The sequence below is a fragment of the Caballeronia sp. AZ10_KS36 genome (genome assembly GCF_023631105.1).
In the GTDB taxonomy this organism is placed as follows: domain Bacteria; phylum Pseudomonadota; class Gammaproteobacteria; order Burkholderiales; family Burkholderiaceae; genus Caballeronia.
On record NZ_JALQDQ010000004.1, the window covers coordinates 1 to 57,203 of the forward strand.

At 64.2% G+C, this 57,203-nt stretch carries 52 protein-coding genes and 1 tRNA gene (1 of these 53 running past the window's edge); 23 read left to right on the forward strand and 30 right to left on the reverse strand.

Features of this window, described 5'->3' with window-relative positions; all coding sequences use genetic code 11:
• Positions 1–307: 307 nt before the first annotated feature.
• The 10 genes from NCR35_RS04105 to NCR35_RS04150 all read right to left on the reverse strand — a co-directional run bounded on the left by NCR35_RS04105 (position 308) and on the right by NCR35_RS04150 (position 11,427).
• Positions 308–715, reverse strand: coding sequence for a Rap1a/Tai family immunity protein (locus NCR35_RS04105; RefSeq protein ID WP_206467681.1), 408 nt, complete (start codon positions 713–715; stop codon positions 308–310).
• A 73-nt stretch (positions 716–788) separates the two neighbouring features.
• Complete coding sequence (locus tag NCR35_RS04110) at positions 789–2,870, reverse strand: ABC transporter ATP-binding protein (protein ID WP_250533235.1); 2,082 nt, start codon at positions 2,868–2,870, stop codon at positions 789–791.
• Positions 2,867–3,718, reverse strand: a complete 852-nt coding sequence (locus NCR35_RS04115; protein WP_250533236.1) for an ABC transporter permease — start codon at positions 3,716–3,718, stop codon at positions 2,867–2,869. Before NCR35_RS04115 ends, NCR35_RS04110 begins: the two co-directional genes overlap by 4 nt.
• Complete coding sequence (locus NCR35_RS04120; RefSeq protein ID WP_502801643.1) at positions 3,715–4,734, reverse strand: ABC transporter permease; 1,020 nt, start codon at positions 4,732–4,734, stop codon at positions 3,715–3,717. The genes NCR35_RS04115 and NCR35_RS04120 overlap by 4 nt, the downstream gene beginning before the upstream one ends.
• Positions 4,731–6,392 carry an ABC transporter substrate-binding protein gene (locus tag NCR35_RS04125; RefSeq protein ID WP_250533237.1) on the reverse strand — a complete coding sequence of 554 codons (1,662 nt, stop codon included), beginning with the start codon at positions 6,390–6,392 and terminating at the stop codon, positions 4,731–4,733. Before NCR35_RS04125 ends, NCR35_RS04120 begins: the two co-directional genes overlap by 4 nt.
• A 122-nt stretch (positions 6,393–6,514) precedes the next feature.
• Positions 6,515–7,006: a cupin domain-containing protein gene (locus NCR35_RS04130; protein WP_250533238.1), complete on the reverse strand. Its 492-nt coding sequence runs from the start codon at positions 7,004–7,006 to the stop codon at positions 6,515–6,517.
• Positions 7,007–7,107: 101 nt separating this feature from the next.
• A complete protein-coding gene (gene fusA, locus NCR35_RS04135) occupies positions 7,108–9,213 on the reverse strand; it encodes an elongation factor G (protein WP_244848037.1) in 2,106 nt (701 codons plus the stop codon).
• 275 nt (positions 9,214–9,488) lie between these two features.
• Positions 9,489–9,977: a DUF192 domain-containing protein gene (locus NCR35_RS04140; RefSeq protein WP_502801646.1), complete on the reverse strand. Its 489-nt coding sequence runs from the start codon at positions 9,975–9,977 to the stop codon at positions 9,489–9,491.
• A 313-nt stretch (positions 9,978–10,290) separates the two neighbouring features.
• Positions 10,291–10,503, reverse strand: a complete 213-nt coding sequence (locus NCR35_RS04145; RefSeq protein WP_175939635.1) for a hypothetical protein — start codon at positions 10,501–10,503, stop codon at positions 10,291–10,293.
• 348 nt (positions 10,504–10,851) lie between these two features.
• Entirely contained in the window at positions 10,852–11,427 is a 576-nt protein-coding gene (locus NCR35_RS04150; RefSeq protein WP_250533239.1) for a pseudouridine synthase, read from the reverse strand.
• Positions 11,428–11,647: 220 nt separating this feature from the next.
• On the opposite strand from NCR35_RS04150, the gene icd reads away from it, so the two are divergent.
• A complete protein-coding gene (icd, locus tag NCR35_RS04155) occupies positions 11,648–12,904 on the forward strand; it encodes an NADP-dependent isocitrate dehydrogenase (protein ID WP_250533240.1) in 1,257 nt (418 codons plus the stop codon).
• Between the two features lie 89 nt (positions 12,905–12,993).
• On the opposite strand, the gene NCR35_RS04160 is transcribed toward icd, so the two are convergent.
• Positions 12,994–13,200 (reverse strand): cold-shock protein, encoded by a 207-nt coding sequence (locus NCR35_RS04160; RefSeq protein WP_175939638.1) that lies wholly within the window; start codon positions 13,198–13,200, stop codon positions 12,994–12,996.
• A 516-nt stretch (positions 13,201–13,716) separates the two neighbouring features.
• On the opposite strand from NCR35_RS04160, the gene clpS reads away from it, so the two are divergent.
• Together clpS and clpA are read left to right on the forward strand one after the other, a co-directional pair.
• Positions 13,717–14,031, forward strand: a complete 315-nt coding sequence (clpS, locus tag NCR35_RS04165) for an ATP-dependent Clp protease adapter ClpS (RefSeq protein ID WP_008351199.1) — start codon at positions 13,717–13,719, stop codon at positions 14,029–14,031.
• A complete protein-coding gene (gene clpA, locus NCR35_RS04170) occupies positions 14,028–16,331 on the forward strand; it encodes an ATP-dependent Clp protease ATP-binding subunit ClpA (RefSeq protein ID WP_175939639.1) in 2,304 nt (767 codons plus the stop codon). The genes clpS and clpA overlap by 4 nt, the downstream gene beginning before the upstream one ends.
• A 72-nt stretch (positions 16,332–16,403) precedes the next feature.
• Here the strand turns inward: clpA and dut are convergent, their stop codons facing one another.
• From dut to NCR35_RS04200, 6 genes are all read right to left on the reverse strand, one after another.
• Positions 16,404–16,850, reverse strand: coding sequence for a dUTP diphosphatase (gene dut / locus NCR35_RS04175; protein WP_175939640.1), 447 nt, complete (start codon positions 16,848–16,850; stop codon positions 16,404–16,406).
• A gap of 2 nt (positions 16,851–16,852) precedes the next feature.
• Positions 16,853–17,860, reverse strand: coding sequence for an LLM class flavin-dependent oxidoreductase (locus NCR35_RS04180; protein WP_250533241.1), 1,008 nt, complete (start codon positions 17,858–17,860; stop codon positions 16,853–16,855).
• Between the two features lie 7 nt (positions 17,861–17,867).
• Positions 17,868–19,073: a bifunctional phosphopantothenoylcysteine decarboxylase/phosphopantothenate--cysteine ligase CoaBC gene (coaBC, locus tag NCR35_RS04185; RefSeq protein ID WP_250533242.1), complete on the reverse strand. Its 1,206-nt coding sequence runs from the start codon at positions 19,071–19,073 to the stop codon at positions 17,868–17,870.
• Positions 19,074–19,128: 55 nt separating this feature from the next.
• Entirely contained in the window at positions 19,129–19,635 is a 507-nt protein-coding gene (gene lspA / locus NCR35_RS04190) for a signal peptidase II (protein ID WP_175939642.1), read from the reverse strand.
• On the reverse strand, positions 19,635–22,466 hold the full coding sequence (gene ileS, locus NCR35_RS04195; protein ID WP_250533243.1) for an isoleucine--tRNA ligase: 2,832 nt from the start codon (positions 22,464–22,466) through the stop codon (positions 19,635–19,637). Before ileS ends, lspA begins: the two co-directional genes overlap by 1 nt.
• A gap of 99 nt (positions 22,467–22,565) precedes the next feature.
• Entirely contained in the window at positions 22,566–23,561 is a 996-nt protein-coding gene (locus NCR35_RS04200; RefSeq protein WP_175939644.1) for a bifunctional riboflavin kinase/FAD synthetase, read from the reverse strand.
• A gap of 166 nt (positions 23,562–23,727) precedes the next feature.
• Between NCR35_RS04200 and purN the strand changes: the two genes are divergently transcribed.
• From purN to nadC, 6 genes are all read left to right on the forward strand, one after another.
• Positions 23,728–24,378 carry a phosphoribosylglycinamide formyltransferase gene (gene purN, locus NCR35_RS04205; protein ID WP_250533244.1) on the forward strand — a complete coding sequence of 217 codons (651 nt, stop codon included), beginning with the start codon at positions 23,728–23,730 and terminating at the stop codon, positions 24,376–24,378.
• On the forward strand, positions 24,375–25,697 hold the full coding sequence (locus NCR35_RS04210; RefSeq protein WP_250533245.1) for an RsmB/NOP family class I SAM-dependent RNA methyltransferase: 1,323 nt from the start codon (positions 24,375–24,377) through the stop codon (positions 25,695–25,697). The genes purN and NCR35_RS04210 overlap by 4 nt, the downstream gene beginning before the upstream one ends.
• Positions 25,698–25,704: 7 nt before the next feature.
• Positions 25,705–27,081, forward strand: coding sequence for a mechanosensitive ion channel family protein (locus NCR35_RS04215; protein WP_250533246.1), 1,377 nt, complete (start codon positions 25,705–25,707; stop codon positions 27,079–27,081).
• A 250-nt stretch (positions 27,082–27,331) separates the two neighbouring features.
• Positions 27,332–28,531 (forward strand): DesA family fatty acid desaturase, encoded by a 1,200-nt coding sequence (locus tag NCR35_RS04220; RefSeq protein WP_250533247.1) that lies wholly within the window; start codon positions 27,332–27,334, stop codon positions 28,529–28,531.
• 102 nt (positions 28,532–28,633) lie between these two features.
• Positions 28,634–29,761 carry a quinolinate synthase NadA gene (nadA, locus tag NCR35_RS04225; protein WP_250533248.1) on the forward strand — a complete coding sequence of 376 codons (1,128 nt, stop codon included), beginning with the start codon at positions 28,634–28,636 and terminating at the stop codon, positions 29,759–29,761.
• Positions 29,761–30,633 carry a carboxylating nicotinate-nucleotide diphosphorylase gene (nadC, locus tag NCR35_RS04230; protein WP_250533249.1) on the forward strand — a complete coding sequence of 291 codons (873 nt, stop codon included), beginning with the start codon at positions 29,761–29,763 and terminating at the stop codon, positions 30,631–30,633. The genes nadA and nadC overlap by 1 nt, the downstream gene beginning before the upstream one ends.
• A gap of 3 nt (positions 30,634–30,636) precedes the next feature.
• On the opposite strand, the gene nadB is transcribed toward nadC, so the two are convergent.
• The 4 genes from nadB to radC all read right to left on the reverse strand — a co-directional run bounded on the left by nadB (position 30,637) and on the right by radC (position 33,941).
• Positions 30,637–32,235 carry an L-aspartate oxidase gene (gene nadB, locus NCR35_RS04235; protein ID WP_250533250.1) on the reverse strand — a complete coding sequence of 533 codons (1,599 nt, stop codon included), beginning with the start codon at positions 32,233–32,235 and terminating at the stop codon, positions 30,637–30,639.
• A 226-nt stretch (positions 32,236–32,461) separates the two neighbouring features.
• A complete protein-coding gene (gene rpmG / locus NCR35_RS04240) occupies positions 32,462–32,629 on the reverse strand; it encodes a 50S ribosomal protein L33 (protein ID WP_007180630.1) in 168 nt (55 codons plus the stop codon).
• Positions 32,630–32,640: 11 nt separating this feature from the next.
• Positions 32,641–32,874, reverse strand: a complete 234-nt coding sequence (rpmB, locus tag NCR35_RS04245; protein ID WP_008351171.1) for a 50S ribosomal protein L28 — start codon at positions 32,872–32,874, stop codon at positions 32,641–32,643.
• 239 nt (positions 32,875–33,113) lie between these two features.
• A complete protein-coding gene (gene radC, locus NCR35_RS04250) occupies positions 33,114–33,941 on the reverse strand; it encodes a RadC family protein (RefSeq protein ID WP_250533251.1) in 828 nt (275 codons plus the stop codon).
• Between the two features lie 204 nt (positions 33,942–34,145).
• Here radC and NCR35_RS04255 point away from each other — a divergent pair, with 204 nt between their 5' ends.
• From NCR35_RS04255 to NCR35_RS04285, 7 genes are all read left to right on the forward strand, one after another.
• Positions 34,146–34,601 (forward strand): FKBP-type peptidyl-prolyl cis-trans isomerase, encoded by a 456-nt coding sequence (locus NCR35_RS04255; RefSeq protein WP_206467698.1) that lies wholly within the window; start codon positions 34,146–34,148, stop codon positions 34,599–34,601.
• 2 nt (positions 34,602–34,603) lie between these two features.
• The gene (gene ispH / locus NCR35_RS04260; RefSeq protein ID WP_244848054.1) at positions 34,604–35,572 is read left to right on the forward strand and encodes a 4-hydroxy-3-methylbut-2-enyl diphosphate reductase; all 969 of its coding nucleotides are present in this window, start codon (positions 34,604–34,606) and stop codon (positions 35,570–35,572) included.
• 346 nt (positions 35,573–35,918) lie between these two features.
• Positions 35,919–37,136: a branched-chain amino acid ABC transporter substrate-binding protein gene (locus NCR35_RS04265; RefSeq protein ID WP_250533252.1), complete on the forward strand. Its 1,218-nt coding sequence runs from the start codon at positions 35,919–35,921 to the stop codon at positions 37,134–37,136.
• 221 nt (positions 37,137–37,357) lie between these two features.
• The gene (locus NCR35_RS04270; RefSeq protein WP_206467700.1) at positions 37,358–38,308 is read left to right on the forward strand and encodes a branched-chain amino acid ABC transporter permease; all 951 of its coding nucleotides are present in this window, start codon (positions 37,358–37,360) and stop codon (positions 38,306–38,308) included.
• 24 nt (positions 38,309–38,332) lie between these two features.
• Positions 38,333–39,502, forward strand: coding sequence for an ABC transporter permease subunit (locus NCR35_RS04275; protein WP_250533253.1), 1,170 nt, complete (start codon positions 38,333–38,335; stop codon positions 39,500–39,502).
• A gap of 15 nt (positions 39,503–39,517) precedes the next feature.
• The gene (locus NCR35_RS04280) at positions 39,518–40,294 is read left to right on the forward strand and encodes an ABC transporter ATP-binding protein (protein ID WP_250533254.1); all 777 of its coding nucleotides are present in this window, start codon (positions 39,518–39,520) and stop codon (positions 40,292–40,294) included.
• An 18-nt stretch (positions 40,295–40,312) separates the two neighbouring features.
• Complete coding sequence (locus tag NCR35_RS04285) at positions 40,313–41,017, forward strand: ABC transporter ATP-binding protein (protein ID WP_159837870.1); 705 nt, start codon at positions 40,313–40,315, stop codon at positions 41,015–41,017.
• Between the two features lie 678 nt (positions 41,018–41,695).
• On the opposite strand, the gene NCR35_RS04290 is transcribed toward NCR35_RS04285, so the two are convergent.
• The 3 genes from NCR35_RS04290 to NCR35_RS04300 all read right to left on the reverse strand — a co-directional run bounded on the left by NCR35_RS04290 (position 41,696) and on the right by NCR35_RS04300 (position 44,611).
• On the reverse strand, positions 41,696–42,118 hold the full coding sequence (locus tag NCR35_RS04290) for a GNAT family acetyltransferase (protein WP_250533255.1): 423 nt from the start codon (positions 42,116–42,118) through the stop codon (positions 41,696–41,698).
• On the reverse strand, positions 42,115–43,299 hold the full coding sequence (locus tag NCR35_RS04295; protein ID WP_250533256.1) for an acetylornithine transaminase: 1,185 nt from the start codon (positions 43,297–43,299) through the stop codon (positions 42,115–42,117). Before NCR35_RS04295 ends, NCR35_RS04290 begins: the two co-directional genes overlap by 4 nt.
• Before the next feature lie 280 nt (positions 43,300–43,579).
• Positions 43,580–44,611, reverse strand: coding sequence for a CDP-6-deoxy-delta-3,4-glucoseen reductase (locus tag NCR35_RS04300; protein ID WP_175939662.1), 1,032 nt, complete (start codon positions 44,609–44,611; stop codon positions 43,580–43,582).
• 81 nt (positions 44,612–44,692) lie between these two features.
• Between NCR35_RS04300 and NCR35_RS04305 the strand changes: the two genes are divergently transcribed.
• Positions 44,693–45,709, forward strand: a complete 1,017-nt coding sequence (locus tag NCR35_RS04305; RefSeq protein ID WP_250533257.1) for an NAD-dependent epimerase/dehydratase family protein — start codon at positions 44,693–44,695, stop codon at positions 45,707–45,709.
• Here NCR35_RS04305 and NCR35_RS04310 read toward each other — a convergent pair.
• From NCR35_RS04310 to NCR35_RS04325, 3 genes are all read right to left on the reverse strand, one after another.
• Positions 45,706–45,882, reverse strand: coding sequence for a hypothetical protein (locus tag NCR35_RS04310; protein WP_206467705.1), 177 nt, complete (start codon positions 45,880–45,882; stop codon positions 45,706–45,708). The genes NCR35_RS04305 and NCR35_RS04310 overlap by 4 nt on opposite strands.
• A gap of 266 nt (positions 45,883–46,148) precedes the next feature.
• Positions 46,149–46,859: a pseudouridine synthase gene (locus NCR35_RS04320; protein WP_250533258.1), complete on the reverse strand. Its 711-nt coding sequence runs from the start codon at positions 46,857–46,859 to the stop codon at positions 46,149–46,151.
• 392 nt (positions 46,860–47,251) lie between these two features.
• Positions 47,252–48,046: a hypothetical protein gene (locus NCR35_RS04325; protein WP_250533259.1), complete on the reverse strand. Its 795-nt coding sequence runs from the start codon at positions 48,044–48,046 to the stop codon at positions 47,252–47,254.
• On the opposite strand from NCR35_RS04325, the gene NCR35_RS04330 reads away from it, so the two are divergent.
• Complete coding sequence (locus NCR35_RS04330; protein WP_250533260.1) at positions 48,045–49,247, forward strand: hypothetical protein; 1,203 nt, start codon at positions 48,045–48,047, stop codon at positions 49,245–49,247. The two genes, NCR35_RS04325 and NCR35_RS04330, sit on opposite strands and share 2 nt — an antisense overlap.
• Before the next feature lie 934 nt (positions 49,248–50,181).
• On the opposite strand, the gene NCR35_RS04335 is transcribed toward NCR35_RS04330, so the two are convergent.
• The 3 genes from NCR35_RS04335 to NCR35_RS04345 form a co-directional block, all read right to left on the reverse strand.
• Positions 50,182–50,266, reverse strand: a tRNA-Leu gene (locus tag NCR35_RS04335).
• A gap of 63 nt (positions 50,267–50,329) precedes the next feature.
• The gene (locus NCR35_RS04340) at positions 50,330–51,490 is read right to left on the reverse strand and encodes an ABC transporter substrate-binding protein (RefSeq protein WP_250533261.1); all 1,161 of its coding nucleotides are present in this window, start codon (positions 51,488–51,490) and stop codon (positions 50,330–50,332) included.
• Between the two features lie 61 nt (positions 51,491–51,551).
• Positions 51,552–52,493 (reverse strand): CysB family HTH-type transcriptional regulator, encoded by a 942-nt coding sequence (locus NCR35_RS04345; protein ID WP_250533262.1) that lies wholly within the window; start codon positions 52,491–52,493, stop codon positions 51,552–51,554.
• 217 nt (positions 52,494–52,710) lie between these two features.
• On the opposite strand from NCR35_RS04345, the gene NCR35_RS04350 reads away from it, so the two are divergent.
• From NCR35_RS04350 to NCR35_RS04370, 5 genes are all read left to right on the forward strand, one after another.
• Positions 52,711–54,387 carry a nitrite/sulfite reductase gene (locus NCR35_RS04350; RefSeq protein ID WP_250533263.1) on the forward strand — a complete coding sequence of 559 codons (1,677 nt, stop codon included), beginning with the start codon at positions 52,711–52,713 and terminating at the stop codon, positions 54,385–54,387.
• A gap of 10 nt (positions 54,388–54,397) precedes the next feature.
• Positions 54,398–54,937: a DUF934 domain-containing protein gene (locus NCR35_RS04355; RefSeq protein WP_250533264.1), complete on the forward strand. Its 540-nt coding sequence runs from the start codon at positions 54,398–54,400 to the stop codon at positions 54,935–54,937.
• Between the two features lie 3 nt (positions 54,938–54,940).
• A complete protein-coding gene (locus tag NCR35_RS04360) occupies positions 54,941–55,672 on the forward strand; it encodes a phosphoadenylyl-sulfate reductase (RefSeq protein WP_250533265.1) in 732 nt (243 codons plus the stop codon).
• A gap of 80 nt (positions 55,673–55,752) precedes the next feature.
• Positions 55,753–56,715, forward strand: a complete 963-nt coding sequence (gene cysD, locus NCR35_RS04365; RefSeq protein ID WP_206467713.1) for a sulfate adenylyltransferase subunit CysD — start codon at positions 55,753–55,755, stop codon at positions 56,713–56,715.
• Positions 56,716–56,743: 28 nt separating this feature from the next.
• Positions 56,744–57,203 carry the 5' end (the start) of a sulfate adenylyltransferase subunit 1 gene (locus NCR35_RS04370; RefSeq protein ID WP_284502877.1) on the forward strand. It continues 854 nt past the right edge of the window, so the window shows 460 of its 1,314 coding nt (coding positions 1–460); its start codon is at positions 56,744–56,746; the stop codon falls past the right edge of the window.

A 57,203-nucleotide genomic window follows, 5' to 3' on the forward strand; every position in this document is an offset into this window, starting at 1 on the left:
CGGCTCATCGAGCCACTGCGGCAGCGCGCGGCCCGACAAGGCGAGCGTGCGCGGCTGATCGAACCAACTCATGCTGCGATTCCTTTGTTCTTGTTATTAACGGTGAAACTCTCGTCGAGCCCGAGCCGCGCGGAGCCGATCGTTCGATCGAACGGATGACGTCCAGTGCAACCCGACAGCCGACGGCAGCATAGTCTGCCATCCTAAGCGTCAGTTTCGTGCTTCCGCCATAAAACGTGACATTCGTCTACCTTCCTAGCGGGCGCCGTCCCCAAAACCGGGCCCGCTAGGCCTCAACCGCCCCTACTCACGAACACGCATGATGCGCATGCACCGACCCGAGCACCGCCACTTCCGCCGGCGTGCGCCTGAGATCCGCCTCACTGACCTGCTTGGCGTCCGCGAGAAAATCATCGACGATCGACGACACCGTCGTATCCGTCAAACACAGCGACACGCGCCGCGTTTCGTTCGCCGGCATCGACGCGCGTTGCGACAAGAACAGCACGCCGTACTGATACCCGCGCACGATGCCCCGCACCGCGCCGACGCATTGTCCCTGCGCGGCGTTGTCGCCTTTTTGGCCGCACTGCTGCGCGAGCGACCACGCGGAAAAGCTCGGATCGGATGCACCGGGCGTCGGCGCGGATTGCGCGTGGGCGGCCGTGGCTGCGCAAAGCGCGAGGGAAGCGGCGAGCGAGAGAGCGCGTTTCATCGTGGGTATCCTCTTGTATGAACGTTGAACCGTTGAGAGGCGACGAGAGCGCGTTTGGTTCCAGCGGCTTGCTTCAGGTCACGTTTTCGCGCGATCGCAGCGCCCGCAGTTCAGCCACCGGAATATGGCAGTGGATCACGTGGCCGTTTCCGGCATCGCGGCTGGGCGGCGTCTCGCGCTCGCAAATTTCGCCGATCTTGCGCGGACAGCGCGTGTGAAACACGCAGCCCGACGGCGGATTCGCCGCGCTCGGCAACTCGCCCGACAGCCGGATGCGCTGATACGCCGCGTGCGCGTCGTCGAGCGAAGGCGCCGACGACAGCAACGCTTCAGTGTACGGATGCTGCGGGCCGTCGAACACATCGGCGGCGCGGCCGATTTCCATGATGCGCCCGAGATACAGCACGGCGATGCGGTCCGACAGATAGCGCACGACGTGCAGATCGTGCGAGATGAACACATAGCTCACGCGCCGCTCGCGCTGCAAATCCGCGAGCAGATTCAGGATCGCGGCCTGCACGGAGACATCGAGCGCGGACGTGGGCTCGTCGCAGACGACCACGCGCGGATCGCCCGCGAAGGCCCGCGCAATCGCGACGCGCTGCTTGAGTCCGCCCGATAGTTGCCGCGTGCGCGAGCCGAGATAACGCTCGGGCAGGCGCACCGCTTCGGTCAGCGTGTGCAGCCGCCGCTCTTTCGCTTCGCCGTGCAGCGCGCCGAGCTTCGCGAGCGACCGCGCAATCAGCCTGCGCACCGAATGCGCGCGGTTCAGCGCCGAATCCGGATTCTGGAAGACGATTTGCAGCGACTTGACCTGCTCGCCGCTGCGCCGCGTGACGCGCTCGGCGAGGCGCTGGCCGTCGAGTTCGAGCGTCGCGCCTTCATCCGGCGAGACGAGGCCGAGCAGCAGTTTCGCGAGCGTCGTCTTGCCGCTGCCCGACTCGCCGACGAGCCCGAGCGTTTCGCCCTGCGCGAGGTCGAGCGAGACATCGTGGACGGCGCGCACGTCTTCATCGCCGACGCGGAAGGTTTTTGATACATGACGGGCCGACAGCGCAAGCGGGGCGTCGTCGCGCGGCGGCGCGGGCGGCGGCGTTTCGTCAGTCGAGCGGGGCAAAAGATGCGCGCGCTCGTGGTAATGACAGCGCGACATCTGGTCGCCGTGAAGCGATGCCACGCGATACGGCGGCGGCGCTTCCTTCACGCAGCGTTCGTCCGCCATCTTGCAGCGGGGCGCGAAGATGCAGCCTTGCACGACCGATCCCGGCAGCGGCAGCGAGCCCGGAATCGTGTCGAGCCGGCCGGTTTCCTTCGTGCGCGTGCTCGTCGGCAGGCAGCGCAAGAGGCCGACCGTGTACGGGTGGCGCGGCTTCGCGAAGACATCGGCGGTCGCGCCTTCTTCCACCAGCCGGCCCGCATACAGCACGCCGACGCGGTCGCACATGCGCCCGATCACCGCGAGGTTGTGGCTGATGAACAGCACCGCCGTGCCGAGTTCCGCGCGTAGCTGCGCGATCAGATCGAGCACTTCCGCTTCGACGGTGGCATCGAGCCCGGTCGTCGGTTCGTCGAGAATGAGCAGTTCGGGATTGCACGCGAGCGCCATCGCGATCACGACGCGCTGCTGCATGCCGCCCGACAATTGATGCGGATAACTCTCCATCACCCGCTCCGGCGACGCGATGCGCACGCGGCGCAGCATGTCGGCGGTGCGGGCGAGCGCGTCGTCGGCGGAGGCGCCCGCCGCTTCGAACGCTTCGGACACCTGACGCGCGATCGTCAGCGATGGATTGAGCGCGCGCCCCGGGTCCTGATAGACCATCGACACGGCGTTGGCGCGCAGCGCGCGAAGCGCTTCGGCGGGCAGGGCGGCGACGTCGTGTCCGCCGACCGTGATGCGGCCCGCCTTCACGCGGCCGTTGCGCGGCAGATAGCGCAGGATCGCGAGCGCGGCCGTCGATTTGCCGCAGCCCGATTCACCGACGAGCCCGTATGCCTCGCCGCGCCGCACGCGCAGCGTCACGTCTTGCAGGACATCGCGGTCGTGCCAGCGCGTGCGATACGCGACCGTCAGGCCGACCACCGTTAGCGCATCCGTCTCGCTGCCCTTGGCCGCGCCGAACGCGGGGAAGGCCGATGGCGGCGGTCCGTTCATCGGTCGAGCACTCCTTGCACGGCATCCGCGACGAGATTCACCGCGACGACGAGCGATGCAATCGCCGCCGCGTCGAACACGACCGTCCACCACGCGCCGCCCGCCATCAGCGTGTAGCTTTCCGAGAGCGCCAGGCCCCAGTCGGCGGAAGGCGGCTGAATGCCGAAGCCGAGAAACGACAGCGTCGCGACCGCGAAGATCGCGTAGCCGAGGCGCACCGTCGCTTCCACGATGATCGGCGGCAGCACGTTCGGCAGAATCTCCGCGAACATGATGTAGAACGCGTTTTCGCCGCGCAGTTGCGCCGCGAGCACATAGTCGAGATGCCGCTCGCCGAGCACCGCCGCGCGGACCGTGCGCGCGGTGATCGGCGCGAAGGTGAGGCCGATCACCAGGATCACCGTCGTGTTGCTCGCGCCGACCGCGGCCAGCGCGAGCAGCGCCACGATCACGAGCGGCAGCGCGAGCAGCGCGTCGATCGCGCGGCCGACCACGGCATCCACCCAGCCGCCGAAATAGCCGACGACGAGCCCGAGCGCCGTGCCCGCCGCCGTGCCGAGCAGCGTCGCGAGCGGCGCAATGGTGAGAATGTCGCGCGAGCCGACGATCACGCGCGCGAACACATCGCGGCCGAGCTGGTCGGTGCCGAACCAGTGTTCGGCGGACGGCGCGGCGAGCGAATTCAACGGATCGGACGCGTACGGGTCTTGCGGCGCGAGCCAGTGTCCGAAGAGCGCACACGCGACCCAGAAGAGCAGGATCAGCACGCCCACATCGAACGTGGCCGAACGCGCGAGCGCGCCGAGGGCGTCGAACCGCTTCGGTCTGACGGCGGCGACCGTGCTCATCGCGCGCCTCCGGTGCGAAGGCGCGGATTGAGCACGACATAGAGCGCATCCGCGATCAAATTGGCCGCCGTATAGATCACGCCGATGGTCAGCACGCCGGCTTCGAGCATCGGAAAGTCCTTCGCCTTCGCGGCGTTGTAGATGAGCGAGCCGATGCCCTGATAGTGAAACAGCGTCTCCACGACGACGAGCCCGCCGATCATGTACCCGAGCTGCGTCGCGGCGACCGTGACCGTCGGCAGAAGCGCATTGCGCAGCACGTGCCGCAGGATCACGACGCGGCGCGGCAAGCCCTTGAGAATCGCGGTGCGCGTGTAGTCGGCGTCGAGCGCCTCGACGGTGCCGGCGCGCGCCATCCGCGCGATATAGCCGAAGAACACGAAGACGAGCGGCAGCACCGGCAGAATCAGATGCTTCAGTTGCACGAGCGCGCTGGCGTTGGCGGGCGCGCTCGCTTCGATCGGCAGCCATTGCAGCCACACGCCGAAGATCAGAATCAGCACGATGGACGACACGAACTCCGGCACGACCGTCGCCGTGAGTCCGCCGATGCTGATGAACCGGTCGATCCAGCGCCCCGCGTGCAGCGCCGCGTAGACGCCGCCCGCGATGCCGAGCGGCACCACGACCACGAACGCGAGCGCGCCGAGCTTCGCCGAACTCCACAGCGCGCCGCCGATGAACGGCGCGACCGGCGCCCGAAACGCATACGACTCGCCCATGTCGCCGCGCAGGAAGTGCGTGATCCAGCCGGTGTATTGCGTGAGAAGCGGCCGGTCCACGCCCAGTTGATGATTCAGCGCCGCGACGGCGCGCGCATCGGCGAGCGGGCCGAGAATGGCGCGGCCCACGTCGCCGGGCAAGAGCTGGCCGCCCGCGAAGACGATCATCGACAGAAGCCACAGCGTGACGAGCGCAAGCAGCACGCGCACGCCGACGAAGCGCAGCACGCGCCGCGCCTTCGCCGAGCCGTTGCGCTTGCCGCCGATGCCCGCCGGGGACGTGATCGTGCTCAAGCGGCCACCGTCGCGCGGTCGAACCACATCTGCGAGATGGCGTTGAAGCGCACGCCCGACACGTTCGCGCGCGTGACGATCAACTGGTCGTAGAAGTAAGGGATCACGACGGGCGTTTCGTCGAGCAAGAGGCGCTGAATCTGCCCGGAGAGTTTTTTCTGCGAGGCCACGTCGAGCGCCGCGACGAACTGCGCGACGAGCTTGTCGTATTCCGCGTTCTTGAAATGCGCCGCGTTCCACGTGCCGCTGCTCGTGAGCGGCGCATTGAGAAACACGTTCGGCACGCCGCGATGCCCGTAGTCCGTAATGCCGAGCGGCGAATCGAGCCAATCGGACTTGCCGAACGTGCCCGAGCCGTAGTACAGGTCCTGGCTCTCCACCTTCAGCGCGATGCGAATGCCGATTGCCTTGGCCGCGTTCTGCACAACCACGGCGAGGTCGGGAATCTCCATGTACTTCTCGGTCGTGAGCGTGATGTCGAAGCCGTTGGCCACGCCCGCTTCGCTCATCAGCTGCTTCGCTTTCGCGATGTCGAGATGCCGCTGCGGCACGGTGAGATCGCTCGACGGAAAGACCGGCGCGAACGGGCTGTCGTTGCCGACCACCGCGCGCCCGCGAAACAGGCCCTTTACGATGACTTCGCGATTGATCGCGAGCGCGAGCGCCTGACGCACGCGCTTGTCCTTGAACGCGCCCATGTCGCAGCGCATGTGAATCTGCCGATGCGAACTCGACTTCGCGCCGAGCACCTTGAATTGCGGGTTCGACAGCATCGAGACGCCGCCCTGCACGGTGAAGTCGCCCATTACGTCGGCTTGGCGGCCTTGCATGGCGAGGAGTTGCGCCTGCTGGTCGGCGTAGAACGAGAACTGCACGCGGTCGGGCAGCGCCTTGTCGCCCCAGTAGTCCGGATTGCGCACGAACGACGCGCCGACCTTCGGCGTGTACTTTTCCATTTTCAGCGCGCCCGTTCCCATGAACGACTTCTCGTACGGGCCGCTGAAGTTCGCGGGCAGGATCACCGCGTTGTAGTTGTCGGAGGAAACGTAGTACGGGAAATTGCCGTTCGGCGCGTCGAGATGGAACTCGACGGTGTGATCGTCGACCGCTTTCGCCGAATCCTTCGACAGCACGCCCTTCAGCACCGAGAGCGCAGCCGACCCCGCGCCCGGATCGGCCAGGCGGTTGAAGGTGGCCGCGACGTCCTTCGCGGTCATCGGCTGGCCGTTGTGGAATTTGACGTTCTGGCGCAGCTTGAAGGTCCACACATCGCCCGTCGCGTTCGACGACCACGAGAGCGCGAGGGCAGGGCGCAGCGTGAGCGTCTCGCTGTCGTCGTCGATCAGAAATTCGCCCGTCTGGTTGATGAGCACGAGTCCGGCTGCATCGGTGACGGTCAGCGGATCGACCGCGCCCGCGGGCGTCATGTGCGCGACGCGAATCGTGCCGCCGGGCTTGGCCGCGCCCTGCGCGCGCGCCGCCGGCATGCCGAAGAGCCCGCCCGCCGAGAGCGCGAAGCCCAGCACGCTCGCGTGCCGCAGCAGTTCGCGCCGCGTGAGGCGCCCGGCCATGAACTCGTCGATCGCGTGATTGCCCAGCTCGCCCGCGTTGCCGCGCGCAAGCTCCAGGTGATGCGCGTCCGTCGATGCTTTCTTCATCGGTGATCGTTCCCTGTGCGTGTTGTCGTGTTGTCGTTGCGTGGCGCGCTTCGCCGATGTGACGCGAAGTCAGCGCGTCTCGGCGTGGAAGCAAGGAACGCGCCGCTACGTTCGGCGGCGCGTCAATGTTCGTGCGGATGCTTGTGCGGATGCTTATGGATGGGATCGACCCAGAAGACTTCTTCCGGCGTTTCGACCGCGTCGATGTTCAGATTCACGACGACCGCTTCGTTGTCGCTGCGCACGAGCACGCATTCGAGCGGCTCGTCCGTGCTCGCGTTGATTTCCTGATGCGGCACGTACGGCGGCACGAAGATGAAATCGCCAGGACCGGCTTCGGCCGCGAATTCGAGGTGCTCGCCCCAGCGCATGCGCGCCTGGCCGCGCACGATGTAGATCACGCTTTCGAGCGCGCCGTGATGGTGCGCGCCGGTCTTCGCGTTCGGATGAATGGTGACCGTTCCCGCCCAGATCTTCTGCGCCCCGACGCGCGCCGCGTCGATGGCGGCCGCGCGGTTCATGCCCGGCGTCTGCGGCGTGTTGGTGTCGAGCTGATCGCCCTTGATGACCTTGACGCCGTTCTCGCGCCAATCGATATGATGTGCGTCGCTCATGGTGCCTCTGGTCTACAGATAGAAAAAGTCCGTTGCCGCCGACACCGCGCGAGCAACGGACTTCCGATATTACACGGCGAAGCGCCCAAAGCGGGCGGCGATCATTTCCCCTTCGAGTTGATGATCGCTTCCGACACGTTGTTCGGCGTCTCGGCGTAGTGCTTGAACTCCATCGTGTAGGTCGCGCGGCCTTGCGTCAGCGAGCGCAGCGACGTCGAGTAGCCGAACATCTCGGCAAGCGGCACTTCGGCGCGCACGATCTTGCCGCCGCCGCCCGCGATGTCCTCCATGCCCTGCACGATGCCGCGCCGGCTCGACAAGTCGCCCATCACGTTGCCCATGAACTCCTCGGGCGTTTCCACTTCGACGGCCATCGTCGGTTCGAGCAGCACGGGCTTCGCGCGGCGCATCGCTTCCTTGAAGGCCATCGAGCCGGCCATGCGGAACGCGTTTTCGTTCGAATCGACATCGTGATAGGAGCCAAAGGTCAGCGTCACTTTTGTGTCGACGACCGGATAGCCCGCCAGCACGCCCGACTTGAGCGACTCCTGAATGCCCTTGTCCACCGCCGGAATGTACTCGCGCGGAATCACGCCGCCCTTGATGGCGTCGACGAATTCATAGCCCTTGCCCGGGTCCGGTTCCAGCGTGATGACGGCGTGCCCGTACTGGCCGCGCCCGCCCGACTGCTTGACGAACTTGCCTTCGACATCGGTCACCTTGTTGCGCACGGTTTCGCGATACGCGACCTGCGGCTTGCCGACCGTCGCCTCCACGCCGAACTCGCGCTTCATGCGGTCGACGAGAATTTCGAGGTGCAGCTCGCCCATGCCGGAGATGATCGTCTGGCCGGATTCCTCGTCGGTCGTGACGCGGAACGACGGGTCTTCCTGCGCGAGTCGATTGAGCGCGATGCCCATCTTCTCCTGGTCGGCTTTCGTCTTCGGCTCGACGGCCTGCGAGATCACTGGCTCCGGGAAGATCATCCGTTCGAGGATGATGATGTTGCCCGGATCGCACAGCGTGTCGCCGGTCGTCGCTTCCTTCAGGCCGACCGCCGCAGCGATGTCGCCCGCGCGCACTTCCTTGATTTCCTTGCGCTCGTTCGCGTGCATCTGAAGGATGCGCCCGAGCCGCTCCTTCTTTTCCTTCACCGGGTTGTAGACCGTATCGCCGGAATTCACGACGCCCGAATACACGCGGAAGAAGATCAGCTGGCCGACGAACGGGTCGGTCATGATCTTGAACGCGAGCGCGGAGAACGGCTCGTCGTCGCTCGGATGGCGCTCGGCTTCCTGGTCGTCTTCGGTGTGGCCGAGAATCGCGGGCACATCCACCGGCGAGGGCAGATAGTCGATCACCGCGTCGAGCATCGCCTGCACGCCCTTGTTCTTGAACGCGCTGCCGCAGAGCATCGGCACGATCTCGTTCGCGATGGTGCGCTTCCTCAGCGCCGTCTTGATCTCTTCTTCCGTCAGGCTTTCGTGGTCTTCCAGATACTTTTCGAGCAGTTCTTCGCTGGATTCCGCCGCGGCCTCGACCATCTTCTCGCGCCATTCGTGCGCGACGTCCTTGAGGTTGTCGGGGATGTCTTCGTACGTGAACTTGATGCCCTGACTCTCGTCGTCCCAGACGATGGCCTTCATCTTCACGAGGTCGACCACGCCCTGGAAGTGCTCTTCCGCGCCGATCGGAATCTGGATCGGCACCGCGACGCCCTTCAGGCGCTCGCCGATTTGCCGCTGCACGCGGAAAAAGTCCGCGCCGACGCGATCCATCTTGTTGACGAAGGCGATGCGCGGCACCTTGTACTTGTTCGCCTGACGCCACACGGTTTCGGACTGCGGCTGCACGCCGCCGACCGAGTCGTAGACCATGCAGGCGCCGTCGAGCACGCGCATGGAACGCTCGACTTCGATGGTGAAGTCGACGTGTCCCGGCGTATCGATGATGTTGATGCGATGTTCCGGATAATTGCCGGCCATGCCTTTCCAGAAGGCGGTCGTCGCGGCGGACGTGATCGTGATGCCGCGTTCCTGCTCCTGCTCCATCCAGTCCATCGTCGCCGCGCCGTCGTGAACCTCGCCGATCTTGTGCGTCACGCCGGTGTAGAAAAGGATGCGTTCGGTAGTGGTCGTTTTGCCGGCATCGATGTGGGCGCTAATACCGATATTGCGATAGCGCTCGATGGGAGTCTTGCGGGGCACGTGAACCTCCTGTGGGTAATTGCGACCGCAGTTAGGGCTTCAGCCCTTACTACGGTCTCATGCAAAGCTGTCGACCGCAGCTAGGGCTTCAGCCTCTATTGCGGTCCCATGCAATCTTTTTAGGATAGCGCGTAGACCAGCTTCTTGCAGGAATCTTGCCAGCCCTGCCGAACGTTGCGACAAACGGTTTCGGATTGTCCCTGCGCGCCCCGCGAGGGCGAAAAAAAACGGCGCGTCAGGCGACACGCCGTTTTTATCGTTCATCCAGACTTGCGCTACTGCACGCCCGGCAATCCCTTGATTTTCATGCCCGGCTTGATGCCCTTCGCCGTGAACCAGCCCTTGCTCATCTCGAGCGCATACACGCCGTTGTTGCGCGGGCAATGGTTATTCGTGGTTTCGGCATCCATTTCGTCGATGTCGGTGATCGTGCCGTCCGCGCGAATGAACGCGATCGACAGCGGGATCAGCGTGTTCTTCATCCAGAAGCAATGCACCGCGTTCTCGTCGAATACGAAGAGCATGCCTTCGTTCGCCGCGAGTTGCGTGCGATACATGAGACCCTGCTCGCGATCGGCGTCGTTGGCGGCCACGGCGGCGTCGATGACGAACATGCCGGCGGTGAGCTTCGCGCGCGGAAATTCAGACGGCTGCTTCGCGCCGGGCGGCATTGTCTGGGCCTGCGCGAGCGAAAGCGCGGCGAACGGCAGCAGAATCGCGACGACGAGCGCACGCAGTCGTCGAACGACACTCGCGCGGCGAATCGATTCAGCAAAAGAGAATGGCGCGCGCAACGCGCGCAGAGAATGCAACAGCGAATTCACACGATGCTCCTTGGAAATCGATCGTCCACGCCAAGAAAAAACAGCAGCCCCGCGCATGTTACTTGAAGCAAGACGCGAATGTAAAAAGCGCGGGCAAAGGCGGCGGACGCAGTTCACGGCGAAAAACGAAAGGACGCAAAGGCCCGATGCAAAACAAAAGGGCAGATTGCCATTCGGCGATCTGCCCTTTAACGCCGTGAAGACGGCGGTAATGCTCGTTTTTAGCTTCGCTATACCGCGTCTTACAACGAACTTACTGAGCTGCGGAAGCAGCTTCCGGTGCCGAAGCGGCAGCCTTGTGCGACTTCTTGTGCGACTTCTTGTGCGAGTGCTTCTTTGCAGCCTTGTGAGCCGGTGCCGAAGCAGCCGAAGCAGCAGCCGGAGCAGCCGCTTCCGGAGCCGAAGCTTGTGCGAATGCAGCCGTTGCGAACAGGCCAGCGACGAGAGCAGCGATCAGTTTGTTCATTTGTGAATCCTCAGCTTGAGTTAATTAACCAAACGACCCGGTCATTGAGTCATGTCGGTAAACGAGCCATCCACCTTTCGGTTGACAGTCGTATCGGCAAAAACTCGATACGGCTGTGAACGCTTGTTCCTTTCAAAAAGCCTGGAGCACACAGGTTAATCGAAAGGGTGTTTCGTTCATGCCGGATAGCTTTGTGCGGCATCTGTGGCCCTTAACGCCTCGCCGAAAGAGTCGGTTGACGCGATTTCGCAGCGATTCACTGCCCAGATGCAAAAAATCTTCGCGGGTTGATACGCGGCTAATCGGCGCGTTTCACAAAAGCGCCCGGCGCGATACTTCAATGGCGATTCAACGCACGGTTTTCCATGGCGATTGCGCCGGCACTTCGACACTTTCCCCGGGCGCGAGTCCAAGCGAGAACACGTCGAGCGCGCCGATAGCCACGCGCACGAGCCGCAGCGTCGGAAAGCCGACCGCTGCCGTCATGCGCCGGACCTGGCGGTTCTTCCCTTCGGTGATGGCGAGTTCGATCCACGTCGTCGGGATGGCGGCGCGATAGCGGATCGGCGGATTGCGCGCCCACAGGCTTTCGATATCGGGCTCCGCGACGAAAGCGGCCTTGCATGGCCGTGTCACGTAATCGCCGAGATCGACGCCTTTCGCGAGACGCGCGAGCGTGTCGTCGCCGGGCGCGCCTTCGACCTGCGCCCAATAACGCTTGACGAGCTTGTGGCGCGGCTCCGCGATGCGCGCCTGCAACGCGCCGTCGTCGGTGAGCAGAAGAAGGCCCTCGCTGTCCGCATCGAGCCGGCCCGCCGGATAGACGCCCGGCGCCTTCACGAAGTCGCCGAGCGACGCGCGGGTTTCGTGCGCGGAGAACTGGCAGATCGTGCCGAACGGTTTATTCAGAGCGATGAGCGGCATCGGCAGACAAGCGGAACAGGTGGAAGGCGTGCGCGCCGCGCGGCAGGCCGCCGGGGCGTGGATGCGGCATCTTAATGCATAATGGACCGCGATCCGTTTCTCTCACTGCCACGCCGGGCGAAGGGCCTGTCGCCCGCCTGCCGTGGATAGAATGAAAGCACTGGCGCAGCGAGCGTCCGCGCCAACCAATCATCAAGTCCGGCCTTCATTGGAGTCGACCATGTCGTATCAGCACATCCAGGTTCCGGCGGGCGGTGAAAAAATCACCGTCAACGCGGATTACTCGCTCAACGTCCCGGATCAGCCGATCATTCCGTACATCGAGGGCGACGGCACGGGCGTCGATATCACGCCGGTCATGCTCAAGGTGGTGGATGCGGCAGTCGAGAAGGCCTACGGCGGGAAGCGCAAGATTCACTGGATGGAGATCTTCGCCGGCGAAAAGGCCACGCGCGTCTACGGTCCGGACGTCTGGCTGCCGGACGAAACGCTCGATGTCGTGAAGGAATACGTCGTCTCGATCAAGGGACCGCTCACGACGCCCGTCGGCGGCGGCATCCGGTCGTTGAATGTTGCGCTTCGGCAGCAACTCGACCTGTATGTTTGCCTGCGACCGGTGCGCTATTTCAAGGGCGTGCCGTCGCCGCTGCGCGAGCCGGACAAGGTCGACATGGTGATCTTCCGCGAGAACTCGGAAGATATCTACGCGGGCATCGAATGGCCGGCCGAATCGGCGGAAGCGAAGAAGGTGATCGCCTTCCTGCGCGATGAAATGGGCGTGAAGAAGATCCGCTTTCCCGAGTCGTCGGGGCTCGGCATCAAGCCGGTGTCGCGCGAGGGCACGGAGCGGCTCGTGCGCAAGGCGATTCAGTATGCGATCGACAACAACCGGCGCTCGGTCACGCTCGTGCACAAGGGGAACATCATGAAGTTCACCGAAGGCGCGTTCCGCGACTACGGTTACGCGCTCGCGCAGAAGGAGTTCAACGCCGAACTGATCGACGGCGGCCCGTGGATGAAGGTGAAGAACCCGAAGACGGGCGCGGATGTCGTCGTGAAAGACGTGATCGCCGATGCGTTCCTTCAGCAGATCCTGCTGCGTCCGGCGGAATACGACGTGATCGCCACGCTCAATCTTAACGGCGACTACATCTCCGATGCGCTCGCGGCGCAGGTCGGCGGCATCGGCATTGCGCCGGGCGCGAACATGTCGGACTCCGTTGCAATGTTCGAGGCCACGCACGGCACCGCGCCCAAGTACGCCGGTAAGGATTACGTGAACCCGGGCTCCGAAATTCTGTCCGCCGAAATGATGCTGCGCCATCTCGGCTGGACCGAGGCAGCGGATCGCATCATCGCGTCGATGGAGCAGTCGATTCTTTCGAAGCGCGTCACGTACGACTTCGCGCGGCTCATGGAAGGCGCGACGCAGGTGTCGTGCTCGGGATTCGGCGAGGTGATGATCGACAACATGTGATGCGGTCCCGGCGGGCATCGTCCGCTGAGGCGCGCATAAAAAAACCCGGCGCGAAGCCGGGTTTTTACGGGCTCATGGCACCCGAACGGTCAGGCTGCGTCCTGGATGTTCGATGCCTGCTTGCCCTTCGGTCCCTGGACGATCTCGAAAGTGACCTTTTGGCCTTCCTTGAGCGTCTTGAAACCGTTCATCTGAATCGCCGAGAAATGTGCGAACAGATCCTCGCCGCCTTCGTCGGGCGTGATGAATCCGTAGCCTTTCGCGTCATTGAACCACTTGACCGTACCAGTAGACATTCGTACTTCCCCTCTAACTCTCGTCTCAACCAGAGCACGCTCGAAAAGCTCGACGGCCCACCCCCACAGCGAACCGCCCCCTCCTCACTGCTCCCCTCGGCCTTTTTTGCCCGATGCCCCCGGAAAAAAGTGCCAGTTTGATTGTTAAATCTCTTAAATCGAGTGTCAAGGAATTTTTGGGATGGCCGATAAGCTCGTTGCAAAGTCCACATTCGTAGGGTAATTCCTGCTTTGCCGTGTGCGCCGCCGTCCAAGCAAGGCATCTTGAAAAGTCGCATAATCGTCTCACTTGTGTGATACGCCCGGCAGCGCGCCACCGTCGTGCGGTTTGTTTTTTTTGAAGCTGTGCGATACTGGATTCGACGAGGTGCAAGCGGGCCGCGCCGAAGGTTGGGCGCCGGCAGGATTCGATGGACGGTCGCTGCGCAACGCGTGTTTTCCAGCCATACCATAGGGCCGTGCGGCCAGTGCTGGAGCGGCAATTGCGAAGGCGTCCGTGTTGTTTAGAATGGGTGTATGGCGATAAATCCCAACAAGCAGGATGGCACGGTACTCGAGCGGCAGGAGCAGAAGCTCAAAAAGCCGGCGATGTACAAGGTGGTGCTGCTGAATGACGACTTCACGCCGATGGAATTCGTCGTGATGATCGTGCAGGAATACTTCAATAAAGATCGTGAGACTGCGACGCAGATCATGCTGAAGGTTCATCGCGAGGGCAGGGGAGTTTGTGGGGTCTATACGCGGGACATTGCGTCGACCAAAGTTGAGCAAGTCGTTAGCCATGCACGGCAAGCGGGGCATCCGCTGCAGTGCGTGATGGAGGAAGCATGATTGCCCAGGAACTGGAAGTCAGTCTGCACATGGCGTTTATGGAAGCACGTCAGGCGCGGCACGAGTTCATAACGGTCGAGCATCTTTTACTGGCCTTGTTGGACAATCCGACCGCGGCTGAAGTGCTGCGCGCCTGCGCAGCAAATATCGAGGATTTGCGTCAGAACCTGCGCAATTTCATTCATGACAACACGCCGACCGTGCCCGGCACGGACGACGTCGATACCCAGCCGACGCTTGGTTTCCAGCGCGTGATTCAGCGCGCGATCATGCATGTGCAATCGACTTCGAACGGCAAGAAGGAAGTGACGGGCGCGAACGTGCTCGTCGCGATCTTCGGCGAGAAGGACTCGCACGCGGTCTACTACCTGCAGCAGCAGGGCGTGACTCGTCTGGATGTCGTGAATTTCATTTCGCACGGCATCGCGAAGACGAACAGCGGCGACGCCGCGAAGGCGAACAGCGAAGCGAATCCGGAATCGGAAGACGCCGCCGCGCAGAAGGAAACGCCGCTCGCGCAGTTCACGCAGAACCTGAACCAGCAGGCGAAGGACGGCAAGATCGATCCTTTGATCGGCCGCGAGCTGGAAGTCGAGCGCGTGGTGCAGGTGCTCTGCCGCCGCCGCAAGAACAATCCGCTGCTCGTGGGCGAAGCGGGCGTCGGCAAGACGGCCATTGCCGAAGGTCTCGCCTGGCGCATCACGCGCGGCGAAGTGCCGGACATCCTCGCGGATGCGCAGGTCTACTCGCTCGACATGGGCGCGTTGCTCGCGGGCACGAAGTATCGCGGCGACTTCGAGCAGCGTCTCAAGACGGTGCTGAAGGAACTGAAGGAGCGTCCGCACGCCATTCTGTTCATCGACGAGATCCACACGCTGATCGGCGCGGGCGCGGCATCGGGCGGCACGCTCGACGCATCGAACCTGCTGAAGCCGGCGTTGTCGTCGGGGCAGTTGAAGTGCATCGGCGCGACGACGTTCACGGAATATCGCGGCATCTTCGAGAAGGACGCGGCGCTTTCGCGGCGCTTCCAGAAGGTGGATGTCACCGAGCCTTCAGTCGAGCAGACGGTTGCCATTCTGCGCGGTCTCAAGTCGCGCTTCGAGGAGCACCACGGCGTGAAGTATTCGTCGGGCGCGCTGTCGGCGGCGGCTGAGTTGTCGGCGCGCTTCATCACGGACCGTCATCTGCCGGACAAGGCGATCGACGTGATCGACGAAGCGGGCGCGGCGCAACGCATTCTGCCGAAGTCGAAGCAGAAGAAGACCATCGGCAAGAGCGAGATCGAAGAGATCATCTCGAAGATCGCGCGCGTGCCGGCGCAAAGCGTGTCGCAGGACGACCGCAGCAAGCTGCAGACGCTGGACCGCGATCTGAAGGCGGTGGTGTTCGGTCAGGATCCGGCCATCGACGCGCTGTCGGCGTCGATCAAGATGGCGCGCGCGGGTCTCGGCAAGACGGACAAGCCGATCGGCGCGTTCCTCTTCTCCGGCCCGACGGGCGTCGGCAAGACGGAAGTGGCGAAGCAGCTTGCGTTCACGCTCGGCATCGAACTGCTGCGCTTCGACATGTCGGAATACATGGAGCGCCATGCGGTGAGCCGGCTGATCGGCGCGCCCCCGGGCTACGTCGGTTTCGATCAGGGCGGTTTGCTGACCGAGGCCGTCACGAAGAAGCCGCATTGCGTGCTGCTGCTGGACGAAATCGAGAAGGCGCACCCGGATATCTACAACGTGCTCTTGCAGGTCATGGACCACGGCACGCTGACGGATAACAACGGGCGCAAGGCGGATTTCCGCAACGTCATCATCATCATGACGACGAACGCGGGCGCCGAGGCGATGGGCAAGGCGGTGATCGGCTTCACGTCGCGCCGCGAGTCGGGCGACGAAATGGCCGACATCAAGCGCATGTTCACGCCGGAGTTCCGCAACCGCCTCGATGCGATCATCAGCTTCCGCTCGCTGGACGAGGAAATCATCCTGCGCGTGGTCGACAAGTTCCTCATGCAACTGGAAGATCAGCTGCACGAGAAGAAGGTCGATGCGGTGTTCACCGACGCGCTGCGCAAGCACTTGGCGAAGCACGGTTTCGATCCGCTGATGGGCGCGCGTCCGATGCAGCGTCTGATTCAGGACACGATTCGCCGCGCACTCGCCGACGAACTGCTCTTCGGCAAGCTGCTCAACGGCGGCCGCGTGACCGTGGACGTCGATGCGGAAGACAAGGTGCAGCTGACGTTCGACGAGAACTCGGCGCCGCCGCGTAATCCGAATCCGGAAGCGATCGAAGTCGACTGATCGTAAGTTAGCCTCGAACAAAAACGGCGCGTTCTTCAATGAACGCGCCGTTTTTTTTGGGCTTCGGAAAGCTCAGTGCTTGCCCGTGCTGCCGAATCCGCCCGCGCCGCGTTCGCTCGCCTCGAAGTCATCGACGATATTGAACTGCGCCTGCACCACCGGCACGATGACCAGTTGCGCGAGCCGTTCCATGGGGTTCAGCGTGAACGCGGTGTCGCCGCGATTCCACGTCGAAACCATCAGTTGCCCTTGATAATCCGAATCGATCAGGCCGACGAGATTGCCGAGCACGATGCCGTGCTTATGGCCGAGGCCGGAGCGCGGCAGAATGAGCGCCGCATAGCCGGGATCGGCGAGGTGAATGGCGAGACCGGTGGGCACCAGCACCGTCTGATGCGGCTCGATGACGAGCGGCGCATCCAGACACGCGCGCAGATCGAGGCCGGCGCTGCCGGGCGTTGCATAAGCGGGCAGAAAATCGCGCATGCGCGCGTCGAGAATCTTGACGTCGAGTTTCATGGTCAGGCTGAGCGGCCGAGCGCGAACGCGTCGGCGAGGAGTTGATAGGACCGCGTGCGTGCGGCGTAGCTGCCGGCGACCGTCAGAACGATCAGTTCGTCGGCGTCGAATTGTTCTTGCAGCGCGTGCAGTTTCTCCGTGACGCGCTCCGGCGTGCCGATGATGCTGCGCGCCTTCTCATGCGCGATCACCGCGCGCTCGCGTTCGCCGTATTGCTGCGCGACGCCCTGCGCGATCGACGGAATCGGCTGGTTCAGGCCATACGCCATCTGCACGCGACGCAGATCGACGGCCTTTTCCAGCGCCTGGGCTTCGTCTTCAGTATCGGCGCAGATTGCGAACACCGCCGCCGCGAGATACGGCTTCTCTTCGTGACCCGCGACGAACCGCTCGCGATACGCCTCGGCTACGTGATGCCCCATGTGCGCGTTGATGAAATGCGCGAACGCGAAGCGAATGCCGAGTTGCGCGGCCAGCAAGCCGCCGAAATCGCTTGACCCGAGCATCCACAGTTCGGGGCGCGTGTCGATCTGCGGTTGCAGCAGCACGCCTTTGGCGAGCGAATCGTCGGGAATCTTGCCGTCGAAGAGCGCGATGAGTTCCGCCACTTGCTGCGGAAAGATATCGCCGCGATTGTACGACCCGGCGGCCACTGCCTGCGCGGTCCGCATGTCGCCGCCGGGCGCGCGCCCGACGCCCAGATCCACGCGATTCGGGAACAGCGCCTCCAGCATCAGAAACTGCTCGGCCACCTTGAAGGGGCTGTAGTACGGCAGCATGACGCCGCCCGAGCCGATGCGGATGCGCTTGGTCAGACTGCCGATACGCGCGAGCATCACTTCCGGGCACGGGTTCGACACGCCGTACAGGCCGTGATGCTCCGCGCACCAGTAGCGCGTGTAGCCGAGATCGTCGGCGAGTTGCGCGAGGTCCAGCGTCGCCGCGATGGCGTCCGCCGTCGTGTGACCGTGGATGACCGGCGTCTGGTCGAGAACGGATAACTTCGTCATGTCGAGCCTACGAGAGAAGCGAGCCGCCGCTCGGCGCGCGCTTGGCGATTTCCGCGATCAGCGTGCGCGCGAGCGACTGCTTGTCGGCGCGCGGCAACGGCGTGCGTCCCGATGCTTCGAAGAGCACGACTTCGTTGTCGTCGAGGCCGAAGGTGAGCGGCCCGAGATTGCCGATCAAGAGCGGCACGTTCTTGCGCTTGCGCTTTTCCTCGCCGTGCAAGTCGAGATCTCCGCTTTCGGCCGCGAAGCCGACGCAATACGGCGGATTCGGCAGATTCGCCACCGAAGCGAGGATGTCCGGATTCTCGATGAACTTGAACGCAGGCAACGCATCGCCGGACTTCTTGATCTTATGCTCGCTCGCGTGATCGACGCGCCAGTCCGCGACCGCCGCCACCGCGATGAAAATCTCGGCATCGGACGCGGCCTGCATGACGGCATCGTGCATTTGCTGCGCGGTCTGCACGTCTTCGCGATAGACGCCCCACGGCGTCGCCAGCGAAACCGGCCCGGCGACGAGATGTACGTCCGCCCCCGCCTGCGCCGCCGCGCGCGCGAGCGCGAAGCCCATCTTGCCCGACGAGCGATTCGTGAGGCCGCGCACCGGATCGAGCGGCTCGAACGTCGGGCCGGCGGTAATCAGCACGCGGCGGCCGCGCAGAACCTTGGGCTGAAACGACGCGCAAATGGCTTCGAACGCGGCTTCCGGCTCGATCATACGGCCGTCGCCGACTTCGCCGCACGCCTGCGAGCCCGAATCCGGTCCGAGCACGTCGACGCCGTCCGCGCGGATCTGCGCGACATTGCGCTGGGTCGCCGGGTTCTGCCACATCTGGCGGTTCATCGCGGGCACGACGAGCAGCGGACAATCACGCGCGACGCAAAGCGTGGAGAGCAGGTCGTCGCACATGCCATGCGCGAGCTTCGCGATGAAATCGGTCGAGGCAGGCGCGATGACGATGGCATGCGCCTCGCGCGACAGATCGATATGCGGCATGTTGTTCGGCATGCGCGCATCCCATTGCGACACATACACGGGACGGCCCGAGAGCGCCTGCATGGTGACGGGCGTGATGAATTCCGTGGCCGCTTCGGTCATCACGATCTGCACGGTCGCGCCGGCCTTCACGAGCAGCCGCGTCAGCTCCGCGATCTTGTAGCACGCGATGCCGCCGGTCAGTCCCAGCACGAGATGTTTGCCTGCGAGTTCCAACTTGCCTCCGTCGCAAAAAAACGCGGCTCCGGAAAGGGAGCCGCGCCTGAGCACATCACTTCGAGCCGCGTACGCGCCGCAGTTCGTCGAAAATCAGCAGCACCGCGCCGACCGTGATCGCGCTGTCAGCGAGATTGAACGCCGGCCAGTGCCACGTCTTCACGTGGAAGTCGAGAAAGTCGATCACATGGCCGTAAGCCAGCCGGTCGATCACGTTGCCGATTGCGCCGCCCATGATGAGCGCCAGCGCCGTGCAGAAAAGCCGCTGCGCCGAATGCTTCTTGAGCAGATAGCAGATCACGGCCGCCGCCACGACGCCGAGCGCGGTGAACGCCCAGCGCTGCCAGCCGCCCGCCGCCGCGAGAAAGCTGAACGCCGCGCCGCGGTTATAGACGAGCAGCAGATTGAAGAAGGGCGCGAGCGCATGCGGCTCGCCGTACGCGAACACCTTCTGGACCGCGATCTTCGTCAACTGGTCGAACAGAATCACGATGAGCGCGACGCCGATCCACGGCGCGAGCGAACCGCTCGAAGTACTTTGTTTCGCCATAGTCCTTGCCATTATGCTGCGCCTCGCGTTTCGCCAGCGCCGAACAGGTTGGAGAAGCAGCGGCCGCACAGACCCGGATGCTCGGGGTGCGAGCCGACGTCGGCGCAGTAGTGCCAGCAGCGTTCGCACTTCAGGTAGCGGGACGCGGCCACGTCGACGCCTTCTTCCGCTTCGCTCGCCACGCGCTCGACCGAAGCCTGCGACGTGATGAGCACGAAGTGCAGCGCATCGCCCAGGCTCGCGAGCGCGTCGTAACGCGCGCCGCTCGCGCGAACGACGACTTCCGCCTGCAACGACGAGCCGATCAGATTCGCGGTGCGCGCTTCTTCCAGCGCCTTGGTGACGTCGCCGCGCGCCGAGCGGATCAGCGACCACTTGTCCAGCAACTCGCCGCCGTTCGGAATGTCCGGATACGTCGCGTAGACCTCGGCGAAGATCGTGTCCTGACCGGGCTTCAGCACCTTGTACGCTTCTTCCGCCGTGAACGAGAGATACGGCGCGACGAGTCGCAGCAAGCCATGCGCGATGTGGAAGAGCGCGGTCTGCGCGCTGCGGCGCTCGCGCGAATCGGGCTTCGTCGTGTACAGACGGTCCTTCAGCACGTCGAGATAAAAGCCGCCCAGGTCTTCCGAGCAGAACGTCGCGATCTTGGCCACGACCGGATGGAACTCGTACTTCTCGTAGTGCGAGAGCGCGTCGTCCTGCAGATTGCGCGTGAGCGCCACAGCGTAACGGTCGATTTCCAGCCAATCTGCGACCGGCACCGCGTTCTTCTCGAAGTCGAAATCCGAGAGATTCGCGAGCAGGAAGCGCAGCGTGTTGCGGATGCGGCGATACGTCTCCGTCACGCGCTTGAGAATCTCTTCCGAAATGGCAAGCTCGCCGGAATAGTCCGTCGATGCGATCCACAAGCGGATGATTTCCGCGCCGAGGCGATTCGCCACTTCGTGCGGATCGACGCCGTTGCCGAGCGACTTCGACATCTTGCGGCCTTCGCCATCGACGGTGAAGCCGTGCGTGAGCAGCGCGTCGTAGGGCGGGCGGCCGTCGAGCATGGAAGCCGTGAGCAGCGACGAATGGAACCAGCCGCGATGCTGATCCGAGCCTTCGAGATACAGGTCAGCCGGGAATTGCAGCTCGTCCTTGTGTGAGCCGCGCAGCACGTGCCAGTGCGTCGTGCCGGAGTCGAACCAGACATCGAGCGTGTCGCGGTTCTTTTCGTACATGTTCGCGTCGTCGCCCATCAGCTCGCGCGGATCGAGCGTTTGCCACGTCTCGATGCCGCCTTGCTCCACGCGCTTCGCCACTTCCTCCAGCAATTCGATCGTGCGCGGATGCAGTTCGCCCGTTTCCTTGTGCACGAAGAACGCCATCGGCACGCCCCATTGACGCTGACGCGAGAGCGTCCAGTCCGGGCGATTCGCGATCATGCTGAAAAGGCGCTGCTTGCCCCACGACGGATAGAACGCCGTGTTCTCGACGCCTTCGAGCGCCGTTTCGCGCAGCGTCTTGCCGCCGTCTTTCGGCGTGACGTCCATGCCCGCGAACCATTGCGACGTCGCGCGATAGATGATCGGCGTCTTGTGACGCCAGCAGTGCATGTAGCTGTGCGTGTACTTTTCGGTCTTGAGCAGCGACCCGGCGTTGTTCAACGCTTCCACGATTTCCGGATTCGCCTTCCAGATCGACAAGCCGCCGAAGAGCGGCAGCGATTCGATATAGCGGCCATCGCCCATCACGGGGTTGATGATGTCCGAATCCGCCATGCCGTGCGCCTTGCACGACACGAAGTCTTCCACGCCATAAGCCGGCGACGAATGCACGACGCCCGTGCCGCTTTCGGTCGTGACGTACTCGCCGAGATAAACGGGCGACGTGCGCTTGTAGCCCGGATGCGCCGCCGCGAGCGGATGATGGAAGCGCACGTTCGCGAGCTTCGCGCCGGTCGTCGTGGCGATGACTTCGCCGGGCAGGCCGTAGTTCTGCAGGCACGCTTCGACGCGCTCCTGCGCGAGAATCAGCAAGCCGCGCGGCGTATCCACGAGCGCGTACACGATCTCCGGATGCACGTTCAGCGCCTGGTTGGCGGGGATGGTCCACGGCGTCGTCGTCCAGATGACGATGCCGCCTTCCGTCTTCGGCAGCGACGGCAGGCCGAACGCCTGCGCGGTCTTCTCCGGTTCCGCGAAGCCAAACAGCACGTCGATGGTCGGATCGGTCTTGTCCTTGTACTCGACTTCCGCTTCGGCGAGCGCCGAGCCGCAGTCGAAGCACCAGTTCACGGGCTTCAGGCCACGGAACACGAAGCCCTTCTCCATGATCTTCGCCAGCGCGCGGATTTCGCCCGCTTCGTTGACAAAGTTCATCGTCTTGTACGGATTGTCCCAGTCGCCGAGCACGCCCAGACGCCGGAAGCCGACCTTCTGCTTCTCGATCTGCTCGCTCGCGTAGGCGCGCGCCTTCTGCATGACTTCGGCGGCGGGCAGCGACTTGCCGAACTGCTTTTCGATCTGGATTTCGATCGGCATGCCGTGGCAGTCCCAGCCCGGCACGTAGACGGCGTCGAAGCCCGCGAGATTGCGCGCCTTGACGATCATGTCCTTCAGGATCTTGTTGACCGCGTGGCCCAGGTGGATGTCGCCGTTCGCATACGGCGGGCCGTCGTGCAGGATGAACTTCTTGCGGCCGCGGCTCGCCGCGCGGATTTTCTCGTAGACCTTGTTTTCCTGCCATTCCTTGACCCACGCGGGTTCGCGCTTGGGCAGATCGCCGCGCATCGGGAACGGCGTGTCGAGCAGGTTGACCGGGTATTTCGAGGAGGCTTTCTCTTTCTTGTCGCTCATGGGTGACTCAGTGAATTCGGTGAGACGGCGCGTTGGCGCGCGATGATTCGGAGGCGGGGCAGCGGGCGATGCGCGCATGGATCATGCGGCACGGCGCGCTTACCTAATTCGGTCGGTGGCCGAAATGGCGAAGCCCGTCGCGCGGCTGCCGGCGTTGCTGGCGGGCGGCAGGCCGAAGTAGGCGCGCGCGTTGTCGACGTCCCTCGCAATGGCGGCGGACAGCGTTTCGAGGTCGACGTACTTTTCCTCGTCGCGCAGCTTCTTCAGAAACTCCACGCGCACGAGCTTGCCGTACGCGTCGCCGTGCCAGTCGAGCACGAAGACTTCGAGCAGCACGCGGCCGGAATCGTCCACGGTCGGACGCAGGCCGAGACTCGCGACGGCGGGCAGCGGTTCATCCGCCAGGCCGTGCACGCGCACGACGAAAATGCCCGCGAGCGCCGGACGCTTGTGGGCAATCGGAAGGTTCAGCGTGGGAAAGCCGAGATCGCGGCCGAGCTTCGCGCCATGCACGACGTGGCCGCTGATGATGTACGGACGCCCGAGCGCGACGTTCGCGGCGTCGAGATCGCCCGCGACGAGCGACGCCCGCACCGACGACGACGAAATGCGCGCGCCGTTCGGATGCGCGACCGTGGCCATCTGCTCGACCTCGAAGCCGTACTTGTCGCCTGCGGCCTTGAGGGAATCGAAATTGCCCGCGCGTTTCGCGCCGTAGCAGAAGTCGTCGCCGACCATGACCCAGCGCGCGTGCAGGCCGTCGACGATGACGTTCTTGACGAACGTGTCGGGCGGCTGGCTCGCGAACGTGTGATTGAAATGCTCGACCACCACGCGATCCACGCCGTTGGTGCGCAGCGCTTCCAGCTTGTCGCGCAGCATGGCGATACGCGGCGGCGCGCCCGCCGGATTGAAGAACTCGCGTGGATGCGGCTCGAAAGTCATCACGCAGACCGGCAGCCCGCGCGCGTCCGCAGCGGCCCGCACGCGCGCAAGCAGCGCCTGGTGCCCGCGATGGACACCGTCGAAGTTGCCGATGGTCAGTGCGCAGGGCGCCCGGCTTTCGGCATTGGGGAGGCCGCGAAAGACTCTCACGATAGGCGTTGGTCGGTGGGAGGGCTGATGCTGCAAAGCGTTCGATTATAAACGCTCACACGGATGCACGGGCGCGCGTGCCGGGCGGCGGCGCCGGAGGGACTCCCGCGCCGCCGTCGTCTTACTGGCACGATTTTCGCCGTCCCCGGAATGATAAAATCCGCGGATGAAAAAAATCGTCATTCTGATCTCCGGACGCGGGAGCAACATGGAGGCCGTCGTGCGTGCTTGCGCGCGCGAGGGCTGGCCGGCGCGCGTCTGTGCGGTCGTGTCAAACCGGCCGGATGCCGCCGGGCTCGGCTTCGCGGCCGCGAACGGCATCGAAACGGTCGTCGTCGATCATCGCGAATTCGACGGCCGCGAAGCATTCGACGCCGCGCTCGCGCGTGAAATCGACCGCTTCGAACCGGATTGCGTCGTGCTGGCCGGCTTCATGCGCGTGCTCACCGATGCGTTCGTCGAACGCTACGCCGGGCGCATGCTGAACGTGCATCCGTCGCTCTTGCCGTGCTTTGCCGGCCTGCGCACGCACCAGCAGGCGCTCGACGCCGGCGTGCGCGTGCACGGCGCGAGCGTGCATTTCGTGACGGCGAAGCTGGATCACGGGCCGATCGTCGCGCAGGGCGCGGTGCCGGTCGTCGCGGGCGACGACGCCGCCGCGCTCGCGGCGCGCGTGCTCGCCGTCGAACACATCATTTACCCGCGCGCGGTGCGCTGGTTCGTGGAAGGGCGTCTTTCTATCGAGGGCGAACGAGTCGCCCTCACGCCGTCTGAGCCGCAGTGGCTCTTTGCCGACATTGCCGGGGAGGGCGCATGAGGCTGCATGGATTTCTGATTGGTCAAACCGAAACGCTGCTGGCGGACGTGCTCCGCTTTTCCGGTCCCGCCGATGCGGCGACGAGCCGTTTCTTCCGCGCGCATCCGAAGCTGGGTCACGGCGAGCGCGGCGTGATTGCCGAGGCGGTCTTCGCCGTGCTGCGGCGGAAGATGGAGTTCTCGCATCTCGCCGAAAGCGGCACGGGCAATCAGGCGCGGCGTCTCGCGCTGCTCGGGCTCATGCAGACCGCGGGCCTCACCGCGCTCAAGCCGTTCGTTTCGACGGACGAGCATCAATGGCTCGCGCAAGTGTCGAAGATCGATCCCGCGAGCCTGCCGGTGCGCGTGCGCACGAATCTGCCGCAGTGGATCTACGACGCGATGGCCAAGCGCTTCGAGCCGGACGAACTCGCGCAGCTTGCCGCCGCGCTGAACTATCCGGCGCCGCTCGACTTGCGCGCGAATCCGATCAAGGCGAGCCGCGACGTCGTGCGCAAGGCGCTCATCGACGCGGGCATCGACGCATTCGACATGCCGTTCGCGCCGTTCGGCATCCGCGTGGAAGGCAAGCCCGCGCTCACGCGCCTGCAGCCGTTCCAGGAAGGCTGGATCGAAGTGCAGGACGAGGGCAGCCAGTTGCTGTGCTCGCTGGTGGCCCCGCGACGCGGCGAGATGATCGTCGATTTCTGCGCGGGCGCGGGCGGCAAGACCCTTGCGCTCGGCGCGATGATGCGCTCCACCGGCCGTTTGTATGCCTTCGATGTCTCCGACCGGCGGCTCGCGAAGCTGAAGCCGCGCCTTGCACGCAGCGGTCTATCGAACGTGAATCCCGTGCTGATCGACAGCGAACACGACGCGAAGATCAAGCGCCTCGCGGGCAAGATCGACCGCGTGCTCGTCGATGCGCCGTGTTCCGGGCTCGGCACGCTGCGCCGCAATCCCGACCTCAAGTGGCGGCAGTCGCCCGCGACCGTCGCGGAACTGACGCCCAAGCAGCTTTCCATTCTCACCAGCGCCGCGCGGCTCGTGAAGACGGGCGGCCGTCTCGTCTACGCGACGTGCAGCATGCTCGAAGCGGAAAACGAAGGCGTCGTCGCGCAGTTCCTGGAAACGCATCCGAACTTCCGCGTGGTGCCTGCGCGCGACGTGCTCGCCGAGCAGCGCATCGAGCTGGACACGGGCGAGTATTTGTCGCTGTGGCCCCACAAGCACGGCACGGACGGCTTCTTCGCGGCCGTGCTGGAGCGCGTGCCGGGGGCGAAGGCGCAAGCGGCGGACGAAAGCGGCGCGGAAGCGGGCGCCGGGGAAGCAAGCGCATAAGCGCGCGATGCAGAACCGCTTCCTGAGCCACCTGTCGGAACGGCTCGTCCGCGATTTCGGCGAGGCGGAAGTGCTGTGGCAAGTCGGCGCGCTGATCGCGCTGCTCGCCATCGCCTGGTGGTGCGCGGGTTTCTTGCGCAAGCAGCTCGACGCGCGACGCCAGTCGCGCTTCGAAGCCGTCCGCTTCGGCGCGGAAAGTCTCAACAAGGCGCTGTTTCCGCTGCTCGGGACCGTTTTCGTCTCGGTCGCGCAACTCGCGCTCGCGCCCGTCATGCACACGGCGCTGCTGCGGCTCGCGCTGGTGCCGCTGTGCGGCATCACCGTGATCTACACCATGTTCTACGTGGTGCGGCGCGTCTTCAGCAAGAGCGCCACGGGCGGCGCGGACCACGAGGCCGGCGCGCTGCTGTTCCTCTTCGAAAAGCTGGTCACGGTGCTCGTCTGGGTCGCCATGCTGCTCACGGTGATGGGCATTCAGGACGACGTCGTGCGCTGGATGGCGAGCGTGCGCTTCAACTTCGCCAACGCGCACATGACGCTGCTCTCGCTCGCCTCGGGCCTGCTTTGGGTGTGCGTCACGCTGATCGTGGCGATGTGGGCCGGCGCGCTGCTCGACGACCGCCTCATGCGTTCGCGCTCGGTCGACGCGAACCTGAAGGTCGTGCTCGGACGCGTCGCGCGGGCGCTGATGATTCTCGCGGCGATTCTCGTGAGCCTGTCGATCGTCGGCATCGACATCACGGTGCTCGGCGTGTTCGGCGGCGCGCTCGGCGTCGGGCTCGGCTTCGGCTTGCAAAAGATCGCCAGCAATTACGTGTCGGGCTTCATCATTCTGCTCGACCGGTCGCTCCGGCTCGGCGACATGATCAACGTCAGCGGCTTTCAGGGCACCGTCACGCAGATTCGCACGCGATACACGGTCGTGCGCGGGCTGGATGGCATCGAAACACTGATTCCGAACGAAAAGCTGATTACCGATGTCGTACAGAATCACTCGTCGTATCTGACGCGCGGCAACGCGAAAATCGCGGTGCAGGTCAGTTATCGCTCGGACGTGGAACGCGCGATGCGACTCCTCGTCGAAGCAACGCAGGGTGTCGAGCGCGTTTTGCAGGACCCGGCACCGGCGGCGCTGCTCGCGAGTTTCGGCGCGGACGGCATCAATCTGGAACTGAGCTTCTGGGTCGAGGACGCGGCGAAGGGCACGGGCGGCGTTAAGTCGCAAGTCAATCGCGGCGTGTGGCGGTTATTCTGCGAGCATGGCATTGAGATTCCGTACGCGCAGCGCGAAGTGCGAATCGTCGGCCGTGCGGCAAGCGAATCGGTAGGAAATGCCGGATTTCAGCGCGACGAGCCTTCGTCGGCGGCTGGAAGCGCCGTTTGAAGCAACAGCGGGGCGGCATTCCTCCCTTTTTTGCAAGGGTTACGCCAATCGTTGCCGCGTAAGATTTTTCTTGAATGTCCGAGATTCAAAAAAATTCACCTTTACGACAACGACTTGGAACGCATGCAGTAGAATGCGATCGAACTTCGGCGCTGACCTTTCACGCGCCCGACATGCGGCGATAAGTCAATTTTTGACTCTCTTCGTCGGCCATTTTTTCCGAATTTCACAGCTACATAGGTAAATTGCCTTGCTGAATTCCTCCCTCGATTTTCTCGCCAACGGATTGCTGGATTTCTCCTGGTGGCAGATTCTCTTGTTCACGCTGGCGGTGACGCACGTCACCATCGCGGGCGTCACCATTTATTTGCACCGCTGCCAGGCGCATCGCGCGCTGGACCTGCACCCCATCGCTAGCCACTTCTTCCGCCTGTGGCTGTGGATGACCACCGGCATGCTGACCGGCCAGTGGGCGGCCATCCACCGCAAGCACCATGCGAAGTGCGAGACCGAGGAAGATCCGCACAGCCCGCAAACGCGCGGCATCTGGAAGGTGCTGCTCGAAGGCGCGGAACTCTATCGCGCGGAAGCGAAGAACGAAGAAACGCTGCGCCGCTTCAGTCACGGCACGCCGAACGACTGGATGGAGCGCAATGTGTACACGCGTTATCCGATCCTCGGCATCAGCATCATGATGGTCATCGACGTGGCGCTGTTCGGCATCGTCGGGCTGTCGGTGTGGGCCGTGCAGATGATCTGGATTCCGTTCTGGGCGGCGGGCGTCGTCAACGGTCTCGCGCACTTCTGGGGTTATCGCAACTTCAATTCGAGCGATGCGAGCACGAACATCTTCCCGCTCGGCATCCTGATCGGCGGCGAAGAACTGCACAACAATCACCACACGTACGCGACCGCGGCCAAGCTGTCGAGCAAATGGTACGAGTTCGACATCGGCTGGCTGTACATCCGCATTCTGTCGGCAGTTGGCCTCGCCAAGGTGAAGAAGCTCGCACCCACGCCGCGCCTGTCGGAATCGAAGTCGGTGCCGGATCACGACACTTTGCAAGCCGTGCTCGCGAACCGTTACGAAGTCATGGCGCGTTACGGCAAGGCGCTCAAGCGTGCGTACAAGCAGGAACTCGTGAAGCTGAAGGAAGCCGGCGCGCGCGAGAAGTATCAGCTGATGCGCGGCGCGCGCAAGTGGTTCCACAAGGACGAGGACGGCCTGAACGAGCCGCAGCGCAAGCAACTGCCGGAGCTGTTCTCCGACAACCAGAAGCTGCGCACGTACATCGAACTGCGCAAGGACCTGGCGGCGATGTGGGACCGCTCGAACGCATCGCGCGAGCAACTGCTGGCGCAGTTGCAGGACTGGTGTCATCGCGCGGAACAAAGCGGGATCAAGGCGCTCCAGGACTTCGCGCTGCGTCTGCGCCGCTACGCCCTGTAAGCGATATCCGCTAAAATTCTTAGACGTCACAAGACCCCGCTTTGGCGGGGTCTTTGTTTTTGGGCGACGGATTTTCGCTGGATTCGGCAGGAGACAGGGGACATGCAGGCGATCAGAAGCGTCGAGTACGACCGGCCGCAAGGGCTGACGTGTGGAGTAGGCGAGGCGTGGGCGCGCGTGCCGCAAGCGCCGTCGCCGGAGGAAAAACGCGCGTTGAAAGAGCGCATTCGCGCGCTGTTGCGCCGGGGACAGGCCGTTTTGGTGGCGCACTATTACGTCGATGCGGAGCTACAGGAACTCGCCGACGAAACCGGCGGCTGCGTCGCCGATTCGCTGGAAATGGCGCGCTTCGGCCGCGATCATGCGGCAAAGACGCTGGTTGTCGCGGGGGTGCGCTTCATGGGCGAGACCGCCAAGATCCTGAGCCCGGACAAGCGCGTGCTGATGCCCGATTTGGACGCCACGTGCTCGCTCGATCTCGGCTGTCCCGCCGACGAATTCGCCGCGTTCTGCGACGCGCATCCGGACCGCACGGTCGTCGTGTACGCGAACACGAGCGCCGCCGTGAAAGCGCGCGCCGACTGGATGGTCACGTCGTCCATCGGGCTTGAAATCGTCGCGGACTTGCACGCACGCGGCGAGAAGATTCTATGGGCGCCGGATCGTCACCTCGGCGGCTACATCCAGAAGAAGACGGGCGCGGACATGCTCTTGTGGCAGGGCTCCTGTCTGGTTCACGACGAGTTCAAGGGCATCGAACTCGACCTGCTGCGTGCCGAGTATCCGGACGCGAAGATTCTCGTGCATCCCGAGTCGCCGGAAGCGGTCGTGAAGCTGGCCGATGTCGTCGGTTCGACCACGCAGTTGATCGACGCCGCCGTGCGCCTCGACGCGAGCCGCTTCATCGTCGCCACCGATCTCGGCATTCTGCACAAGATGCGGCTCGCCGCGCCGGGGAAAACGTTCATCGAAGCGCCGACGGCCGGCAACAGCGCCACGTGCAAGAGTTGCGCGCATTGTCCGTGGATGGCGATGAACGGTCTCGCCAATCTCGCCGACGTGCTCGAACGCGGGCATAACGAGATTCAGGTCGACGCCGCCATCGGGCAGCGTGCGCGCGTGCCGATCGACCGCATGCTCGATTTCGCCGCGCGTCACAAGAAGCGCGTGCAGGCGAGCGGCGATCTGGCGAAGGACACCGCGTTGTTTTCAAGCGTGGGAGCCGCGTGATGCGCTACTCACCGATTTTCGACGAAGTGCGCTCGCAATACGGCGAAGCATTCGACGCCGCGCTCGCGCGCAATGTCGCCGATGCGCTCGCCGAAGACATCGGCACCGGCGACGTCACCGGCCGCCTCGTCCCGGCGGACGCGCGGCGCACGGCGCGGATCATCGTGCGGGAAGAAGCCGTGCTATGCGGCGCGCCGTGGTTCGACGCAGTGATGCGGCAGGTCGATGCGGCGATCGAAGTGGAATGGCAGTATCGCGAAGGGCAGCGCATGGCCGCCGATACGCCCGTCGTGCTGTTGCACGGCCCCGCGCGCTCGCTGCTCACGGCCGAGCGCAATGGCCTCAACTTTCTGCAGCTGCTTTCGGGCGTCGCGAGCGCGACGCGCCGTTACGTCGACGCCATCGAAGGCACGCGCGCGCGGATCCTCGATACGCGCAAGACGCTGCCAGGCCTGCGGCTCGCGCAGAAGTACGCGGTGCGCGTGGGCGGCGGGGCGAACCAGCGGCTCGCGCTCTACGACGGCATTCTGATCAAGGAAAACCACATCGCGGCGGCGGGCGGCGTCGGCGCAGCCATGGACGCGGCCCTCGCGCTGAACGCGGGCGTGCCGGTTCAGATCGAAGTCGAGACGCTCGCGCAGCTTGAAACGGCGCTCGCGCACCGCGCGGAGTCCATTCTGCTCGACAACTTCACACTCGACGCCATGCGCGATGCCGTGCGCGTGACCGCAGGCCGCGCGTTGCTGGAAGTGTCGGGCGGCGTGAATTTCGAAACCGTTCGGGCGATAGCGGAAACCGGCGTCGACCGCATTTCGATCGGCGCGCTCACGAAGGACGTGCGCGCGACCGATTACTCGATGCGCCTTATCTAGCCGTCAGACCGCGCGCCGCCGCGCCGCCGGCGGCGTCAGCACGGTCGGCAGCGCCTTCGGCAAGGTTTCGGGCCAGTCGCGGCTGTAGTGCAGGCCGCGGCTTTCGCGCCGCGAACACGCGCTTTCGACGATCAGCGACGCCACATCCACCAGATTGCGCAGTTCCAGCAAGTCGCGGCTCACCTTGAAATTCGCGTAGTACTCGTGGATTTCTTCGCGCAGGAGCGCAATGCGATGCCGGGCGCGCGCGAGCCGCTTGTCCGTGCGCACGATGCCGACGTAGTTCCACATCAGAAGCCGCAACTCGTCCCAGTTATGCGCGACGACGACTTCCTCGTCCGGATCGGAGACGCGGCTTTCGTCCCAGTCGGGCAGGGGCGCGTGGCATCCGGCCGAGAAACCGTCCGCTTCGATGGCCGCCGCCGCCGCCCGGCCAACCACGATGCATTCCAGCAACGAATTGCTCGCCAGCCGGTTCGCGCCGTGCAGCCCGGTGCACGACGTTTCCCCGACCGCATACAGCCCGGGACGGTCGGTGCGCCCGGCGAGATCGGTCACGACGCCGCCGCAGGTATAGTGCGCGGCCGGCACGACCGGAATCGGCTCCTTCGCGATATCGATGCCGAACTCGCGGCAGCGGGCGAGGATCGTCGGAAAGTGTTCTTCGAGGAAGGCGCGCGGCTGGTGGCTGATATCGAGATACACGCAGTCGATGCCGCGCTTCTTGATCTCGAAGTCGATCGCCCGGGCGACGATATCGCGCGGCGCGAGCTCGGCGCGTTCGTCGTGCGCGGGCATGAAGCGCGTGCCGTCCGGCAGCCGCAGCACGCCGCCTTCGCCGCGCACGGCTTCCGAGATCAGGAACGACTTCGCGTACGGATGGAAGAGGCAAGTCGGATGGAACTGGATGAACTCCATGTTAGCGACGCGGCAGCCCGCGCGCCACGCCATCGCGATGCCGTCGCCGGTCGCGGTGTCGGGATTGGTCGTGTAGAGATAGACCTTGCCTGCGCCGCCCGTCGCGAGGACCGTGTGCGGCGCCTCGATCGTGACGGTGCGGCCGCTTTTCAGGTCGAGCGCGTACAGACCGTGGCAGCGATGGCCCGGCAGCCCGAGCCGGTCGGACGTGATCAGGTCGATCGCGTAATGATCTTCGAGAACGGTGATGTTCGGATGATTGCGCACGCGCTCGCCGAGCGTCGTGACGACCGCGTGGCCGGTGGCATCCGCGGCGTGGATGATGCGGCGATGGCTATGCCCGCCTTCGCGCGTCAGATGGAAGCCGAGTTCGGCGGAGACGTCGCGCGTGAAGGGCACGCCTTCGTCGATCAGCCATTTAATCGCGGCGCGCCCGTTCTCGACGATGTAGCGCGTCGCCGCCTCGTCGCACAGGCCGCCGCCCGCGATGAGCGTGTCGGCCACGTGGTCGTCGACGCTGTCCGCCGAATCCAGCACCGCCGCGATGCCGCCCTGCGCCCAGTCGCTCGCGCCTTCGCTCACCGCGCGCTTGGCGATGATCGCCACGCGCCGCGTCTCAGCCAGATTCAGCGCGACGCTCAGGCCCGCGAGTCCGCTCCCCACGATCGCTACATCGAAGTTCATGCCGCCGTGTCTCCGTCGCTGTCGTTGTCGATAGCCGGCAAGCATAACGCGCGAGGGCAAAGAAACCGCGAAAACCCATGCACGACCATGTGAAACGCGTATGAAAAGCGTATGAAAAGCGCGCCGCAAAACAAAAAGCCCCGCGTGAGCGGGGCTTTTTGCTGTCTTCGTCAGGCACTCAATCTCAAGTGCGGTCCGTCTTCCGCTTGCGCGGAACAACGCCGCTTTACTTGATCTTGGTTTCCTTGTACTCAACGTGCTTGCGGACGACCGGATCAAATTTCTTGATCAGCATCTTTTCCGGCATGTTGCGCTTGTTCTTGGTCGTCGTGTAGAAGTGACCCGTGCCTGCAGTCGATTCCAGCTTGATCTTGTCGCGTGCGCCCTTGGCCATGTGCGTGCTCCTTAGATTTCACCGCGTGCGCGCAAATCTGCGAGCACGGCGTCGATACCGTTCTTGTCGATCAGGCGCAGACCGGCGTTCGAAACGCGCAGACGGACCCAGCGGTTTTCGCTTTCAACGAAGAAACGGCGGTTCTGCAGGTTCGGCAGGAAACGACGCTTGGTCTTGTTGTTGGCGTGGGAAACGTTGTTGCCGGACATCGGCCCTTTCCCAGTTACTTGGCATACGCGTGCCATGCGAGCACTCCTAATACAGTCTGATTCCTACGCTCGGCGCAGTGGATGCTGCGAGCCGACCTCTTTTTCCCTGGTTGCCTTTACCGGGAACTTGGCAGCACGGTTATGCCAATGAGGACCGCGTAAGCTCAGAACAGGTGGGTTGAGAAAAGCAAACGCGGATTCTAGCAGGAAAAGCCGTGCGTTATCAAGGCGTTTTGCTCCTTTTCCTATTCGGCGGATCGACCTCGAAGCCAGCGTCACAGCCAACCCTCGCGCGCGAACGAAAAAATGTCATTCGACGCGACGACCATGTGATCCAGCAGCTTCACGTCGATGAGCGCGAGCGCGTCCTGGAGCGTGCGCGTGAGCTTGCGGTCGCCCGCGCTCGGCTGGATGCTGCCGGAAGGGTGATTATGCGCGACGATCAGCCCGGCCGCATTCGACGCGAGCGCGCGCTTGACGATTTCGCGCGGATACACGGCCACGCGCGTGAGCGAGCCCCGCGCTTCCTCGCAAATGTCCAGCAGCTGGTGGCGCGCGTCGAGATAGATGCAGATAAACACTTCGTTCGGCCGCGTGCCGATTTTCAGGCGCAGAAAGTCTTCGACGGCACCGGGAGAATTCAGCAGCATGCGCTCGCGCGCTTTCTCTGCCAGCATGCGCCGGCACAGTTCGGAAACCGCGATGAGCGTCGCTGCGCGCGCCTCGCCGATGCCGCGTTCGGCTTGCAACTCGGCGGCAGATGCATCGAGCACGGCGCGCAACGAGCCGAAACGCAGCAGCAGCGCGCGGGCGACATCGACGGCGGTGAACCCCGGCACGCCGGTGCGCAGAAAAAGCGCGAGGAGCTCGGCGTCGGAGAGCATCTCGGCACCCGAATGCAGCAGGCGTTCACGCGGCCGGTCCGCCTTGTCCCATTTCGAGATGGCTAGTGCCGCGAGCCGGACGGTTTCCGCAGGCTCCGCTGGCGCGGCGGGAACGGACGCAGCAACTGGCGCGGCGTCGGTCGCGGTAAGTGATGCAGGAACCGGCGCGACATCCGGCGCGACAACCGGCGCAGCATGCAGCGCCACGACGCCCGTCATCGCCGGCTCCAAAGAGGCCGAATTGCGCGCGCCGCCGCACCAACGCCGCACGCGCCTGACGCGTCGCCGGACCACTCTGTCTTACAATAGCGGTTTTGGCGCCCGTTTCGACCCTGCGCCACGCGGTTCGCAGCTTCGCGCCGACGAGCCGCCGCTCGCCCGGCCCACGCCGCGCTTTCGACTGAACCGCCACATCCAATACTCATGAGCATCATCGATATCTCCGAGGTCAAGCCCGGCTCCCATGTCACGCTGCATTACCGGCTGGCACTGGCCGACGGCGCCGACATCGTCAACACCTTCACCGACAAGCCCGCCACGCTCCTGCTCGGCGCAGGCCAGCTCGCCCCGCCGCTCGAAGAAATTCTGCTCGGCCTCAAGGTCGGCCACCATTCGACCTTTCGGCTAACGCCGGAGCAGGCGTTCGGGCCGCGCAATCCGGAACTGCTGCAGCGCGTGTCGCTCGCGACGCTGCGCGAAAACAGCATGGTCGGCGAGGATTTTTCTCCCGGCGATCTCGTCGAATTCAACGCGCCCAACGGCGGGCGCTACGCGGGCGTGCTCAAGGAAGTGGGCGAGACGTCGGCGCTTTTCGACTTCAATCACCCGCTTGCCGGCCAGACGCTGGCGTTCGAAGTGAAAATCATCGGAATTCTGTAGCCATGAGCCTGACCGAAAGCCTCACCGATATCGAAACCGACGTCGAAATCCTGCTCGCGCAGCCGCGCGGCTTCTGCGCGGGCGTGGACCGCGCGATCGAGATCGTCGAGCGCGCGATCAAGCTGTTCGGCGCGCCGATCTACGTGCGTCACGAGATCGTGCATAACGCGTACGTCGTCGCGGATCTGCGCAAGAAGGGCGCGATCTTCATCGAGGACCTGTCGGACGTGCCCGAGGGCAGCACGCTGATTTTCAGCGCACACGGCGTCTCGAAGGCCGTGCGCGTCGAAGCGGAAACGCGCGGGCTGCGCGTGTTCGACGCCACCTGCCCGCTCGTGACCAAGGTGCACATGGAAGTCGCGAAGATGCGGCAGGAAGGCTTCGATATCGTGATGATCGGCCACAAGGGACACCCGGAAGTCGAAGGCACGATGGGGCAGTCCGGCGAGGGCATGCATCTGGTCGAGGATATCGAGGACGTGCTGAAGCTCGATCTGCCCGACCCGGAGCGCATCGCGTACGTCACGCAGACGACGCTTTCGGTCGACGACGCCTCGGCCATCATCGACGCGCTCAAAAACAAATATCCCGCGATCAAGGAGCCGAAGAAGCAGGACATCTGCTACGCGACGCAGAATCGCCAGGACGCGGTGAAGTTCCTCGCGCCGCAGTGCGATGTCGTGATCGTGGTCGGCAGCCCGAACAGTTCGAATTCGAGCCGGCTGCGCGAAGTAGCCGAGCGCAGCGGCATTCCAGCCTATATGGTGGATTCGCCGACGCAGATCGATCCGAACTGGGTGGAAGGCAAAAAGCGCATCGGCGTGACGGCGGGCGCATCGGCGCCGGAAGTGCTCGCGCAGGCTGTCATCGCGCGGCTGCGCGAACTCGGCGTGCGCAGCGTGCGCTCGCTGGAGGGCATCGAAGAGACGATCTCGTTTCCGCTGCCGCGCGGACTGTCGTTGCCGCAATAAGTTAGACGAAACCTTCGAAAAGCGCCTGCGGGCGCTTTTTTTTCGCCCGGGCACAGGCAAGCCGACCGCGCGTGAACCATTCCGGTGCATCGTGTCAAAGCGGCGCAAACGTATTCTTCCGAGCCTCGATAACCCCGTTCCCGGAATGGTGCAACTACTGCACAAAACCGGATCGCAACCGGGTTGCGCTTTCGCCGGAAAACCGTCGAAAAATGCGGGTTGCAATGCTGGAAAACCCCGCCACGCAAGAATATTGCTCGTCTCATATTTAGCGTTACAATTCGCGCGTCCTGAGTCCGGAAGGGCCTCTGGCAACGGTTCTGAAAGGCGCAGGAGATCTCATTTGATGCGATTCAAGTTTGCTTACGCCGTGTCCATCGCGGCTGCGGTTGCAATGGCAACTGCATGCGGCAAGAAGGACGAAGGCGGAGCGAGCGGAGCAGCACCGGCGGCAAGCGCCCTGACGGCGGCAACGGCTGCGCCGGCACCGGCGAGCGAAGCGACGGTGGTGAAGATCGGCCATGTCGCGCCGTTGTCCGGCACGCAGGCGCATTTAGGGAAAGACAACGAAAACGGCGCGCGGCTCGCGCTGGAGGAAATCAGCGCGCAGGGTCTCACCATCGACGGCCGCTCCATTCGCCTCGTGCTCGACAGCCAGGATGACGCAGCCGACCCGCGCACCGGCGAAGAAGCCGCGCAGCGCCTGGTGGATGACCATGTGGTCGCGGTGATCGGTCATTTGAATTCGGGCGTATCGATTCCGGCGTCCAAGATTTATAGCGATGCGGGCATCGCGGAGATTTCGCCGTCGACGACGAACCCGCAATACACGAAGCAGGGTTACAAGACGACCTTCCGCGTGGTCGCAACCGATGCGCAGCAAGGCCCCGTGCTGGCCGGCTACGCGATCAAGACGCTGCACGCGAAGAAAGTGGTGATCGTGGACGACGCGACCGCCTACGGCCGCGGCCTCGCCGACGAGTTCGCGAAGACGGCGCAGGCGGGCGGCGTGAAGGTCGCCGCGCGCGAGACCACGTCGGAGAAGGCGCGCAACTTCAAGGCGATCCTCTTGAAGATCAAGCGCATGCAGCCGGACGCCGTGATGTACGGCGGCATGGACGCAACGGGCGGACCGTTCGCGAAAGAAGCGGCGGCGCTCGGCGTGAAGGCCAAGATTCTGGCGGGCGACGGCGTCTGCACGCAGCAATTGCCGGAACTGGCGGGCGACGCGGTGCAGAACGTCGTGTGTTCCGAAGCCGGGCCCGCGCTCGCGAAGATGGACAAGGGCGCGGACTTCGCGCAGAAGTACGAGGCACGGTTTCACACGCCGGTGCAGATTTACGCGCCGTTCACGTACGACGCGGTGTACGTGATCGTCGATGCGATGAAGCGCGCCAATTCCATCGAAGCGAGCAAGGTGCTCGCGGCGGTGGCCACGACGGATTTCAACGGTCTGACGGGGCATATCGCTTTTGACGACAAAGGCGATTTGAAGACCAGCACCATCACGCTTTACGACTTCAAGGACAAAAAGAAGGACGTGCTCGACGTCGTAAAGCAGTAGCAGCAGGCGTTTGCAGTCTTGCGGCGCCTATCCGACAAGCGCCGTTTCGCATCCGTCTGGCGGACGCCCGCACCTATCCGGCGGCGGGCGCAACGGCAGGCGATTAATCCTTACCGGTTTTTTTAAAAGTACGCGCAGTGCCGCTCCAGATTTCGCTTCACACCGGTTTATCGGCCGGTGATAAAGGCGTCATCCGGTCGCACGGGGCTAAGGAGCTTTAAATGGATATTTTCATCCAGCAGATCCTCAACGGTCTGGTGCTTGGCAGCGTCTACGCCATCATCGCGTTGGGTTACACGATGGTGTACGGCATTCTCGGCATCATCAACTTCGCGCACGGCGACGTGCTGATGGTGGGCGCGATGGTGGCGCTTTCAGCCATCGGCGTCATGCAGAACCACTTTCCCTCGATGCCCGGGCCGATCATGCTGACGATCGCGCTTATCGTCGCGGCGATCGTCTGCGCGATTGTCGGCTACACCATCGAACGCGTCGCGTACCGGCCGCTGCGCAAGGCGCCGCGTCTCGCGCCGCTCATCACCGCAATCGGCGTGTCGATCCTGCTGCAAACGGTCGCCATGATGATCTGGGGCCGCAACCCGCTCGCGTTCCCGCAGCTTCTGCCGACCGACCCGATCAACGTCATCACCGCGACCGAAACGCGTCCCGGCGCGGTCATCTCGATGACGGAAATCGTCATCATCGTGGTGGCGTTCCTCGTGATGGGCGGCCTCCTGCTGCTCGTGCACAAGACCAAGCTCGGCCGCGCGATGCGCGCGATCGCCGAGAACCCCGGCGTCGCATCGCTGATGGGCGTGAACCCGAACTTCGTGATCTCGGCGACCTTCATGATCGGCTCGGCGCTTGCTGCGCTCGCCGGCGTGATGATCGCGTCCGAATACGGCAACGCGCACTTCTATATGGGCTTCATTCCCGGCCTGAAGGCGTTCACCGCGGCGGTGCTGGGCGGCATCGGCAACCTGGGCGGCGCCATGGTCGGCGGCGTGCTCCTCGGTTTGATCGAGCAGTTGGGCGCCGGTTACATCGGCAATCTGACAGGCGGCGTCTTCGGCAGTAACTATCAGGACGTGTTCGCCTTCGTCGTGCTGATCATCGTGCTCGTGTTCCGTCCGTCGGGTCTGCTCGGCGAACGTGTCGCGGACCGCGCTTAAAGACCGTGTGAGGAGCTCTACAAAATGACTTCGATTCAACCGATTGAGCCGTCCACGACGCTCATCCCCGAGAAGAACACGGGCAAGACGCTCGTCGTCGGCATCATCGTCGCGGCGTTCGTGATCGCCGCGCCGATGGTGATCGGCGCAGCCGGCGGCAACTACTGGGTCCGCGTGCTCGACTTCGCGATGCTCTACGTGATGCTCGCGCTGGGCCTCAACGTCGTCGTCGGCTTCGCCGGCCTGCTCGACTTGGGCTACATCGCGTTCTATGCAGTCGGCGCGTACACGGCGGCGCTCTTGTCTTCGCCGCAATTGACCTCGCAGTTCGAATGGATCGCGCATCTCGCGCCGGCCGGGCTGCATGTGCCGTTCCTCTTGATCGTGCCGGTCGCGATGGCGCTCGCCGCCACGTTCGGCGTGCTGCTCGGCGCACCGACGCTGCGTCTGCGTGGCGACTACCTCGCTATCGTTACGCTCGGCTTCGGTGAAATCGTGCGGATTTTCATGAACAACCTCGACCGTCCGGTGAACATCACGAACGGTCCGAAGGGCATCACGGGCATCGATCCGGTGACGGTGGCGGGCTTCAACCTGTCGCAGACGCACGAGCTGTTCGGCATGAAGTTCCCGTCGGTGTACATGTATTACTACCTGTTCGTGCTCGGTGCGCTCATCGTGATCTGGGTCTGTACGCGTCTGCAGCATTCGCGTATCGGCCGTGCATGGGCTGCGATCCGCGAAGACGAAATCGCCGCGAAGGCCATGGGCATCAACACGCGTAACGTGAAGCTGCTCGCCTTCGCGATGGGCGCGTCGTTCGGCGGCCTGTCGGGCGCGATGTTCGGCGCGTTCCAGGGCTTCGTGTCGCCGGAATCGTTCACGTTCTGGGAATCGATCGTGGTGCTGGCGTGCGTGGTGCTCGGCGGCATGGGCCACATTCCGGGCGTGATTCTCGGCGCGGTGCTGCTCGCCGTGTTCCCCGAATTCCTGCGCTCGACGATGGGTCCGCTGCAAAACGCCGTCTTCGGCCATCAGATCGTGGATACCGAAGTCATCCGCCAGTTGCTGTACGGCCTGGCGATGGTGCTGATCATGCTGTATCGCTCGGAAGGCCTGTGGCCCGCCGCGAAACACGAAGACAAGATCGCGAAGATCGCGAAGCGCAACGGCAAGAAGCCGGTGCGCGCCTAAGCGGGGGAATCAAAAATGAGCGACAAACGTACTCGATTGTCCGTGAAGGGCGTGAACAAGCGTTTCGGCGGCTTGCAGGCGCTGTCGGAAGTGGGCCTCGAAATCAAGGAAGGCGAAATCTACGGCCTGATCGGCCCGAACGGCGCGGGCAAGACGACGTTCTTCAACGTCATCACGGGCCTCTACACGCCGGATTCCGGCGAATTCAAGCTCGACGGCGAAGCGTACACGCCGACCGCCGTCTATCAGGTGGCGAAGGCGGGCATTGCGCGCACGTTCCAGAACATTCGCCTCTTCGGCGGCATGACCGCGCTGGAGAACGTGATGGTCGGCCGCCACGTGCGCACGAAGCACGGCCTGATCGGCGCGGTGTTCCAGACGCCCTCCGAACGTCGTGAAGAGAAGGAAATCAAGGAGCGCGCGCTGGAACTGCTGGAGTATGTCGGCGTGCTGCAATACGCGGACTACACGTCGCGCAATCTGTCGTATGGCCACCAGCGTCGTCTGGAGATCGCGCGTGCGCTCGCGACCGATCCGAAGCTGCTCGCGCTCGACGAGCCGGCAGCCGGCATGAACGCGACGGAAAAGGTGGAACTCACGCGCCTGCTCGACAAGATTCGCGCGGACGGCAAGACGATTCTGTTGATCGAACACGACGTGAAACTCGTGATGGGATTGTGCAACCGCATGACGGTGCTCGATTACGGCAAGGTGATCGCCGAAGGTCTGCCGCAGGACGTGCAGAAGGACCCGAAGGTGATCGAGGCATATCTGGGTGCGGGGGTGCACTAAATGGCGACCACAAGCGCAATGTTGAAGGTCAAGGGTCTGCAGGTGAACTACGGCGGCATCCAGGCGGTGAAGGGTGTCGATCTGGAAGTCGGGCAGGGCGAACTCGTTACGCTGATCGGCGCGAATGGCGCGGGCAAGACCACGACGATGAAGGCCATCACGGGCCTGAAGCCGTTCTCGGGCGGGGATATCGAGTACATGGGCCAGTCGATCAAGGGCGTGCCGACGCACGAGCTGTTGAAGCGCGGCCTCGCGATGGTGCCGGAAGGCCGCGGCATTTTCGCGCGCATGTCGATTCTCGAGAACATGCAGATGGGCGCGTATCTGCGCAACGATTCGGACGGCATTCAGAAGGACACCGAACGAATGTTCGGCTTCTTTCCGCGCCTGAAGGAGCGGGCGTCGCAGTATGCGGGCACGCTTTCCGGGGGCGAGCAGCAGATGCTGGCGATGGCGCGCGCGTTGTTGTCGCGACCGAAACTGCTGTTGCTCGATGAGCCTTCGATGGGACTTTCGCCCATCATGGTCGAGAAGATCTTCGAAGTGGTTCGGGAGATTTCTTCCGAAGGGCTGACGGTGCTGCTCGTCGAGCAGAATGCTCGTCTTGCTCTGCAGGCCGCTAATCGCGGGTATGTGATGGATTCGGGTACCGTCACTATGTCCGGCGATGCCAAGGTCATGCTCGATGATCCTAAGGTTCGGGCTGCTTATTTGGGCGAGTGAGGGTTTTTTCTTTCCTCGCGGGGCGGGGGGCGTTGTCTTGCTTCCCGCTCGGTTCGTTTCTTTGTTCTTTCGTGGAACTTGTATTCGTGTCGGTCTATTAGCGTTGCCCCTCCCCGGGGCGGGGGTCACTTTCTTTGCTGCTGCAAAGAAAGTAACCAAAGAAAGCAGCTTTTTTTTGGCCCGCAGCAGTAAGAGCGTGGTCACTCCGCAGAAAGTCCGTGGCACTCAGCGAATCGGCAGCCCTGAATCACCTTCCGCGCCCGCTGAACGCCACGTCCTCCGAGCCCCTTGGCTCGATAACACCACACGTCGGTTTGTGCTCCGCCTGCGGTCGGGGCTTGGTTGCACACCGCCCACAGACGGTTCGGAATACTAATTTTTCGGCGGCGCATATGCGCGGACAAGCGCGCCTACCTATGCAACCGTTCGGTGTTAACGAGCCAAGGGGCTCGGAGGACGTGGCGCTCAGCGGGCGTGGAGGGTGATTCAGGGTTGCTTCAAGCTGAGGGCCATTGCTTTTCTGCGGAGTGATCACGCTCTTGCTGCTGCGGGCCAAGAAAAAGCTGCTTTCTTTGGTTACTTTCTTTGCAGCAGCAAAGAAAGTGACCCCCGCCCCGGGGAGGGGCAACGCCAATAGACCGACGCGAAAACAAGTTCCACGAAGAAGCGAAGAAAGCCTTAAAGCCGCTTCCCAAGACTAACAACCTCATCAACACGATACCCAAGCCGCTCATAAAACGGCAAAAGATCCCGCCGAGCAGAAAGAATCTGCAAATTAACCTTAGGACAACCAGCACGACCAAGCGCCGCTTCCGCATGAAGCATCAAAGCGCGCCCGAAACCACGTCCTCGCAAGGCAGGCGAAACAGCGAGCGAATAAATCCACCCGCGATGCCCGTCATACCCGCACATCACAGTCCCGACGACATCCCCGTCGGAAACTCCGACAAAGAACAACTCCGGCTGCGTGCGCAGCTTATTAGCAATCGACAACGCCGGATCGCGCTGCGGCCGCGATGCATCCGCGTACTCCGGGAACACATCGCGCCACAAGGCGATCACGGCATCGCGATCGCTCGCATCGAACGTACGGATGATCACAGCGAATCGAGCACCGAGCGCAGCATCGACATCATCTGATCGATCTCGTCCTTGGTCACATTGAGCGCGGGCATGAAGCGCAGCAGATTGGGCCGCGCCGCGTTCAGCAAGAGTCCATCAGGCTGCATCAGCCGAGCCTTCTCGACGATCTGCGGTCCCTGATCGGCATCGAGCAGCAACGCGCGCAAGAGACCTTCGCCGCGCTCGCCGTTGAAACCGCGTTCGTCCGATAGCTTCAGCAATTCCGAACGCAAATAATCGCCGCGCTCGCGCACGCCTTCGAGAAAGCCCGGCGCCGTCAGTTGCGAAATCACCGAATAGCCCACCGCCGTCATCAGCGGATTGCCGTTGTACGTGCCGCCCTGATCGCCCGCTTCGAAGCACGCCACATCCGCAGTCGAGAGCAGCGCCGCGAGCGGCACGCCGCCGCCGATGCCCTTGCCGAGCGTCATGATGTCCGGCTCGATGCCCGACAGCTCGTACGCGAACAACGTCCCCGCGCGACCGCAGCCGCTTTGCACTTCATCGACGATCAAAAGAATGTTGTGGCGCTTCGTCAGCGCGCGCAGCTCCTGCATGAACTCGCGCGTCGCGGGAATCACGCCGCCTTCGCCCTGAATCGGCTCGAGCATCACGGCCACGGTCTTCTCGGTGATGAGCTTCTCGACCGATGCGATGTCGTTCAAATCCGCTTTCGGAAAGCCCGGGACTTGCGGCGCATAGATGGTGTCCCAGCCCGCCTTGCCGCTCGCGGACATGGTCGCGAGCGTGCGGCCGTGGAAGCTGTGATCGAACGTGATGATCTCGTACGCGCCGTTGCGGAACTTGCGGCCCCACTTGCGCGCGAGCTTGATCGCGCCTTCGTTCGCTTCCGCGCCGCTGTTGGCGAAGAACACCTTGTCGAAGCAACTGTGCGCGGTGAGCAGCGCGGCGAGCTTCGCCATCGGCTCGTTATAGAACGCGGGCGACGGATTGATCAGCGTGCGGGCCTGCTTGTCCAGCGCCTCGATCACGCCGTCGTTGCAGTGGCCGAGCGAATTGACCGCCCAGCCCTGAATGAAGTCGAGATAGCGTTTGCCGGTGTTGTCGTAAAGCCAGGAGCCCTTGCCGTGCGTGAACACGATCTCGGGGCGGTTCGTGATGTACATCAGCGAATCGACAGGGTACTCATTGAAATTCATGACAGCGGGCTCCGGGCGTTGACTCAGGTGAAAAAACGGCGCGCAAAAAACAAAAGCCACGGTGTTTCCGTGGCTTCATTCTCTCGCTTCAGACTAACCGAACATGACGAGCGCGAATGCGTGACGAGCCAGCGGCATCCCTAGGGAAGCGGCGAGCGGCGGCGTCGGACGATGGTTGCGATTCGGTTCATTCGCGAAGGATACGTGATGACGTTCGTGCATGTAAACCGCCGGCGTCGATTTATTGCGCGCCGGCGGCATGCGAGGCCCGCGCGGGCCGTCAGACCGGATGCGCGAGGTCCGCTGCGCTCGTGAACGAATCCGCGTAGAACTCGTCCTCCGGCAAGCGGTGATGCTGCGTGAAATCGCGCTGCGCCGATTCCACCATCACGGGCGCACCGCACGCATAGACCTGGTACGCGCTCAAGTCTGGCAGATCTTCGATGACAGCGCGATGAACGAAGCCCGTCCGGCCGGTCCAGCCGTCGTGCGGGTCCGGTTCGGACAGCACCGGCACGAACTTGAAGTTCGGCACTTCCTTCGCCCATTGCTCGGCGAGGTCCATCATGTACAGGTCTTTCTTGCGGCGGCCGCCCCAGTAGAGCGTCATCGGCCGGTTCAGGTTCTTGAAGACCGCGTGTTCGATGATCGCCTTGATCGGCGCGAAGCCCGTGCCCGAAGCGAGCAGCACGATCGGCTTGTCCGATTCGTCGCGCAGAAAGAACGTCCCGAGCGGGCCTTCGAAGCGCAGGATGTCGCGCTCTTTCATCGCGCCGAACACGTGGTCGGTGAACGTGCCGCCCGGCATGTGGCGAATGTGCAGTTCGAGCGGGCCTTCGTGGTGCGGCGGGCTCGCCATCGAATAGCTGCGGCGCTTGCCGTCCTTCAGAATGAATTCGATGTACTGCCCCGCGAGATATTGCAGGCGCTCGTTGGCGGGCAGTTGCAGCTTCATTTCGATGACGTCGTCGGCCTTGCGCTGGAGCGCGTTCACGCGGCACGGCAGCTTCTTGACCTGCACGTCGCCGACGCCCGCGACTTCGCGCACGTCGATCGTCAGATCGCTCTGCGCGGTCGCGCAGCAGAAGAGCGCCATGCCGCGCGTTTTTTCGTCGTTGGAGAGCGCCGACGACGAATGCGGCGCCTGCTCGACTTCCCCTTCGACGACCGCGCCCTTGCAGGAACCGCACGCGCCGTTCTTGCAGCCATAAGGCAAGCCGATGCCCTGGCGCAGCGCCGCAGTCAGCACCGGCTCGTCGGGTTCCACCTGAAACTGCCGGCCGCTTTGCCGGAGCGTTACGTTGAATGCCATAGATCGATTTCTTGCGATGTGTGAATGTGTCTTACGATGAGGCCGGAACGCGTCAGGCAAGCGGCGGATACAATGCTTCGCATGATCGCCACTCGAACCTTGCGCCGCCCGCGCGTCTTGATCGTCGGATGCGGCGATGTCGGGCTGCGCGCGTTGCCGCTCTTGCATTCGCGCGCCGCGTCGCCGCGCGTGATCGCGCTCACGCATCACGCGGAACGCGCCGCCGAACTTCGCGCAGCAGGCGCCTTGCCGATCGCCGGCGACCTCGATGCGAAGCGCAGCCTTCGCAGGCTCGCAGGCATCGCGCCGCAGGTGCTGCATCTCGCGCCGCCTCAGCGCGAAGGCGACACCGACCGCCGCACGCGTGCGTTGCTCGCGGCCTTGCGCGCGCCGCGCCGTTCCGTCGCGCGTGGCGCTCAGGCCGCCGTTGCGCGGCATCGTGCCTGGCGCGCATCGACTTTCATTGTACCCGACGCCTCTTTTGGAGCCACATCGGGAGCCATGCCTTATCGCTTCGTCTATGCGAGCACGACGGGCGTCTACGGCGACTGCGGGGGCGCGCTGATCGACGAAACGCGGCCCGCGCGGCCGGACAACGAGCGCGCACGGCGGCGCGTGTCGGCGGAGCAGCAGTTGCGCCGCGTGGGCGCGCGAAGCGGCTGGCGTGTTTCCATCGTGCGGATTCCCGGCATTTACGCGGAGAATCGCCTGCCGCTTGCGCGCATCGAACGGGCGATGCCTGCGCTCATCGAACGCGACGATGTCTACACGAATCACATTCACGCCGACGATCTCGCCGCGATTCTTGTGCGCGCGCTCGGGCGCGGGCGGCCGCAGCGCGTCGTGAACGCATCGGACGACACCGATTTGCGCATGGCCGACTATTTCGATCGCGTCGCCGACGCGTACGGTTTGCCGCGCGTGCCACGGATCACGCGCGAGGAGGCGGAAGTGCGTCTTGAAGCGGTGACGCTTTCCTTCATGCGCGAGTCGCGCCGTCTGTCCAACGCACGAATGAAGCGCGAGTTAGGCTACAAGCTGCGTCATCCGACCGTGGACGACTTCTTGCGCTCGCGCGCCGGCACGACGCGGCGCTAGATCAGCGCGGGAATCGTTTCGAGCAGGACGAAGCACATCAGCGCGCCGATCAATGCGCCGATGAGGTTCGGCGAATACCGGTGACGCACGTGCATGACGACACCCAATACCCCGATCACGACCGCGCTCAACGCCACGAACGCGATCAGCGCGACGCTCATGTGGGAAGCCATGATGCCCTCCTGCTTTCTTCTAGTGATTTTGATTCCGTAAGACGAGTATATGAGCGCGGCGCGCAGAAGGCATGCTGCGGCGCAGCGGCGAGGCATCGGGGCTTGTACCGATTGGCGTGAAGATTGGTCGTTGCGGGGCGCGCAGTGCAGCGAGATTGTCGTCATCGAGCCAGCGCCATTCGCCTTCCGCGAGCGACGCCGGCAGCGCATAACCGCCCACGCGCTTCGGATGCAGCTTCTGTTGAGGCGCGGCCGAGCGCGGCGCGTCAGCGCTGGGCGCGCAGTGCAGAAAGATCGTTGTCATCGAGCCAGCGCCATTCGCCCTCGGCGAGCGACGCCGGCAACGCGTAACCGCCCACGCGCTCCCGATGCAGCTTTTCCACGCGATTCCCCGCTGCCGCGACCATCCGCTTGACCTGATGATATTTGCCTTCGAGCACGGTCAGTTCGAGCAGCCGTTCGTCGCGGCGATGCGCGGCGAGCGCGGCGCTGGGCTTCGTTTCGCCGTGCAGCAGCACGCCGTCGCGCAGGCCGGCGAGCTGCGCGTCGTCGAGCGGATGGCGCAGCGTCGCGAGATACACCTTCGGCACCTTGCGCTTGGGCGACGTGAAGGCGTGGACGAACGCGCCGTCGTCCGAGAAGAGGAGCAGGCCCGTCGTATCCTGATCGAGCCGGCCCACCGGCTGCACGCCGCGCTCGATGAGCTGCGGCGGCAACAGGTGAAACACGCTCAGGTGATGTTGCGGATCGCGCGAGCATTCGTAGCCGGCGGGCTTGTTCATCGCGATATACGCCTTCTCGCGATACGTCCAGACGGTGCCGTCGACTTCGAAGTCCGGCGATTCGGCGACCGCGACACTGGCGTTCGGATCGCTGCATACCTCGCCGCCGATGCGCACGCGGCCCTCGGCGATGATGCCGCGACATTGACGGCGCGAGCCGAAGCCTTGCGAGAAGAGGAGTGATTCGAGGTCCATCGGACGAGTGGGGACGGAGGGCGCATTTTAGCAAGCGGGAGGTCGTGAACGCGCGAGGTCCGTGGCCGGCGTGCGCTGTCGCCTAAGCCGCGCGGCTGCGGGTTGCCGCGTCGGAGAGGCGCGCGGACGGCCGATCGCTGCATGGCATGCGCGTTCGGAGCTTTCGACCAAGTCGCGCGGAGGCGAGCTGTCTGAGTCGACAGGCGCGCGGACGGCCGATCGCTGCATGGCATGCGCTTCGGAGCCTTCGACCAAGTCGCGCGGAGGCGAACTGTCTGAGTCGAACAGGCGCGCGGACGGCCGATCGCTGCATGGCATGCGCGTTGAGAGCTGTCGGCTACGCCGCGCGGCGGCGAGTTACCCGTGTCGAGCAGGCGCGGATCGCGGCTGCCTCAATGCGCGTCGCCGCGGCCCTTCGCCACCGTCGGCACGCCGAGGCCGAAGATCGTGAACGTCGACGGCGAGCGGTCCTGCTGGCTCGCCGTTACGCCGTGCCTGCCTGCGGCGCTCCAGCGTCCGTCGAAGGTCATGGCTGCCGGCGTGGGCGCGGGCAGTGCGCTCGCCTGACGGAAGTACGCGGTGTTGGCTTCGGCTTGTGCGGCGGTCGCCTGGCGCAGCAGCGTCTGCGTTTGCGGATTGCGCGGATCGAGCGCCACCGCGCGGCGGGCGTTGTGCACGGCGCAGGCGGGTTCCTGCTTGACCGAGCATGAGCGGGCGTTGGCCATCGCGCTGTCGCGTGCGCGCTCCTCGCGCGTCAGATCGGCGGCCAGTTGTTGAATCTCCGGGCTCGGGGCCTGATTCGCGTACAGGCCGCGCATGTGGCGGCGCGCAGCGGAAAGGTCGTGAGCGGCCAGCGCCTGCTTCATCGCGACGATGTTCCGCGCGACCGCGGGCGATGCTTTTTGCGCCGCGTTGTCCTGGGGATGTGCGCTTGCGTTGGCGTTGGCGGTTCTCGACGTTGCTGTCTGCGGCTGCGGGGCCAGGCTCGGACGGTTCGCCATCGACGATGCCATCGGCGAGGCCTGCGCCGGGCGCGCGGCCGGCTCTTGCGATTGCGGCGCGAGGCCAGACGCTGGACGGTTCGCTGCCAGCGAGGCCATCGACGAGGCTTGTGCCGGATGCGTCGTCGTCGCTTGCGGCTGCGAGGCGAGGTCGGGCGTCGGGCGGTTCGCCGGCAATGCAGCCATGGGCGAAGCGGGTGTCGGGTGCGTCGCCGTCGATTCAGCTTGCGATGCACGGCTGCGCGCTGGCGGAGTCGTCGAAGCCATCGGCGCAGGGGAACTGCTCGGCGTCGGAGCGGGCTTTGCCTGCGCGAGCGCGTTCGTGGCCGGTGCGGGCGGAACGTTGGCCGCGAGGCTGGACGTAGCCGGCAGGGACCGCGCGGAGGCTGTCGGCGCGGCGCGCGTGAGCGGTGCGACCGCGACGGGTGCCGAGACGCCCGCTCCGGTCGCGATAGCGGCATCGGCCACCGCCGTTGACGTGGGCGAGCGCGGTGCAGTCGCGTTCTTCGTCGCGGTTGTATCCGTTGGTGGCGTGACCGTACGCGTCGCCGCGACAGCGTTGCCAGGCGCAGACGCGCGCGCCCGCGCAGCAGTCGCCGACGCGGCTGTCGTGCCCGCTATTCCGACGGCGCTTGCGGACGCGGAGGCGGGTGCTTGCGCCGAAGGCGCAGCGGCTCCTTCCGTTGAGTGGGCTGTGGGCGGAAGCATCGCGCCTGCGCTTGCAGACGCGGACGTGCGTGCTTGCGCAGAACTCGCCGCCGTCGCCGTTGCCGTTGCCGCGTCCGTCGATCGCCCGACTCTGGGCGGGACTGTCGCGGCCGCGCTTCCAAGTACGGACGTGCGTGCTTGCGCAGAACTCGCCGCCGTCGCCGTCGCCGTTGCCGTGTCCGTCGCTCGCCCGACTGTGGGCGGGACCGTCGCGCCCGCGCTTGCAGACGCGGTGCCGCGTGCTTGCGCCAAAGTCCCAGCGGCGCTGTCCGTCGCTCGCGCGACTGTGGGCGGGACCGTCGCGCCCGCGCTTGCAGCGGCAGTCGTCCGTGCCTCCGCAGAAGTCGTCGATCCCGACGTCATTGCAGCTTTGTCCGTCGCGCTTGCGGACGAAACATCCGCCGACCGTGTCTGCGAAACGACCGGCCCGGTCGCAGTGTCTGCCTGCAATGCCTGCGTGCGCTCGACGGCATTCGGCACCGAATCGCTCTCAGATGCTTTGGCAGCCGCAACAGTCGAATGCGCCTGCGCGTCGTCGCTCGATACATCGCTCCCGCGACGCGCGAGCGCCGGACGCGCCGCGTCGGCATGGCTTTGCGCTCCCGAAACGCGGTCGCCGACCGATCCCGCTGCGCTGACCGACTTCGTCGGCGCGACGCCCGCGTCCTGCTCCGCATAAAAGTACGCGCCCGCCGCCGCGCCCGCGACGACGCCGCTCACCAGCACCGCGAGCATCTTGCGCGCCGGCCGTCGCGCCTGGGCGGCCGGCCCGTCGCCCGGCTCGACGAGGCTCGGATAAGACGTCACCATCTTTCGACGCGCGAGCCGCGTAAGCCAGCCGGTGTCGCGAAGATCGACGACGCCGTACATCTCCTCGATGGGCGCAACGGCTGCCGCATCGGCAACGCTCGTAAAGACCGCACCGTGGCGATCCGAACCGCAGTACGGGCAGGTAAGCTCGCCGGCCGGCGAAATGGCGTGGCAGCGGCCGCAAATGACGGCGTCAAGCGTCAGCGAAGATTCGGATTGCGTCATGGCGCGCTCGTTCGAGTTATGGCTCGCGCAACGCGCGAAGCGAGATCACGGCGGCGGTGTATCCATTGCAACCGAAAGCCGATTGCCCGCGGGCGCGTGCCCTCGTGACACGCCCCGCGCCGGGATGCCGCGACGCCGATCCAGCGCCCATTCTTGCGACGCCGGCGGCCACGCGTCTAAGCGATTGCGCACATTCGCGTAATGTTCGCGTCAGGGAAAACGCGGGGTGCGCGCCTTCGGCATCTCGCGTCGAACGCACGTTCTGTCGTGCGTATCAGAGCGCGAGCGGGCGGAAAGATGAGTACGCCTGTGCTTTGTCGAATGGCTTCGCGCAAAGTCGTCCGCGAATGTGGGCGATGGGCGCCGAAACGGAGATATGATTGTGTGGAAGTCGGTAAGGACGTCGAAGCAATGCGCAACGCATTGTGGTTCGTGGAGCGAAGCGCCGTGCGCCGAGTGTCAGCCGTGCCAGCATCGCTACGCAGCGCGACGCCGGACGGCAAGCAATGCAAGAAACGCACACCGAGCCGTCCAAACGCAAAAAAGCCGCTCGATGAGCGGCTTTTTCGGAAAATCTGTGGTGCCCAGGGCCGGAATCGAACCGGCACGCCTTGCGGCGGGGGATTTTGAGTCCCCTGCGTCTACCAATTTCACCACCTGGGCATGCTGAGTCGGCGATTATGACCCAAAACCGCGCGCTCGGCAAGCAGCGCGGTTGTCCACACATTACTGGCTGAGATACGTGAAGGCCCCGTTGCGGACGATGCCCATCACGCTCGCGCGCTGATCGAGGCCGACGTGGTCGCTGGCGCTCGTATTGACGACGCCGTTCGGCACCACCAGCTCATGCGCGTGCTCCAGTTCCGAGCGCAACGCGACGCGGAATTCCTTCGTTCCCGGCTTGCCGGCCTTCAGCGCGCGCGTCGCCGCGTCCTGCAAGCGCGGATAGACGCCCGCCGCATCGCCGGCGAATTGCGTCACCGTGCCCTTGCCGTACTTGTTCTCGTAAGCATCGACGAACGCGAGCGCCGCCTTCTTCGACGGATGATCCGCCGGCAGCGTGCGCGCGACGACCACCGGCTGCGTCGGAAAGAGCGTGCCTTCCACGTCCTTGCCGCCGAGCTTGATGAACTCCGGCGTCGCGATGCCGTGCGTCTGGTAGATCGCGCCCTTGTAGCCGCGCTCGACGAGCGTGCGCTGCGGCAGCACCGTCGGCGTGCCCGCGCCCGCGATCAGGACGGCGTCGGGTTTCGCGGCCATCAGCTTCAGAATCTGGCCGGTGACGCTCGCGTCCGTCCGGTTGAAGCGTTCGGTCGCGACTATCTTGATATGGCGGAGATCCGCGAACTTGGTGAATTCGGAGAGCCAGCTATCGCCGTAACTGTCCGCGAAACCGATGAAGCCGACCGTCTTCACGCCATGGTTGGCCATGTAGCGCGTCATCACGTCGGCCATCGCGCGGTCGGTCTGCGCCATCTTGAACGCCCAGACCTTCTTACCTTCCTGCGGTTCGACCACCGACGCCGAGCCGATCAGCGTGATCATCGGCGTCTGATATTCGGCGACCGGATCGAGCGCCGCGAGCGCGGCCGGCGTGATGTTCGGCCCGACGATCACGTCCACCTTGTCCTCGGTGATCAGCTTGCGGATATTGCGCACGGCCGCGCCGGGGTCCGAGCCGTCGTCGAGAATGATGTACTGCGCGTCCTGTCCCGCGATGGTCTTCGGCCACATCAGCATCGCGTTCTTGCTCGTGATGCCGATGGCGGCGGCAGGCCCCGTGCTCGACAAGTCCACGCCTACCTTGATCTGCGCGTGCGCGGCGGCGGACAGCACAGCCAGCGCGGCACCGGCGGCGAGCCGGCGCGTGATTTTCGACAACGTCATCGGAAAGCTCCCCAGGGAAGTTCGTGTTTTTGTGATCGGCATGGCGCCGTCGCCTTCAGAGTCAGAGTTCGTAGCTTTCGTGCTCGCCGGAGAGCGCCTGCTCGATGAGCTTCCGGTTCATCGAGGGCGAAAGCAGTTCGACGAGCGTATACACATAGCTGCGCAGATAGGCGCCTTGCTTGAGCGCGAGCCGCGTGACGTTCGTGCCGAACAGATGCCCGACCGGCATCGCGCGCAAATGGCGGTCGCGCTCGGGATTAAACGCGATATCCGCCATGATCCCGACGCCGAGCCCAAGTTCGACGTAAGTCTTGATGACGTCCGCGTCGATGGCTTCGAGCACGATATCCGGCGTCAGATTGCGCAGTTGAAACGCATGGTTGATCTTCGTGCGCCCGGCGAACGCCGCTTCGTACGTGATGAGCGGGTACTGCACGAGATCGTCGAGCGTGAGAAGCTTGCGTTCCAGGAGCGGATGCTCGGGCAGCATGACCGCCAGATGCTGCCACTGGAAGCAGGGCAGCGACACCAGCTCCTTATAGTTGGCGATGGCTTCGGTGGCGATGGCGATGTCCGCCTGATCGTGAATGACCATCTCGGCGACCTGCGTCGGGCTGCCTTGCAGGATGGACAGATGCACTTTCGGGAAGCGTTTCTTGAATTCCGCGATGGCGGCCGGCAGCGAGTAGCGCGCCTGCGTGTGGGTCGCGGCGATCACGAGATTGCCCTGATCCTGCGCCGCGTAATCCTTGCCGACGCGCTTGAGGCTTTCCACTTCCTGCAGGATTTTCTCGACCGACGCGAGAATGATGCGCCCGGGCTCGGTCAGCGACCGCACGCGCTTGCCGTGCCGCGTGAAGATTTCGACGCCCAGCTCGTCTTCCAGCTCGATGATCGCCTTCGACACGCCCGGCTGCGACGTATACAGCGCCTTGGCGGCTTCGGTCAGGTTGAAGTTCTGCCGCACGGCCTCCCGCACGAAGCGGAACTGATGCAGATTCATTTATAACCCACGCGCATATCAAAGTAATTTTTCAGTCGTTTGCAATATATAGCAGGTTTATTACTATCAGTCCAATTTTTCCAATATCCATAGCTGTATTCGTCATTAGCAAATGAGCGTTCCGTCTGAACGCTGTGCGCGCCGGCGAATCAATGGATATCTGACGCGCGGCGCAACCTAGGGCGCCGGCGGCTAAACAAAAACTTGGGGCCCCCGAATGTACCAATACGATCAGATCGACCAGCGAATCGTTGACGAACGAGTCGCGCAGTACGCCGATCAGGTTCGCCGGCGTCTGTCGGGCGAGTTGAGCGAGGAAGAATTCCGTCCGCTGCGGCTGCAAAACGGCCTGTACATGCAGCGCCACGCATACATGCACCGCATCGCGATCCCGTACGGCAACCTGCGCAGCGACCAGTTGCGCATGCTCGCCACCATCGCGCGGGAGCACGACCGCGGCTACGGCCACTTCTCGACGCGCACCAACATCCAGTTCAACTGGATCGAGCTGGAAGAAACGCCTGAGATCCTGCGCAAGCTGGCGTCGGTGCAAATGCACGCGATCCAGACGTCGGGCAACTGCATCCGCAACATCACGGCGGACCAGTTCGCGGGCGTGGCGCCGGACGAAACCGTCGATCCGCGTCCGTGGGCCGAAATTCTGCGCCAGTGGTCCACGTTCCACCCGGAATTCGCGTGGCTGCCGCGCAAGTTCAAGATCGCCGTCTGCGGCTCGGCGGAAGACCGCGCGGCCGTGCAGATCCACGATCTCGGCGTGTATCTGAAGAAGAACGCTGAGGGCGAAGTCGTCGCGAGCATTCTCGCGGGCGGCGGGCTCGGCCGCACGCCGATCATCGGCGCGGTCATCAAGGAAGACCTGCCGTGGCAGCATCTGCTCACGTACTGCGAAGCCGTGCTGCGCGTGTATAACCGCTACGGCCGCCGCGACAACATGTACAAGGCGCGCATCAAGATTCTCGTGAAGGCGCTGTCGCCCGAGAAGTTTGCGAAGCAGGTGGAAGAAGAGTGGGCGCATCTGAAGGATGGCCCCTCGACGCTCACGCAGGACGAAGTGGAGCGCGTGTCGAACTTCTTCGCGCCGCCGGTGTACGAACAGCTCGCGGACACGGACGCCTCTTATGAGAAGCATCTGATCGAAAGCAAGCCGTTCGCGCGCTGGGTCGAGCGCAACGTGCGCCCGCACAAGGTTGCCGGCTACGCGGCGGTCACGCTGTCGCTGAAGCCGACCGGCGTCGCGCCGGGCGACGCCACCGACAAGCAGATGGACGAAGTCGCGAATCTCGCCGATGAGTTCTCTTACGGCGAAATCCGCGTCTCGCACGAGCAGAACCTGATTCTCGCGAACGTGAAGAAGCGCGATCTGTACGCCGTCTGGGAGCGCGCGAAGGCGATCGGTCTCGCGGCGGCGAACATCGGCCTGCTGACGGACATCATCTCGTGTCCGGGCGGCGATTTCTGCTCGCTCGCGAATGCGAAGTCGATCCCGATCGCGCAAGCCATCCAGGAACGCTTCGACAACGCCGACTATGTCTACGACCTGGGCGACCTGTCGATCAACATTTCGGGCTGCATGAACGCGTGCGGTCATCACCACGTCGGCAACATCGGCGTGCTGGGCGTCGATAAGGACGGCTCGGAGTGGTATCAGGTGACGCTCGGCGGCGAGCAAAGCTCGGGCGTGACGGGCGCGCACCTCGGCAAGGTCATCGGGCCGTCGTTCTCGGCGCACGAAATGCCGGACGTCGTCTCGAGCGTGATCGACACCTTCGTCGACAACCGTCTGGAAGGCGAGCGCTTCATCGAGACGTTCGGCCGCATCGGCATCGCGCCGTTCAAGGAGCGCGTGTACGCATCGCGCCAAGCCCACGCTTAAGGATCTGCAGATGACGTTGATTATCAAAAACCGCGCGGTCGTCGAAGACGATTTCACCGTCGTGCGCGCAGGCGACGATGGCGTGCTCCCGGCCGCCGATGCGCTTCCCGCAGGCAAGGTGATCGTGCCGTTCGTGCTGTGGAAGGACGCGAAGGACGCGCTCGTGGCATCGCGTGCGAAGGAATCGCTCGGCGTGTGGCTCGCGCCCGACGACGAACCCGCCGACCTCGCGCCGGATTTCGACAAGATCGCGGTGATCGCAGTCGATTTCCCGGTGTTTCGCGATGGCCGCGGCTTCTCCATCGGCCGCCTGCTGCGCGAGCGCTACAACTGGACGGGCGAATTGCGCGCCATCGGCGACGTGCTGCGCGATCAGGTGTTCTTCCACTACCGCTGCGGCTTCGACGCTTTCGCCGTGCGCGCGGACAAGGACATCAACGACGCGCTCAACGCGTTCAACGAATTCAGCGAGCTGTATCAGGGCGCGACCGACAACCCCGAACCGCTGTTCCGCCGCCGCGCCGCCGTGCTCGCGACGCTCGGAGTCTGAAGAATGACGCCTGAGCTCCAAGCTAAAATCGACCGCCTGGATGCGCTGCTGGATTCCATCGCAGCGCGCCACGAGCGCGTCAAGCTGGCCAGCAGCCTTGCCGCCGAAGACATGGTGCTCACGCACGCCATTCTTTCGCGCAAGGTCGGCATCGGCATCTTTTCGCTGAACACGGGGCGTCTGCACGCGGAAACGCTCGGCATGATCGACCGCGTGAAGGAACGCTACGGCTACGACATCGAGCAGTTTCATCCGCAGCAAGCCGCTGTCGATGAGTACGTGCGCGATCACGGCCTGAATGCGTTCTACGAGAGCATCGACTTGCGCAAGAGCTGCTGCCATATCCGCAAGGTAGAGCCGCTCAACCGCGCGCTCGCCGATGTCTCCGCGTGGGTCACCGGCCAGCGCCGCGAGCAGTCGGTGACGCGCGCGGAACTGCACGAGGAAGAACACGACGCGCCGCGCGGCATCGCGAAGTTCAATCCGCTCGCGGACTGGACCGAAACGGACGTGTGGGACTACCTGAAAGCCTTCGACGTGCCGGTGAACCCGCTGCATGCGCGCGGCTATCCGAGCATCGGCTGCGAGCCGTGCACGCGCGCCGTGCGTCCCGGCGAGGACAGCCGCGCGGGCCGCTGGTGGTGGGAATCGCGCGATACGAAGGAATGCGGCCTGCACATGACGAATATCAGCAGCATCAAGATCGTTCAGGAAGCGCCCAGCTCCGCGATCTGAAAAGGCGCATAGACGCCGGCTCAACCCTGTTACTGAACGCGGTGTTGCCAACAACGCCGCACAAAAAAGGATCGACGAACATGAGCACCACGCTCGACCCCAACGTCACGGCCCCGATCGTCAATCAGGCGACGCGGATGGACCACCTCGACTGGCTCGAAGCCGAGTCGATCCACATCCTGCGCGAACTCGTCGCGGAGTGCAGCAAGCCCGCGCTGCTGTTTTCGGGCGGCAAGGACTCGGTCGTCGTGCTGGCCCTCGCGTTGAAGGCGTTCGGCTTAGGCGGCAACCGCAAGACGGTGCTGCCGTTCCCGCTCGTGCATATCGACACGGGCCACAACTTCCAGGAAGTGATCGACTTCCGCGACCGCCGCGCGGCCGAAATCGGCGCGGAACTGGTCGTCGGACACGTCGAGGATTCGATCAAGAAGGGCACCGTGCGCCTGCGCCGCGAGACGGATTCGCGCAACGCCGCGCAAGCGGTCACGCTGCTCGAAACCATCGAGCAATACGGCTACACGGCGATGATCGGCGGCGCGCGCCGCGACGAAGAGAAGGCCCGCGCGAAAGAGCGCATCTTCTCGTTCCGCGACGAATTCGGCCAGTGGGACCCGAAGGCGCAGCGCCCGGAACTGTGGAGCATCTACAACGCGCGTCTGCATGCGGGCGAGCATCTGCGCGTGTTCCCGATCTCGAACTGGACCGAACTCGACGTGTGGCAGTACATCGCGCGCGAGAAGCTGGAACTGCCGTCGATTTACTACGCGCACGATCGCGAAATCGTGCGTCGCAACGGGCTGCTCGTGCCGGTGACGCCGCTTACGCCGGTGCGCGAAGGCGAGACGCCGGAGATCGCGCAGGTGCGTTTCCGCACGGTCGGCGATATCAGTTGCACGTGCCCGGTGGCGAGCGACGCCGACGACGTCGAGAAGATCATCGCCGAAACGGCCGTGACCGAGATTACCGAGCGTGGCGCCACGCGCATGGACGACCAAGCGTCCGAAGCCGCGATGGAACAGCGCAAGAAGCAAGGCTATTTCTAAGCATCACGCTCCGAGGAACCAACGAATCATGAGCATCTATCAAGCGGAAGACCTGGGCGTGTTGCGCTTCATCACGGCGGGCAGCGTCGACGACGGCAAGAGCACGCTGATCGGCCGCCTGCTGTACGACAGCAAGGCGGTGCTGTCCGACCAGTTGTCGGCCATCTCGCGTGCGAAAAACAAGCGCACCGTCGGCGATGAAATCGACCTGTCGCTGCTCACGGACGGTCTCGAAGCCGAGCGCGAGCAGGGCATTACCATCGACGTCGCGTATCGCTATTTCGCGACCGCCAAGCGCAAGTTCATCATCGCGGACACGCCGGGCCACGAACAGTACACGCGCAACATGGTGACGGGCGCATCGACGGCGCACGCCGCGATCATTCTCGTCGACGCGACGCGCGTCACGTTCGAGAACGGCGAAGCGCAACTGCTGCCGCAGACCAAGCGCCATAGCGCCATCGTGAAGCTGCTCGGCTTGCAGCACG

Bases quoted from the DNA above. Each gene is read 5' to 3' on its own strand.
- NCR35_RS04105 (WP_206467681.1), bottom strand. From the start codon at position 715: ATGAAACGCGCTCTCTCGCTCGCCGCTTCCCTCGCGCTTTGCGCAGCC.
- NCR35_RS04150 (WP_250533239.1), bottom strand. From the start codon at position 11,427: ATGCCGCTCATCGCTCTGAATAAACCGTTCGGCACGATCTGCCAGTTC.
- NCR35_RS04360 (WP_250533265.1), top strand. From the start codon at position 54,941: ATGACGCCTGAGCTCCAAGCTAAAATCGACCGCCTGGATGCGCTGCTG.
- NCR35_RS04275 (WP_250533253.1), top strand. From the start codon at position 38,333: ATGACTTCGATTCAACCGATTGAGCCGTCCACGACGCTCATCCCCGAG.
- NCR35_RS04330 (WP_250533260.1), top strand. From the start codon at position 48,045: ATGGGCGAAGCGGGTGTCGGGTGCGTCGCCGTCGATTCAGCTTGCGAT.
- NCR35_RS04115 (WP_250533236.1), bottom strand. From the start codon at position 3,718: ATGAGCACGGTCGCCGCCGTCAGACCGAAGCGGTTCGACGCCCTCGGC.
- lspA (WP_175939642.1), bottom strand. From the start codon at position 19,635: ATGGCAAGGACTATGGCGAAACAAAGTACTTCGAGCGGTTCGCTCGCG.
- NCR35_RS04210 (WP_250533245.1), top strand. From the start codon at position 24,375: ATGAGGCTGCATGGATTTCTGATTGGTCAAACCGAAACGCTGCTGGCG.
- NCR35_RS04270 (WP_206467700.1), top strand. From the start codon at position 37,358: ATGGATATTTTCATCCAGCAGATCCTCAACGGTCTGGTGCTTGGCAGC.
- NCR35_RS04255 (WP_206467698.1), top strand. From the start codon at position 34,146: ATGAGCATCATCGATATCTCCGAGGTCAAGCCCGGCTCCCATGTCACG.
- NCR35_RS04310 (WP_206467705.1), bottom strand. From the start codon at position 45,882: ATGGCTTCCCACATGAGCGTCGCGCTGATCGCGTTCGTGGCGTTGAGC.
- NCR35_RS04280 (WP_250533254.1), top strand. From the start codon at position 39,518: ATGAGCGACAAACGTACTCGATTGTCCGTGAAGGGCGTGAACAAGCGT.
- NCR35_RS04215 (WP_250533246.1), top strand. From the start codon at position 25,705: ATGCAGAACCGCTTCCTGAGCCACCTGTCGGAACGGCTCGTCCGCGAT.
- NCR35_RS04265 (WP_250533252.1), top strand. From the start codon at position 35,919: ATGCGATTCAAGTTTGCTTACGCCGTGTCCATCGCGGCTGCGGTTGCA.
- NCR35_RS04355 (WP_250533264.1), top strand. From the start codon at position 54,398: ATGACGTTGATTATCAAAAACCGCGCGGTCGTCGAAGACGATTTCACC.
- ispH (WP_244848054.1), top strand. From the start codon at position 34,604: ATGAGCCTGACCGAAAGCCTCACCGATATCGAAACCGACGTCGAAATC.
- nadC (WP_250533249.1), top strand. From the start codon at position 29,761: ATGCGCTACTCACCGATTTTCGACGAAGTGCGCTCGCAATACGGCGAA.
- NCR35_RS04285 (WP_159837870.1), top strand. From the start codon at position 40,313: ATGTTGAAGGTCAAGGGTCTGCAGGTGAACTACGGCGGCATCCAGGCG.
- ileS (WP_250533243.1), bottom strand. From the start codon at position 22,466: ATGAGCGACAAGAAAGAGAAAGCCTCCTCGAAATACCCGGTCAACCTG.
- NCR35_RS04325 (WP_250533259.1), bottom strand. From the start codon at position 48,046: ATGGCTGCATTGCCGGCGAACCGCCCGACGCCCGACCTCGCCTCGCAG.
- rpmB (WP_008351171.1), bottom strand. From the start codon at position 32,874: ATGGCACGCGTATGCCAAGTAACTGGGAAAGGGCCGATGTCCGGCAAC.
- NCR35_RS04180 (WP_250533241.1), bottom strand. From the start codon at position 17,860: ATGACGAAGTTATCCGTTCTCGACCAGACGCCGGTCATCCACGGTCAC.
- cysD (WP_206467713.1), top strand. From the start codon at position 55,753: ATGAGCACCACGCTCGACCCCAACGTCACGGCCCCGATCGTCAATCAG.
- NCR35_RS04305 (WP_250533257.1), top strand. From the start codon at position 44,693: ATGATCGCCACTCGAACCTTGCGCCGCCCGCGCGTCTTGATCGTCGGA.
- NCR35_RS04125 (WP_250533237.1), bottom strand. From the start codon at position 6,392: ATGAAGAAAGCATCGACGGACGCGCATCACCTGGAGCTTGCGCGCGGC.
- NCR35_RS04340 (WP_250533261.1), bottom strand. From the start codon at position 51,490: ATGACGTTGTCGAAAATCACGCGCCGGCTCGCCGCCGGTGCCGCGCTG.
- rpmG (WP_007180630.1), bottom strand. From the start codon at position 32,629: ATGGCCAAGGGCGCACGCGACAAGATCAAGCTGGAATCGACTGCAGGC.
- purN (WP_250533244.1), top strand. From the start codon at position 23,728: ATGAAAAAAATCGTCATTCTGATCTCCGGACGCGGGAGCAACATGGAG.
- nadA (WP_250533248.1), top strand. From the start codon at position 28,634: ATGCAGGCGATCAGAAGCGTCGAGTACGACCGGCCGCAAGGGCTGACG.
- clpA (WP_175939639.1), top strand. From the start codon at position 14,028: ATGATTGCCCAGGAACTGGAAGTCAGTCTGCACATGGCGTTTATGGAA.
- NCR35_RS04345 (WP_250533262.1), bottom strand. From the start codon at position 52,493: ATGAATCTGCATCAGTTCCGCTTCGTGCGGGAGGCCGTGCGGCAGAAC.
- NCR35_RS04160 (WP_175939638.1), bottom strand. From the start codon at position 13,200: ATGTCTACTGGTACGGTCAAGTGGTTCAATGACGCGAAAGGCTACGGA.
- dut (WP_175939640.1), bottom strand. From the start codon at position 16,850: ATGAAACTCGACGTCAAGATTCTCGACGCGCGCATGCGCGATTTTCTG.
- NCR35_RS04130 (WP_250533238.1), bottom strand. From the start codon at position 7,006: ATGAGCGACGCACATCATATCGATTGGCGCGAGAACGGCGTCAAGGTC.
- NCR35_RS04295 (WP_250533256.1), bottom strand. From the start codon at position 43,299: ATGAATTTCAATGAGTACCCTGTCGATTCGCTGATGTACATCACGAAC.
- NCR35_RS04350 (WP_250533263.1), top strand. From the start codon at position 52,711: ATGTACCAATACGATCAGATCGACCAGCGAATCGTTGACGAACGAGTC.
- NCR35_RS04145 (WP_175939635.1), bottom strand. From the start codon at position 10,503: ATGAACAAACTGATCGCTGCTCTCGTCGCTGGCCTGTTCGCAACGGCT.
- NCR35_RS04300 (WP_175939662.1), bottom strand. From the start codon at position 44,611: ATGGCATTCAACGTAACGCTCCGGCAAAGCGGCCGGCAGTTTCAGGTG.
- nadB (WP_250533250.1), bottom strand. From the start codon at position 32,235: ATGAACTTCGATGTAGCGATCGTGGGGAGCGGACTCGCGGGCCTGAGC.
- icd (WP_250533240.1), top strand. From the start codon at position 11,648: ATGTCGTATCAGCACATCCAGGTTCCGGCGGGCGGTGAAAAAATCACC.
- NCR35_RS04320 (WP_250533258.1), bottom strand. From the start codon at position 46,859: ATGGACCTCGAATCACTCCTCTTCTCGCAAGGCTTCGGCTCGCGCCGT.
- NCR35_RS04110 (WP_250533235.1), bottom strand. From the start codon at position 2,870: ATGAACGGACCGCCGCCATCGGCCTTCCCCGCGTTCGGCGCGGCCAAG.
- clpS (WP_008351199.1), top strand. From the start codon at position 13,717: ATGGCGATAAATCCCAACAAGCAGGATGGCACGGTACTCGAGCGGCAG.
- radC (WP_250533251.1), bottom strand. From the start codon at position 33,941: ATGACGGGCGTCGTGGCGCTGCATGCTGCGCCGGTTGTCGCGCCGGAT.